Below are 57,671 nucleotides of genomic sequence, written 5' to 3' on the forward strand. Positions count from 1 at the left end.
TGGTCGTCCTCGTGAACCACGGAACATCGGGACCGGCGGAGGTTGTTGCCGGTGCGTTGCAGGATAGTGGCCGCGCCCAGCTGGTCGGAGAGAAGACCTTCGGCGAGGGCTCGATGCAGAAGACCTTCGACCTGCCGGATGGTGGAGCGATCATCCTGTCGATCGCCAAGTATGCGTCGCCCTCGGGCAAGCAGTTTGAGGATGATGCCGTGACGCCGGGAACGGTCGTCGCCTCCAACAAGGAATTGTTTGAGGACGATGATTCCGGGGACGATACGGCGGCGGCTCCGAACACACCGAGCACCCCCGACTCGCCGACACCTCCGGGCAATACACCTGGCAAGAAGACGCCGCCCCCGACCGACGATCAACTCAACAAGGCGCTGGACATGCTGAAGACCAAGGCAGCCTGATCTCAGAGGGACTGATCCCGTGAAACCGGTCCCAGAGGGCCGCATGGTAAGGTTGGTTTTGCCGTGCCCACACCACTGAGAACACACGACAGGGTCCCCACCAAACGCCGCACGCTGTTGTGGCGAGCCATTCGGCGCTTTCCGTTCGGCGAGGCGGATGTCCGTAACCGCAAGCTCGCAGCCCGCGCTGCCGCAATCGCACTGCTGGGCGCGTCTGCAGTCTTCGGGGTGATGCTTGGGCTGATCCTGGTTTACTCCATCAATTTGCCGCAGATGACGGACTTGGAGCGGTATCGCCCCAGCACCACCACCGACCTCTACGACATCCACGGGCAGGTCTTTGGCTCCTTCGCGGATGAGCGCCGCGTCGTGGTCCCGTACTCGGAATTTCCACCCGTGCTGCGTGACGCGATTTTCTCTATCGAAGACAAGGACTTTGAGCACAATGGTGGCATCAACCTCCTGCGGGTAGTGGAAGCTGCCTATGAGGATGTCCATACCCACGGCAAAGTGCAGGGCGCGTCCACGCTGACCATGCAGCTGGCGCGCAATCTTTTTCTGTCGTCGCAGAAGACCTACGGCCGCAAGCTGCAGGAGATCTTCCTGGCGTTGGAGATCGAGCGCCGCTTCACCAAGCCGCAGATCTTTGCGCTCTACGCCAACCAGATCTATCTCGGCAGTGGAACCTATGGGTTTGAGGCAGGCTCGGAATATTACTTCAGCAAGCATGTCCGCGACCTGACGCTGCCGGAGGCCGCCATGCTGGCAGCCTTGCCCAAGGGCCCTCAGAATTACTCGCCGGTGCGCTACCCGGAGCGTGCGCTGAAGCGCCGCAACCTGGTCATCCAGGAGATGCTGAACGACCACAGGATCACGATGCAGGAGGCAAACGCCGCCAAGGCAGCGCCGCTGGGCCTGCATCTGGAGTCGCCGCCGAACAACGAGGCTCCTTACTTTGTCGAAGAGGTGCGGCGGCAACTCGAAAGCGAATATGGAGTGGACGAGGTGCATAGCGCCGGCCTGCGCGTTTACACCACGCTCGACCTCAACCTGCAGCGCGCGGCTACCAAGGCCGTACTCGATGGCACGGCTACCTACGAGCGCCGGCATGGCTGGAAGGGGCATCTCGAGAATGTGATTCGCGAGGGCGTGTCGCTTGACGAGTACAAGCACCCTGACTGGTCACAGACGCTGACCGACAATGGGTACCTTCATGGCCTGGTGATCAGTACGTCCCCGGCGCGCATAACAGTCAAGCTCGGCAAGCTGAATGCAACCATGGTCCCTGCTGACTGGGTATGGACGCAGATCCTCAAGGGGACTGATCTCGCGCAGGTTGGCGACATCGTGTACGTCAAGGTGGTGAGCGGCGCCGATACGTCCGCGCCTCACGTCATCCTGGAGCAGGACAGTGGCGCGCAGGCGGCTCTGATGGCGGTCAACAACGCGGATGGCGAAGTGCTCGCCATGGTCGGCGGCCGCGACTTCGAGACCTCCCAGTTCAACCGCGCCACCCAGGCTGAGCGACAGGTTGGATCGTCCTTCAAACCCTACGTCTACACCGCTGCGATGGAGGCGGGGATGAAACCGTATGACACGGTGCTCGACTCGCCGACGACGTTCTTCACCGCTGGCGGCCCCTATACGCCGCACGATTACGAAGCGGGCTATCTCGGCTCCATGACCCTGGTCGACGCGTTCGCAGAATCGCGCAATATTCCCGCGCTCCGGCTGGCCGACAAAGTCGGCATCAAGAAGGTGATTGACGTCGCGCACCGCTTTGGCGTCACCAGTGACATCCCCGCGTTCCTGCCGATCGCCATCGGCGCCGCGGACCTCACGCTGGCGGAGCAGGTGGGCGCCTACAGCGTCTTTCCTAATGATGGCATTCACATTTCGCCGCACTATATCCGCCGCGTGATGGAGGCCGATGGCCAGCCGATGCAGCAGCCGCGCACCCAGGTAAGCGAGGCCATTTCGGTGGACATTGCGCGCGAGATGATGGTGCTGCTGCAAGCTGTCGTACAACATGGAACGGCCGCGAGCGCAGCCCAGATGAAACACGCCCTCGGCGGCAAGACTGGCACGACCAACAACTACACCGACGCTTGGTTTATCGGCTTCTCGCCGTCCGTTACCTGCGGGACGTGGATTGGTTTCGACAATCGGCAATCGCTGGGCGAAAAGGAGACGGGCGCCCGGGCCGCGCTGCCCATGTGGGTGGACTTTATGAAGGTCGCGCTGGCCGATAGGCCCAACGAGGCCTTCTCCACGCCGAACGCGCCGAAGAAGCAGATCCAGGTCCCTGCAGATTCCGATACGGAAGCAGCTCCGACGGCACCGCCTGCTCCGCAGGATTCGGATGCGGATACGGATACGGACCAGGAGCCACCCAAAAAGGCTCCGGAACCGGCAGTTCTCGAACCTGGCGAGCTGCGGCTGCCGCAGGACATGCCTGCCTCACCGACCCCGCCTGCACACCAACAGCCGCCTGCGCCGGTGGTACGTATGCCGCCCCCTGCGCCTGCCGCTCCGGGAACGTCGCGGCCAAAGCCTGCACCGGTCAAGAAGAGTCCCGCACCCGCCGCAACTCCTCCAACAGGCTAGCCCGCTCTACCCAATCAGGACGTGAGTGTGCTGCGAGCTTTGAGCGCATCCGACAGCGCGAAGAAACGCAGTGCCTTCCGCACGTCACGCTGGATCTGATCGCGCAGCGCCTCGGTGGACTCGAAACGGTGCTCAGCCCGCAGCCGTCTCAGGAACGTCAGCTCGAGCGGCGTGGTCTCGGTTAGATCCACGGGTTCGAAGTCCAGCAGATGCGATTCGACGGCAAACGAGTCCGCTCCAAACGTCGGCCGATTGCCCACATTGGTGACGCCGCGAAAGACCCGTTCGTCCCCAATACGTAGCGTTGTTACGTACACCCCGTGAGCCGGCAGCAACTCTGGATACGGTGCGAGGTTGATGGTCGGCACGGCGTAGCGCGTTCCGTAGCCGCGTCCCGACGCCGGCGTGCTGAGGATTGCGAAGGAGCGACCCAGCAGAGCGCGCGTCTCATGCAGATTGCCCGCCGCGATCAGCCCTCGGATACGACTGGAGGAAATGGCCGCACCGCGCGCGATGCAGGGCACATACGTCTTGACTCCAAAACCCAGTTCGCGTCCGAGTTCCGACAGTCCGGCAATGTCAGCCTCGGCCTGGTAGCCGAAACGAAAGGTCTCGCCCTCATGCACCTCGACAGCATGCAGCGCATCGCGCAGCACCCGCTCCGCAAAGTGGCGAGCGGTCCAGTGGCGTAGCTCGTCGGTGAAGGGAAGCACGAGCACCTGGTCGAGCCCGGTGTCTGCCAGCAGCCGAAGCTTTTCATCGAGCGGCGTAATCAGCGGTAGTCGTGAAGCCGTATGCAGCACGTGAGCCGGATGCGGATCGAAGGTGACCGCAATGGCGCTCGCCTTCAGCGCGCGGGCACGCTCCAGCACAGAGGCGATCACCATGCGATGCCCACAGTGCACTCCATCGAAGTTGCCGATGGTGACAACCGAAGAGCCAGGGGAGCCGAGTTCAGCGAGCGAGCGAACGATTTGCATCAGAGGTTTGTGGCGGGTGTTTCGCTTGAGATATTGAAAGTAAGCTTAAGCCCATCGTGCGCCAGGCGTATGTGATTCGGTAACGAGGCATTAGTGGTCTCGTGATCGAGGCCGTGACTAATGTGCGTGAAGAACGCGCGTTTCGCGCCAATCTTTTCTACCAGCTCGATCGATTTCGCCAGGTGAGAGTGACTTGGATGCGGCTCGTGACGCAGCGCATCGAGCACAAGGATATCGAGATCCTTCAGTAGCGCGTAACTCTCCTCCGGGATGTCGCTCATATCGGTGAGATAGGCGGCGTCGCCAAAACGATAGCCGGCGATGGTATCGCGTCCATGGGTTACGGGCACCCGCACAAACGTTGCGCCGAACAGCGGAATCTCGACGCCAGCCTTGGCAGCAAGCCGATGCATCACGACACGCGCACTCGTCGGATAGCGATCGGTCTTGCGGAAGGTGTACTCGAAGACGCGCTCGATGATGTCGGCAGTCGCGTCGTCGGCATAAAGTGGGAGGCCGCCGGGATGCGCGAAGCTGAGCGGCCGCAAGTCATCCATCCCGAGCACGTGATCGGCATGCCCATGCGTGTAGAGCACAGCGTCGACCGAGCGAAGATTCTCGCGCACCGCCTGCACGTGAAAGTCCTGACCGGTATCGATGACGACGTTGTGCCCGCCATAGCTGATCAGCACAGACGGCCGCGTGCGGCGGTTTCGCGAAGCGGGTTCATACGCGGAAGTGCAAACCGCGCAGTCGCAGCCCAGCGTTGGAACCGCCATCGAGGTTCCACTTCCGAGAAAAGTGAGGGTCGCTTTCATGCGTTGGTTACTGTGGCCCCTAACGCACGATGCTCGGGCCGCCCGGCTGTGGAGGGAGGCCTGCGCCCGGCTGACGCGAAGCAGCCTGCCGGGAGAGCGCCTGGGTTACATCCAGGAACCCCAGCCGCAGCTCAAATAGAGCGGCATCCAGCAGCTTGCTCTCCGCCTCGGTGCGATTTCCTTCGGTCTTAGCCGCGAGAATACCGACCATGTCGATGGTCTGCCGGGCACCCAGGATGTCTACCTGCGGCTGTTGATTCGGCGCAGCAGCACCGCCCAGTTGCAGCATGGCTTGCATGTAGAGCGATTGGATGACGCGCTCGAAGGTGATATCGGGAGGGCGCTCCATGCCCGGATTGGTGGCGCGAATGGCGGTGTCGAGGCGATCAACCGTAGCGTCGTAGGCGCGCTTGGCTTGCTCTGCCTGCTCGGCGGTTGGCGCAGGCGGCATCAGATCGTCCTCGTTCTCGGCATGCTCGGGGCTTGCGCTGGAGGCATGTTCTGCTACGGGCGCGGGCACCGGCTGCGGTCCCTTGTGCTCGACCAGGCGCGCAGAGTCGCCATCTTCCGGACGCATGATCGTCTCCGGCCGTGGTGGTTTCGGCTCCGAGGGCGGCGCATCGGGGCGGACGTCGCCCTCCGCAGTGAACTTGCGACGATCGTTGACGACGAACTCTTTGATATCTGCCATGGTCTTCCCAGCTCTCTAGTCTCTCGCTCTAGTCTCTTTTGATGCTAACCCGCCGCAAGAGGATCACGCTGCCGGAACCGCAATGCCACCCGAATAGGCGAGCTCCTGCTTGGCGTCAACCGCCTCCTGGCGAACGTATCCCAGCGCCATCAGCACAGGCCCTTCAGCAAGGGGAATCAGCGCGGCGCTGGTCAACTCGCCGGCCGGCTTGCCCCCGGCCACGAGCGGCGCAGGAAGCGTTGCCGGCGGCTCGCCCGTAAGCCGGAACGCGGTGAACCGCCGATGAACCTGCCCGCGCGACCGTATGCGCTCGACGATCTCCTGTCCCAGGTAGCAGCCCTTCGCGAAGTGCAGCGCATGGGCCTGCGCGGTCTCCTGCGGCAGATCCCGCGCTGTCTCGGTATTGCGAATGTCCTGCCCGTACCTGGGCGTCGCAGACAAAATGCGGTGTTGCTCCAACGTTTCGGGGTCTACCATCGAAACGCCCATGGCCAACAGCTTTGCCTGGAGGAGTCCTGATTCTTTCTCGTCTTCACACCAGACCTCGTACGTTGGCACACCGGCTTGAGCAGGGGTGAAAATGACGAGTGCAGCGCCATTTGCCCTTCCGCGGACCATCGTCCCTGGCTTCGGAACTTCCGCAAACGGTTGTTCCCATCTGTCGGAGATCACCTTGCGGAAAGCATCTGGAGCTTTCGCACCGATAATGAGCACGCCGCTCCGCGCTTCCACCACACCTTCGATATACAGCACCTGGGCTAGCTGGACGTCGTCCATGATGATGAACTTGTCGAGCATTTGCTCGACGGTGTCGATCTGCGACTTATCCGTTTCAAGCACAAACTCGGCTGGATCGGCAGTTGGGTCGCGAAAGATCGTGGCATCGCCCTGGATGCGTCCCTGCGCGTTGAGCAGGAAGTTGTAGTTGCCCTCGCCCGGCTCGAGCGCCTGGATAGAGTTGCTGACCATCCCATTCAGCCAGCGCGTGGCATCCGATCCGGTAATGCGCAGAAAGGCGCGATCGGTGATGGGGCGGAAACCCGCGCCCTCAAGCAGCACAGCAAGCGCATTCGATTCAGAACTTGGCATCTATCTCTTTCAGGACTCCGCGTGAATCCAAACCTGAGGAGTCCAACCCTAAGGATATCCCGGAACTCTTGGATGCTGCGGCAAGCCGCCGGATGCTTCCGGGCATTTGAAGGTTTCGCAGAGGAAATCCCCTGCGTACACTAAAGGTGAGCGTGATGGCATAACTGGAGGCGGTTTGACCTGGCAGAAAGTATCGGCAGCACAGGCAGTACTGGCAGCATGGGTAGTGGTGGGATTGAGCGCGAGCGTCGCGCAAGCGCAGGCGAATACAGGAGCTGGCAACGTCACGCCCCCTGTACTCACGTCCGGTAGCTCGACCGTTACGGCCGACACCGTCCTCACGCCCGATCAGGAGAAGACGCTGCTCAATGCCGAGGACCAGATTCTGCACTTCGTCAGCAAGGACACACACCTCGACATCAAGAGCCCTGTGAAGTGCAAGTTCATCTCCCGCGATGCCGTCGCCACTGAGCTGCGCAAGAAGTTTGACCAGGACAAGGGCGCCAAGCGCATGGAACGCAGCGAGCTAGTGCTGAAGAAGTTTGGCCTGCTCGACCAAGGCTTCAAGATGCGTCCCTTTCTGCTGAGCCTGCTCACCGAGCAGATTGCCGGCTTCTACGACGACAAGACCAAGCAGATGAACCTGCTCGACTGGGTGCCCATCGACGAGCAAAAGCCAGTGATGGCGCATGAACTCACCCATGCGCTTCAAGATCAAAGAGTCGGCCTCGAGAAGTGGGGCAGCCAGGAGATTGAGGGCGTCTCCAAAAACGTAAAGCAGGACAACCGGCACATCGCCAACGACGACACCGACTCCGCCCGCGAGGCTGTGCTCGAAGGCCAGGCCATGGTCAGCTTTGCCGACTACATGCTGGCCGACGCCGGTCACCCTGACAAAACCCTTAAGGACGCGCCGCAACTCGCTCAACAATTGGAGTCCAACGCCGGCGACATGTCAGACTCACCCGTACTCGCCCGTGCGCCGCTCGTGCTGCAGCAGTCGCTGTTGTTCCCCTATACCTCTGGTCTGGCCTTTGAGCAGCACATCCTGATCAGGAAAGGCGTCGATCGGGCCTTCGCCGGCGTCCTCGACGCACCACCCAGCACCACCTTTCAGATCTTGAACCCTGATTCCTACCTGCGCGGTCAGGCGATGCCGCTGCTCAAGCTACCGGACATTCATCCGCTGCTCAAGGACGCGGGTTATGTGCCGTACGACGTCGGAGTGATGGGCGAGCTCGACGTGCGGATGACCGCAGAACTCTTTGGTGGCGAGCCGCTGGCGCGGGCGCTGGCTCCGGAGTGGGCCGGCGGCATCTACTACGCCGCACAGCGCAAGAACGCGACTGCGGCACAGAAGGACACCACCGCCTCGCTCGCCCTGCTGTACAGCTCGCAGTGGAAGAACAAGGATTCTGCGCGCAGCTTCTTCAATGTCTTCGAGCAGGAGCTACCCCGCCAGTACGACGGCCTCCAGCGTCGCGAGTCGGACGAAAAAGAGGACGCAGAGGCTACAGAACGCGTGTACACCACGAGTGAAGGCGACGTGCTTCTCACCCTCCGAGACAACACCGTTTGGGTCAGTGAGGGCTTCGATCTGGCGCTGGCCCGTCAGCTGCGCGACAAGGTCGAGCAAGCCAACCTACCGCCCGGCGAGGGGCCGACCATGCAAGCCCGCACCCTGCCCATGGATCACGACCTGGTCGGCGGCCTGGTTGACACACTCGGTCGCTATGGCGTGGTGAAGGAAGCGCTCCGCTAGCCTCGTTTGTTGTTCCTAGGGCTTCTTTTCGGCCGCCTGCTTGAGCGCGGTGAGCCAGACCGTTTCCAATGCAGCCAGCTTGTCCGACGAATATAGCCACGTCATCAACGGCCCGGTCATCGACTCCTTTACCGTCACCAACGTTCCACCATCCGGCGTAGCTTTCAACTCCCACACGTGAATCGCCCGCGCAGGAGAGGCAACGCCTGTCCAACTAAGCCGCCGATCCGGGTCCAGCAGGTGCACTTCGGAATGGATGGTCGTTCCCCCGGACTTCCAAATAAACTGCGTGCCCATCGCCAACGGCCCCGGCGCCTTCACACTCTCGATCTGCGGACACCAGGTGGGCCACGAAGACGCGTCGATCAACAGTTCCCACACCTTCGCCGGCGGCGCCGCAATCTGCATATCCACACGCGCCTTCACCGGAGCATCCTGCTGGATCGCACCCACTGCCGAGAGCGCCTGCAACTGCCGTGAAGAGTGCGAGGAGCATCCACCCAACATGAGCGCACATCCCATGCAAGCTCCGATCACCGCGATTCTCATCATGCCGCCCCCCTTAGCCGGACTCAGTGCTGCGCCGCCAGCGTCATCACCGAGATGCCCATCAGCCCATGAACCCAGCGCGCCGGCTTCACATCATCCGTGTTGATCAACTGGATCAAACCACCTTCAGTATCAGGCAGGCCAGTTTTCATCACCGCAACGATTACCTTGCCGCTGGAAAACATCACCTCGCCGCCGGAGTAAAGCACGTAGTAATGGTCAGTCCCAGTCGCCACGATCACGCTGTGCAGGATCAGCGGCTGGTTCTCGCGCGTCGCCGTCACGCCAATCTTCGCCAGCACATCCGAGAGCAGGGGACCGCTGTAGGTCTCTTCGATTCCTCCGCGATGCGCATTGTGCACATGCACCGTCACCTGGTTCGGCATGTTGACCAGGTCAGTCAGCGACAGCGTCACGGTCTTGCCTTCAAAGCTAAGATTCACGCTCTTCGAGGGCGGAACCGGCGGCTTCATGGCCTCCATCGGTGCGGGAGCCTTCGTCTCCGGCGGCATCGCGTCAGTTTGGGCGCGGAGAGCGAGGGGTGAAAGAACGAGAAGCAGGGCAACAGCAGTCGAGATCTTCATGCTCCAAAGGTAACTCCCTCCGCAGGGGGCGTATAGAACTTTCTAAAACCGACGTATACTGGAGGTCTATGTCGATCATTCGCAATGTCGCTGCCATCGCCAAGGGAATGAGCATTACGCTGGGAGAGGCGTTTCAGCCAACCCAGGTCGAGAACTACCCGGACGGCAAAGGGCCCATGCGCGGTGCGCAGTTTGAGCAGCGCTTTCGCGGCAAACACCAGTTGCAGCGCGATGAAAACGGCCTGGAGAAGTGCGTCGCCTGCTTCCTGTGCGCCGCCGCCTGCCCGTCGAACTGCATCTACATCGAGGCGGCCGACAACACCAGCGAGACCCGCATCTCCTCGGCCGACCGCTACGCCAAGACCTACAACATTGACTACAACCGCTGCATCTTCTGCGGATACTGCGTGGAAGCCTGCCCCACCGACGCGATCACTCACGGACACGGCTTCGAACTCGCCAGCCTCAACGCCACCACCATGGTCATGCGCAAGGAAGACCTGTTGGTGCCAGTCTCGACGGGTCTTCCTGGTTCAGCTAAAGAAGAGCTTGAAGTACTCGCGTAGAACTTAAAGTCTTGGATTCAATATACGCGGCGAGCCATAATGGCTCGCCGTCTTGCGATCAGCGCGGCCTCCCCGCGCATCGAATGGAAAAACGAACGGAGCTAGACATGAACAGGGCCACTCCCCACCCCCTCGAAGCCATCCTCGAAAACCGAATTGCCATTATCGACGGAGCCATGGGCACCACCATCCGCACCTACGGCATGACCGAGGCCGATATCCGCGGGGACCGCTTCAAGAACTCCACCAAGGATCTGCTGAACAACGGGGACCTCTTCTCGCTCACCCAGCCAAAAATGATCGGCGACATCCACCGCCGCTTCCTCGAGGCCGGCGCGGACATCCTCGAGACCAATACTTTCGGCGCAACCAGCATCACGCAAAGCGAATTCTTCGTCGACGATCCCCGCGAGCACGGCGGCCGGAAGGACCCCGAGTTCTACCAGAAGATCATCGAAGACGCGTCACTCAACGACCTTGCCTGGGACATCAACGAAACCTCTGCGCAGCAGTGCCGTGAGTGGGGCGATCGCGTCGCCAACAACGACGGCCGACAGCGCTTCGTCGCCGGTGCGATCGGTCCGCTCACCGTATCGCTCTCCAACTCGCCTGACGCCGACGATGCAGGTTTTCGCGTCGTCACCTTCGATCAGGTGAAGTCCGCCTACGCTCATCAGATTCGCGCGCTCATCGCTGGCGGTGTCGACTTGCTGCTCGTCGAAACCATCTTCGACTCGCTCAACGCCAAGGCCGCGCTCGTCGCCATCCGCGAAGTCTTTGATCAGGATGGCCTCGCAGCCGCAGGCAAAGAGCTGCCGGTAATGATCTCCGCAGCGGTTGGACGCGGTGGCGAAACGCTCATCTCCGCGCAGACCACCGAAGCCTTCTGGAACGCGGTGAAGCACGTCAAGCCGCTATCCATCGGGCTCAACTGCTCGCTCGGCCCGGACCTCATGTACCCCTTCCTCAGCGAGCTATCCGAGAAGGCTGACGTGGCAATCTCCTGCTACCCGAACGCCGGCCTGCCCAACCCACTCTCGCCGACAGGATTCGATCTCGGCCCTGAAGACATGGCGCGATCACTCAGCGGCTTCGCGCGCGGTGGCCTCATCAACATCGCGGGTGGCTGCTGCGGCAATACGCCGGAGCACATCGCCGCCATCGCCAAAGCGCTCGACGGCATGCACCCGCGCGAAATCGCCGAACGGAATCGCGAGGTAGCCGCTTGAGCACCGGAAACTCTGTAGTCGGCAACACCACGAAACCGCTTCGCCTCTCCGGCAGCCAGCCCTTCACCCAGCAGGACGGCGTGTACATCATGATCGGCGAGCGCACCAACGTCGCCGGCTCGCCAAAGTTCGCGCGTCTTGTGAAGGAAGGCAAGTTCGAAGAAGCCGTCAGCGTTGCGCGCCAGCAAGTCGAGAACGGCGCAAACGTCATCGACATCTGCATGGACGAAGGCATGATCGACGGCGTCGCCGCTATGTCGCGCTACCTGCAACTCCTCGCAAGCGAGCCCGAGGTCGCCAAGGTCCCGTTCATGGTCGATTCCTCCAAGTGGGAGGTTATCGAGGCAGGCCTGAAGTGTCTGCAGGGCAAGGGAATCGTCAACTCCATCTCGCTCAAAGAAGGCGAAGCGAAGTTCCGCCAAAACGCTGCGACCGTGCTGAAATATGGTGCCGCGGTGGTTGTGATGGCCTTCGATGAGCAAGGCCAGGCCGCCACCTACGACGAAAAAATCCGAATCTGTGAGCGCGCCTACCGCATGCTCGTCGATGAAGTCGGCTTCCCGCCCGAAGACATCATATTCGATCCCAACATCCTCACCGTCGCGACCGGCATGGAGGAGCACAACAACTACGCTGTCGATTTCATCAACGCCACCCGCTGGATCAAAGCCAACCTCCCGCACGCGAAAGTGTCGGGCGGCGTCTCCAACATCTCCTTCAGCTTTCGCGGCAACAACAAGGTCCGCGAGGCCATGCATTCGGCGTTCCTCTACCACGCAATCGCCGCGGGCATGGACATGGGCATCGTCAACGCCGGCATGCTCGAAGTCTACGAGGAGATCGAGCCGGAACTTAAAGTGTTAGTCGAGGATGTCCTTCTCAACCGCCGCCCAGACGCGACCGAGCGCCTGGTCGAATACGGCGAATCCCTCAAGGGGGAGACCACCGCCGTCACCGAAAAGAAGGCCGAGGAGTGGCGCTCCGGCAGCGTCGAACAACGCCTCTCGCACGCTCTGGTAAAGGGCATCGACGCCTACATCGAAATCGACACCGAAGAAGCCCGCGTCAAACTTGGCCGCCCGCTGTTGGTCATCGAAGGCCCGCTGATGGATGGCATGAGCGTGGTCGGTGATCTCTTCGGCGCGGGCAAGATGTTTCTGCCGCAAGTCGTCAAATCCGCGCGCGTGATGAAGAAAGCTGTCGCTCACTTGACCCCGTACATGGAAGCCGAGAAGGCAGCGGCCGAGGCTGCCGGCGAAATTGTGAAGGCGCAAGGCAAGATTATTCTCGCGACCGTGAAGGGTGATGTGCACGACATCGGTAAGAACATCGTCGGCGTCGTTCTCGCCTGTAATAACTACGACGTCATCGACCTGGGAGTGATGGTTTCGTGCGAGAAAATCCTGGAGCGCGCGAAGGTAGAGAAGGCTGACATGATCGGCCTCAGTGGGCTCATCACGCCGTCGCTCGACGAGATGGTCCACGTCGCAAAAGAGATGGAACGCCAGGGCTTCACGGTGCCGCTGCTCGTCGGCGGTGCCACCACCAGCCGCGCGCATACCGCCATCAAAATCGCTCCACACTACAGCCAGCCCGTGGTGCATGTACTCGACGCCAGCCGTGCTGTTCCTGTCACCACAAGCCTGCTCAGCGACGACGGCAAAGAAGACTTCGTCGTCAAGCATCGCGCCGAGTACGAAGCTCTGCGCAAATCCCACGCTGCGCCACGCCAGCCCCTCGTCTCATTCGAAGTCGCATGCGAGCGCCGCACGCCTATCGAATGGCGCGCCGAAGACATTCCCGCTCCCACCAGGCTCGGCGTGCAGGTGCTCGACAACTTTCCGCTGGCCACGCTGCGCGAGTACATCGACTGGTCGCCGTTCTTCCATACCTGGGGCATGAAGGGCATCTATCCGCGCATCTTCGATCATCCAGAGCAGGGAACTGAAGCGCGCAAGATCTTCGCCGACGCCAACACCCTCCTCGATCGAATCGTCGCCGAGAATCTCATCACCGCGCGCGGTGTCTACGGACTCTTCCCGGCCAGCGCCATTGGCGAGGATGTCCAGACCTATACGGACGAAACCCGAACCGAAACCCGAGAGCGCTTTTACTTCCTTCGCCAGCAGGCCAATCGCGAGGGCAGTGAACCCTGCCGTTCGCTGGTCGACTTCATCGCGCCTAAATCCACTGGCTTACCAGACCACATCGGCGCCTTCGCCGTCACCAGCGGCATCGGCCTCAAGGAAGTCTGCGACGGATTCCGCGCCGCCAACGATGACTACAACGCAATCATGGCCGAAGCCATCGCCGACCGGCTCGCCGAAGCCTTCGCCGAGTGTCTCCACAAGCGTGTGCGCGACGAGTGGGGCTATGGCCTCACAGAAAACCTCACCCCCGCCGACCTCATCCAGGAAAAATATCGTGGCATCCGACCCGCTCCCGGCTACCCTGGGTGCCCCGACCACACCGAGAAGGGTACGATCTGGAAGCTGCTCGACGTCGAAACAAACACCGGCATCAAGATCACCGAGTCCTTCGCCATGTGGCCTGGATCGAGCGTCAGCGGCTTATACTTTGCGCATCCGGACGCGCGTTACTTCTCGCTCGGCAAGATCGGCCGAGACCAGGTCGCCGACTACGCCGCACGCAAGCAGATGAGCGTCAACGAGGTCGAACGCTGGCTCGGACCCAACCTCAACTACGATCCCGCATCCTGAACATCTCCGGAAGGTCGCCATGGAAACCAACTCGCTTGTACCGAACCTCTGGCCCGAACTTCGTTGGGAAGATTGGTCGGCCACCGCCGACACCCTCCATATGTGGACGCAGATTGTCGGCAAGGTGCGGCTCGCACTCAGCCCGATGCAGGCCCACTGGTGGAACGTTCCGTTCTACGTCAGCGCACGCGGCCTCAGCACATCCGCGATGCCCTACGGCGCCGACTTCCTCGAAATTGAGTTCGACTTCGTCAATCATCAACTGCTCTTCCGCACCAGTACCGGCCTGAGCGCCTACCAGCCGCTGCGCGCGCAGAGTGTCGCCGACTTCTACACCGAATTCCAGAAGACCCTCTCCGATCTCGGCGTGTACGTCGAGATTTATGGCACGCCCGTCGAGCTCGCCCACCCCATCCCCTTCGCCGAGGACACCGAGCACGCCTCTTACGACCCCGACGCCGCACATCGCTTCTGGCGCATCCTCATCCAGACCGACCAGGTATTCCAGAAATTCTCCTCGCGGTTCATCGGCAAGATCAGCCCCGTACACTTTTTCTGGGGCAGCTTCGATCTCGCTGTCACTCGCTTCTCCGGCCGTCCTGCTCCGCCGCGCGAAGGTGCCGACCCCATCACTCGCGAAGCCTATTCGCACGAGGTCATCAGCGCCGGCTTCTGGCCCGGCAACGGAGGCTACGGCAAGGCAGCCTTCTACTGCTACGCCGCGCCCTCGCCTGCCAATCTCGACGCCGCAACCATCTCACCCGCGCAAGCTTTCTGGGATCGCGGCCTCGGTGAGTTCATCCTCCCTTACGAAGATCTCCGCACTTCAGCCTCGCCCGATGAAACCCTGCTCACCTTCCTGCAGAGCACCTATGATGCCGCTGCCGACCTCGCCCACTGGGATCGCAAGGCGCTGGAGCGGGCTGACGGTTTAGCATAGGGAATCACCCAACGTGAATCACCCAACTACGTTTGCTGGAGAGTGCATGAAAGTTTGTGGAGTCATTGCCTTGGCCGCCGTCGTGTGCGGCACGGCCGCCGCGCAAAATACAACAGCCCCGCCGCAGCTGCCTGAGCAGGATCGCGCCCTCTCGCGGCAAATCTTCAAGGAGTTCATCGAGACGAACTCGCAAGACTCCGATGGCAGCGTCACCGCTGTCTCGCTCCTCGCGCGCAAAGAGCTGCTCAAGGCTGGCTTCGCTCCAGAGGACCTCATCCTCGCCGGCCCCAACGACCGCAAGCAGAACCTCGTCGTCCGTTACCGCGGCGCGTCCGGCTCCAAGCTCAAGCCCGTCCTCATCATCTGTCATGAAGACGTCGTCGAGGCCCGCCGTGCCGACTGGTCTACCGATCCCTACACCTTCGTCGAGAAGGATGGCTTCTTCTACGGTCGCGGCACCCAGGACATGAAGGACGCCGACGCCGACGTCGTCGTGAGCTTCATCCGCCTCAAGCACGAAGGCTATGTTCCCAACCGCGACATCATCCTTGCGCTCACTGCTGACGAAGAAGGTGGCAAATCGAACGGCGTCAGCTGGCTGCTGAAGAATCGCCCCGAGCTGATGCAGGCTGCGTTCGTCATCAACCCCGACGGCGAAGGTCCAACCCTGCAGGGGGGCAAAGCCACGGAGCTGCTCGTCGAAGCCACGGAGAAAACCTACGCCGACTATCGCATCACAGCCACCAACCCCGGCGGCCACAGCTCCGAGCCGCGTCCCGACAACGCCATCTACGAGCTCATGCATGCGCTGCTCAAGCTCGAAGCGACACCCTTTCCCGTCGAGCTCAACAACGTGAGCCGCTCTGAGCTCGAGCAGATGGGCAAGGTGAGCTCGCCTGAAACCGCTGCGACCATCCAGGGCATCCTGAAGACCCCGCCCGATCCGCAGGCCATCGCCGACTTTTCCAAAATTCCCGAGGGCAACGCGACCCTTCGCACCACCTGCGTCGCCACCATGCTGCAGGGTGGCCGTGCACCCAACGCGCTACCCGCCGTGGCTAGCGCCAACGTCAACTGCCGCATCCTTCCCGGCCACTCTCAGGAGGAGACGCGCAAGACCCTCGTCAGCATCTTCGACAACCCCAAGCTCACCGTCGAATACATGGCCGACGACGGCACCATCAGCCCCACCGCTCCCTCCCGCGAGAGCCTCCCGCCACCGCCCCTGCGCGCCGACGTCATGGATCCGCTCAAGCAAGTGACTGCACAGATGTGGCCTGGCATCGTCATCATTCCGAGCATGGAGATTGGTGCCAGCGACTCCGTCTACACCAACATGGCCGGCCTGCCCAGCTACGGCATCGGCGGCGCAGCTATCGATGACAACGGCAACCGCATGCACGGCCGCGACGAGCGCCTCGGCGTCGAGTCCTACTACAACAGTGTGGAGTTCTTCTACCTGTACCTGAAGGCGCTCACCAAGTAGCGCCGTGCAAGATGTTTGCCTAAGGCTTGGGCCCCAGTGCAGCAACGTTTCCCGTAGGAGTTGTATTTCCCGTGGGCGCAGCTCCCGGCTTGGCTGGCGCATACTTGCTTGCGCACTTGGCCTGCAGCTGCGTCGCGTGGAAGGTGCCGTCGCGTCCATAGGTGCCGATGGCCAACGTCTGGGCATCGTCCTTAAACTCATCTGGCGGCGGCTCTGCGCCGTCATAGACCACGCGCAGCGTCTTGTCCTGCTCCACCAGCGTGAAGTTCGCGTTCGGCCCAAAGCGCGTGATGCTCCCCGGCTTCACATTGCCGGCTACCCGCAGGTTCTTGCTGTAGGCGCCGGTACCCATCTTCTGCAGCTCTGAGATCGTGACGTAATAGCTCTTGGCGTTGCCTGAGGCCGAGAACGCTAGCCACACCACAGCCGCCACCACAATGGCTCCCGCAACAATAAACTTCGTGATCGAATTGGAACTTTGCTTTGCCATACTCCGCTATTTTACGCCGCAAACACCACAGGCAGTGTGTGATTGTGGTCACTCGACTCGAGCGCCAACTCGAGTAAACGAATCGTCCGATAGCCATCCTCCGGCGAAACCACCAGCGGCGCCTCGCCCCGAATCGCATCCCGCACATTTGCATAGAACTGGCGATAGTCGCCGACCTCCGTAGGCACCTTGCCGCGCACGATCTTGGTCGGCTCAGCAGGATCCGGAGCAATCGCCACCGTGCCCCACGCGGACTCCGCCTCTGGCAGCCAGCCCTCTGGCGAGCCCAGCTCCGGTGGCCGCGCACCGCCGAGCAGTGCCGCCTCCTGCGGATCCAGCCCCGTCTTTACGTAGCTCCCAAACGTTCCATTCACCCGGAAGTGCGGCGCAGGCTCCGCAGCAATCATCGACGCATGGCACTCATAGCGAATCCCGCGCGCCGCCTCGCTCCCAACGGAAGGCCGCGCAAACTCCAGCACAATATCGAACGCATCTTCGATCGCCGTCACGTCGCGCTCTTGACGAACGCTGGCCGTAATCGACGTTGGCACACCAAACAGCGCCAGCGCCTGGTCCAGCAGATGCGGCCCCAGGTCGAACAACAACCCATTCGCAGCCCCACCCGCCTCTTTCCATGTATTCGCCCGCGGCATTGGCCGGAAGCGATCGAAGTGGGCATCCACCAGCGTGACTCGTCCCAGCTTGCCCTCGCTAACCAGCTTGCGCACGGTCAGAAAGTCGCCATCAAAACGACGATTGTGGAAGGGAGCCAGCAGCTTGCCTTGCTTCTTTGCCAGCGCAATCAACTCCAGCGCATCGGCCGAGCTGCCCGCAATCGGTTTGTCAATCACGACATGCTTGCCAGCCTCGAGCGCACGCCGAGCCATCTCCACGTGCGAATCATTCGGCGTCGCCACCACGATCAGGTCAATCGAAGGATCGCCGAACGCCTCGTCCACCGAACGCAGGATGCGCGTCCCCGGATAATCCGTAGCGGCATTGTCTCCGTGGCGCTGCACAATGGCCGACAGCTCAAGCCCCGAAACCACGCGCACGAAAGGCGAGTGAAAGATGCGTCCAGCGAAACCGTAACCCAGAACAGCCGTGCGAATCGGTATAGCCATTGCTCTATCCTAAATCGCGCGCTTTAACGTTTCGCAACCGTCCGCTCCGGCGTCTCCAGCGGCTTCACCGGCGTATCGCCCATCAGCCGCGCCACCGCCGGCTCAATCGCCGACGCCATCAGCCGCTGTCCCCTCGTATTCGGATACGTCGCCTTCGGAAGCGTTGTGGTCTTGGGCGGCGTCAGCGTCGAATCGTAGAACAGGTTGGCATCCAGCTCTCCATGAGGGTAGAACACCACGCTGATGTCGATGTACGAAACCTGCGGGTCCTCACCCCCCGCATAATGCATCCCCAAATACCCATTCACATCGAAGTTCTGTTCCCGCGACGGCAGCTTCGACGGCAGAATCCCCACCAGCAGAATCTTGGTCTCCGGCAGACGATGCTCAATATCCTTCACCACCGCATCGATCCCCAACTCCGTATCTTCCGCAGACTGCCCCATGGCCGTGTTGTTGGTCCCGATCAGCACCACCGCGAGCTTGGGGTGCAAGCCCTTCAACTCGCCATGATCCAGGCGCCACAGCACGTTGGCCGTCGTGTCGCCGCTGAAGCCCAGGTTCAGCGCCTTGCGTGGTGCGTAATACTGCTGCCAGATAGGCTGAAAGTCCTGGTTGGGCGGCTCCGCAATGTCATAGTTACTGGTGATCGAATCGCCCACCAGTAGCAGTTGCGCATCGCTGTGCTTCGGCAGATCGGCAAGGATGGCCTTGTGCCGCGCCGCCCACCAATCCACGGAAAGACGATCCGTGGGCGTGATCGCCGGAATGTTCGTTACTGCGGAAGTCGAAGGCTCCTGGGCGCAAGCCGCCGGTACCAGGCACAGCGCAACGACAAAAAGAGCAGGGAAGGGTAGAGACTTCAGCGGCAGACTCATGGCTTACATCCTAGACGAGCGAACCACCTTCTTTGTTAGCTAGCCAATCGTCCGCAGCGCCGGGTACATCTTCCGATAATGTACATAAGCCAACGCCATCGCCTCTGCATGTTTCGGCTCAATCACTTGCGCGGGCCTGATCGTGGCCTGGCAGGCTGCTTCCACGCTCGGCCACGCACCCACGCCGGTCCCCGCCAGCAGAGCCGCCCCAAACGCTCCACCCTCCTCGGCTTCCAGCAACTCCACGGCATGGCCGTACACGTCCGCCTGGATCTGCCGCCACAGCGGCCCCCGCGCCCCGCCGCCGCCCAGCCGAATCTTCTCCACCGGAATCCCCAGCTCCTTGAACAACGTAAACGTGTCCTTGAGAGAAAACGCCACGCCCTCCAGCACCGCCCGCACAAAGTGCGCCGCAGTTGTCGACGCCGTAATTCCCACAAACGCTGCACGTGCATTCGGATCCAGGTGCGGCGTCCGCTCGCCAAACAGGTACGGAGCCCACAGCAGACCATCGCTTCCCGGCGCAACCTGCTCCGCCAGCGACGTTAGCTCGTCATACGACCGGGCAGGGAAGAACGTGTCCCTCAAATACCGAAAGCTCAGCCCCGCGCCATTGGTCACGCCCATTACGTGCCAAACCCCGGGCGCCGCGTGACAGAACGTATGCAGCCGTCCCTTGGGATCGAGTGTTGGCTTCGCCGTAGCCGCAAACACTACACCCGAGGTCCCAATCGTGGCCGAAACCGAACCCGGCGCCAGGATACCCATCCCCACCGCGCCCGCCCCCTGGTCGCCCGCTCCGGCCGCAACCGGCGTACCCGCCTTGATTCCCGTCGCCGTCGCGCCGGCGTCCGATATCCGCGCGCAGATCTCCGGCCCTTCGAACAGCGGCGGCAGCCAGCTCATGGGAATCCCCGTCAGCTCGGCCATCTCCCTAGACCAGCGCCGATGTACCACGTCCAGCAGCAGCGTCCCCGACGCCTCCTGCATATCCATCGCATACGTGCCCGTCATCCGCAGCCGAACGAAATCCTTCGGGCACAGCACGTGCGCAATCTTCGCGAAGATCTGCGGCTGATGCTCGCGCACCCACAGCAATTTAGTCAGGGTAAAGTTCGGCAGCGCCGGATTAGCCGTCAGCTCAATGAGCCGCTCGTAGCCGATCTTCTCGGTTAGCCAGTCGCATTGCGGCTGCGTCCGCTGGTCACACCAGATCAACGCCGGCCGCAGCACCTCGCCCGCCGCGTCGAGCATCACGCAGCCATGCATCTGGCCGGTAAGCCCGACAGCCTCGACAGGAGCCGTATGTCCCGCCTCAGCAGCAGCCCTCAGCGCCCCGGCAATGGCCTCCTGAGCCGCCCGCCACCAGTCTTCGGGGTCCTGCTCGGCCCAGCCAATATGTTCCGATCGGATCGCCGCATGCTCGGCCGAGTGCGACGCCAGAACCTTGCCGTTGCGGTCAATCAGAATTGCGCGAGTACCGCCCGTGCCAACATCGATGCCTAGAAACATGGAGCTCCTCAAAAACTGCAATTTATCGCAACCAAGAGTGTAAAGCGTAGACGCCATCTTGTGTTTTAGCGATTTAATAAGCCCAAACGGAGACCCACCTCAACCTCCCGGACGCTAAATGAACCATGCAAAGACTACTTGTGGATAATCCACGGAAGTTTTGCATACATCCCGGTGCGCTAAGCATCTGTTTATTGACAGGCACAAACCCATCAAAATGACCGGCGGGTTCAGCCGACGATTTAGCATGAAACTTATGATCCCATTCCAAAGACGCGCGTCCCGTGACGCGACGAGGGGCGCGGTTGCGCTGCTGATCCTGGCTGGTGCCATCCAGATGGCCCCTGCGCAGGCGCCCGGACAGTCGGCCGCAACGCCCGCCACCGCCGGCCCACCCAACAGCGGTGCCAATAACCAGCTCGGCGTCGCCGTCCAGACCCAGCAGCAGCTTGCGGCCCCCGGCCCGGCTCTCAATCCCCAGTCCACGACCTCGCAGAGCGGCATCGACCCAAGCTTCCGCGGCAGCCTGGTTCGCGGCAAAGCCACCGCCGACGTGCTTCCCCTGACCATTGACGACGCCATCCTGCGCGGCCTCCAGAACAACCTCGGCCTCATCCTGCAAACCTCCAGCGAGCGCCAGTCCAACGGCTCCCGCCTCCAGAGCCTGCAGGCGCTGCTCCCCACCGTAACCGGCGGCGCCTCTGTTACCGTGCAGCAGATTGACCTGGCAGCCTACGGACTTAAGATCCCCGGAATCAACCCGATCATCGGCCCCTTTCAAGTAATGGATGTACGTGGCTATGCCAGCCAGAATGTGGTCAATCTCTACGCCTTTGAGCAGTACATGGCCTCCAAGCACAACTTCGAGGGCGCGAAACTGACGGCTCAGGACGCCCGCGACCTGGTCGTTCTTACGGTCGGCAACGCGTACCTGCTCTGTGTTGCAGACGAGGCCCGCATCAAGGCCGTGCAAGCCGAGCTCGACAACTCCAAGCTCTCCTTCGATCAAGCCACCGACAACCACGAGGCCGGCATCAGCCCTCGTCTCGACGTCCTCCGCGCCCAGGTCGACTACCAGAGCGAGCAGCAGACCCTGATCTCCACCACTAACCAGCTGGCCAAGGACAAGCTTGCCCTCGCCCGCGCCATTGGCCTTCCGCTCGATCAGCAGTTCGAGCTCGCCGACGGCACTCCCTTCCAGGCGCTCGACACGCCAGATCCTGACGCCGCCTTCCAGCAGGCCATCAAGCAGCGCAAGGACCTTGCCGCCGCCGCCGAGCAGGTCAAGGGAGCCGAGGCCACTCGCAAGGCCGCCGTCTACGACCAGCTTCCCACCCTCGTCGCCAGCGGCAACTATGGCGATCAGGGCGAGACCTTCGGGCACTCCCACGGCACCTACACCGCCGAAGGTCAACTCGCAGTGCCCATCCTGCAGATCGCCAAGACCCGTGGCGAGGAAGAGACTGCCGGCGCGCAGCTCGATCAAGCCAAAGACAAGCTCTCCGACCAGGTGCAGCAGGTCAACGCTGACGTTCGCGACGCCATTCTCGACATTCAAACCGCTGCCAAGTTGGTAGAAGCCACCCAGAGCAATGTAGAACTCGCTCGTGAGGCCCTCAGCGAAGCGCAGCAACGCTATAAGGCGGGCGTGGATACCAGCCTGTCCGTCTCCCAGGCCCTGTCAACCGATCGCCAGGCCGAAGACCAATACATCAGCGCGCTCTACCAGCACAATGTTGCCAAGCTCTCTTTGGCACGTGCGCTGGGTGTAGCGTCGACGAACTATAAAGAGTATCTCGGAGGAAAGTAAGCGTGGCCGACCAGAACGCACCAGACCAACAACCGGAGAAGCCGGAAGCTCCGCCAAAGAATAATTCGACGCGAAGATTGATTATCATCGCCGTCGTTGCAGTGCTCGTGATCGGCGCTGCGCTCTTCTATTGGCGCTCCACCTTCACCGAAGACACCGATGACGCCCAGGTAAACGGCAACCTCTACCAGGTCAGCTCGCGTGTCTCCGGCCAGGTCATCCATGTCGATGTGGAGGAGCAGCAGTTCGTCCACGCGGGCGATCCCATCGCCGAGATCGACCCCAAGGACAGCCAAGTCGCGCTTGAACAGGCGCAGGCCAATCTCGCGAACGCCGAGGCCGAATATCAACAGGCCGTGGTGAATGTCCCCATCACCAGCATCCAGACCAGCACGACCATCCAGACCTCCGGCTCCGACGTCCTCGGCAGCCAGGCCTCGGTCGAGCAGGCCCAGGCCCAGGTCCAGGTGAACAAGGCAAAGGTGCTCTCCGCTGCGGCTCAGGCGCAGAAGTCGGCGCTCGACGTCCAGCGTTACACCCCGCTGGTCGCCAAGGACGTCATCTCTAAACAACAGTTTGACGCAGCCGTAGCCCAGGCGGCCGCTGACGAGGGTGCACTCGAGGCCGCAAAGCGTGACGTCGCCGCGCAGGAACAGACAGTCAACCTGAATCTCCAGCGCCTGGCCCAATCCCGCTCGAACCAGGTACAAAGCGAGAAGAACGGTCCCAAACAGGTTGCCGTCCAGCAGGCTCGCGCCTCCGCCGCCCTGGCCTCCATCAAGGTAGCCCAGGCGAAGGTCGATCAGGCCCAGCTAAATCTCAGCTACACCAGGATCGTCGCGCCCATCACCGGCATCGTCAGCAACAAGAGCGTCGTGGTCGGCGTGAACCTTAGCGTGGGCCAATCCCTCATGACCATCGTTCCGCTCACCGACCTCTGGGTCACCGCCAACTTCAAGGAAACGCAGCTTAAGCAGATGCACAAGGGCCAGGAGGTCGACATCGAAGTCGATGCGCTCGGCGGACGCAAGTTCACCGGCAAGATCGAAGAGATCGGCGGCGCAACCGGCAGCTCGCTCTCGCTCTTCCCGCCCGAGAACGCCACCGGCAACTACGTGAAGGTCGTCCAGCGCATCCCGGTTCGGATCAACTTCACTAACCTTGAGCAGGAAAACAAGGACTTTGCGCTGCGCATCGGCATGTCTGTTGAACCCAAGGTCCGGGTCAAGGATTAACTTTCTTCCCCTCAAAGGCAGGTAGCTTCGGCTGCCTGCCTTTTTTTTGCCAGTTTCGATCGGGGAAATTCACAAAACTGCCATCTCTCGCCCGGCATCCAATTCAGTACAGAGGTGAACCATGTCGGTAGCAACGAAGAACGGCAGCCATCCCAAAAAGGACTTCATCACCGAGCACTACAAGCAGCACGGCAAAGAGATCCAGAAGTACGGAGACGTTGTACAGTATCTCCCTCATCCCCTGGACGCCAAAGTTCGTTCGCACATGTGTGAAAAGCTCAACCAGCTTCTGGCCGACTCCATCGTCCTGCGCGACATGTACAAGAAGGCCCACTGGCAGGTAGCCGGCCCGACCTTCTACCAGCTCCACCTCCTCTTCGATAAGCACTTCGACGAGCAGGAAGAGATCGTCGACACCATCGCCGAGCGCGTCCAGCTCCTGGGCGGCGTCACCATCGCCATGGGCGGCGATACGGCCAAGGTCACGAGGATCCCCGCTCCTCCCCGCGGCCGTGAAGAGGTCCCGGTACAGATCTCCCGCCTCCTCGAGGCCCACAAGATCATCATGCAGGAGTGCCACGACATCGCCGAAGCCGCTGACAAAGCCGGAGACGACGGCACCAACGATCTGGCCGTGAGCGACGTCCTCCGCGCCAACGAGCTTCAGTCCTGGTTCATCGGCAACCATTTGGTGGAGATGCCTCTCACCGTTGCTGAATAACTATCACCTTGCTGCGCTACAGCCCGGCTTCGGTCGGGCTTCTTTTTTTGTCCACACAACCTTTCTGCACCGACTGTGTCAAAGAATCATCTACTGTTTAGTTAGCGAATAGTCTCCCCCTGTCCGCGGAAAGGATCAGCTCGATGCATTCGGTCTTAGGTTTACTGTCGCTCCACACCTATTCGATCCTCTTCGGCTGGGTCCTCATTGAGCAGGGGGGGCTACCGATCCCCAGCGTTCCGCTCATGCTCGCCGCCGGCACCATGAGCGCCGCGCACAAGCTGCACCTCGCCTACGCGATCCCGATCATCCTCCTCGCCTGCCTGATCTCAGACTCCGCCTGGTACTTCCTCGGTAAGAAGTTCGGCGGCCGCGTGCTCAACGTTCTCTGCCGCTTCTCGCTGGAGGCCGCCACCTGCGTCGAGCGCACTCATGGCACCGTCGGCAAGCGCGGAGCCTTCACCCTGATCTTCGCCAAGTTCGTCCCCGGTCTCAGCACGGTCGCCGCGCCGATCGCCGGCCAGCTCGGGATCCCGTACTCTACGTTCGTCCTCTACGACATGGCCGGGTCGCTCCTGTGGTGCGGCGCGTGGCTCCTGGCGGGTCGCTTCTTCGGCGACATAGCCGAGCGCAGCGCCCACTTCTTTGCCCTGCTCGGCCACTTCGGTATCGCGCTGGTTCTGCTGATGGTCGTCGTGCTGGTGGTCTACCGGCTAATAAAGCGCCGCCAGTTCCTCGCCGAGCTTCGCGGCCTCCGCCTCGAACCCGCGCAGCTCATGGCCATGATCGCCGATGCCGAGCGCGCAGGCCTCGATCGCCCCTTCATCGTCGACCTCCGCCATCCCCTCGACGTCATGACCGACCCGCTCGTCCTTCCCGGCGCCCTGCGCATCGGCCCCGACGAGCTCAAGCAGCGCAGGGAGATTATCCCCACCGACCGCGACATCGTCCTCTACTGCACCTGCCCCAGCGAAGAGACCTCTGCCAAGGTAGCCCTCGAGCTCCACCGCCTCGGCATCAAGCGCGTTCGCCCCCTCCGCGGAGGACTGCAGGGCTGGAAAGACGCAGGCTACCCGGTCGACCAAGCCGTCTTCGCCTAATCTCCCAGCCGAAACGTAATGCTGACCGTCGTCTCGACCTCGGTCGGCAGCCCATTCAACAGAAACGGCCGATAGCGCGCCGCACGAACCGCCTGCAATGCAGCGGTCTGCAAAACCGGCGGCCCACTCACCACCCGCGCGCTCTCAATCCGTCCCGACTTCGAGATCACCGCCTGCACCACCACTGTTCCCTCGGCGCGACTCAGCCGCGCAGTCACCGGATACTCCGGCCGAATTGGCTCCAGCAACTGCCCCGCCATCACACCGGTAGAGACATGCATTGGACCCGCACCTGCCCCAACCACCACATGAGGTCCCGCAGGCCCACCAGGACCCAGCAAAGATATCGGACCCCCGCCCGGCCCCGTCAGGTCTACTCCTCCCACCGCCAGTGAAGGCTCATCCACCTCCGCGCCGCTGCTCCGAAACCCCTGCGTAGAAATCCTCGCCACCTGCGTCGGCACACTCACCGCATTCTGCATCGACGACGTCTCCACCCGCACCCTCTGCTCCGGCACAACCGCCGGCCTCAACCGCGGCGCCGTCAGAGAGATCCTCGGCGAACTCAGCGGCAGAATCTCCGGATGCACCAGCGGCAAAACAACCAGCGTAGTCGCAATCGTCGCCTGCAGCGCGAACGAAATCACTGCGGGCCAACGGCTACGGCCACGCAGAAGGGAAGTCGACTCAACAAGGGATTCCTGGAACATGACGGCACCTCGAACCTCATCGATTTGCCGCATCCAGCGCTGGAGTGCGTATGCTGTTTAGACACCGCGCACCTCCACACTGTTCCTCCACTAGCGCGAAATCTCGCGGCGTTAGATGATGGGTTGCAATGGCCACCACCCTTCCAGCCTCTGCTGCCGCCCCAGAGCAGACCGAGCGCACCATTACCGGCCCACCCCGCGTCCTGTCCGTCGACCTGCTCCGCGGCATCACCATCGCCTTCATGATCCTGGTCAACGATCCCGGCGATTGGGACCACGTCTTCGCGCCACTCGACCACGCCCCCTGGAACGGCTGGACCCTCACCGACCTCGTCTTCCCAAGCTTCCTCTTTCTCGTCGGCGCCTCCATCATCTTTTCGCTCGACGCCCGCGCCGCAAAAGGCAACTGCCGCAAAACGTTATCCGGCCACGTCATCGTTCGCTGTATAAAGATCCTCCTCCTGCAGTACATCCTGGTCTTCTTCCCGTACATGCACTGGCACACCATGCGCCTCTACGGCGTGCTCCCGCGCATCGCCCTCTGCTATCTCTTCGCAGGCCTCATCCTCATCGCCACCATGAAGCTGAGGTCGCGCGTGCCCGTCCTCATCGAGATCGTCGCCGCATTCCTCATCGGCTATTGGGCACTCCTCCGCTTCGTCCCAGCCCCCGGTGCCGGTGTCCCCGGCCGCGACATCCCCTTCATGGACCAGACGCAAAACCTAACCTCCTGGCTCGACCGCGCCGCGATGGCCTTTACCCAGCGCTGGCTGCACACGGGCCGCCTGTACCTCGCCGCACGCGACCCTGAAGGCCTGCTCAGCACAATCCCTGCCGTCGCCACCACGCTGCTAGGCGCACTCACAGGCCTGTGGATGCACCAGACCCGCGGCGCAGAAGGCAGCATTGCCCCGCGCGGAAGCAGCGCTCTTCGCCGTATGCAACTCACCCTAGCTCTCGCCGGCGTCCTCGGTGTCATCGCCGGCGAACTCTGGTCCCCATGGTTTCCCATCAACAAAAATCTCTGGACCTCCAGCTACGTTCTTCTCTCCGCTGGCTGGGCCGCTCTCGCGCTCGCCCTCCTCTCTCTCCTCGTCGACCGCCGTCCGGAACCCTGGCCGCGCTGGCTCCGCCTCTCCACCTGGCCCTGGTTCGTCTTCGGCTCCAACGCTATCGCGGCCTTCACGGTTTCAGTCATCCTGGTCAAGACCTGCCTCTATTTCAAGATCACCGGCGCCGACAACATAAAGCACAGCCTCTGGGCTCTCTACTACCAGCACGTCTTCGCCCGCCACGCCTCCACCAACTGGACCTCGCTCGCCTTTGCCATCAGCATCGTCGTAATCTGCTTCCTGCCCAACTGGTGGCTCTGGCACAACAAGCGTTTCCTTAAAATTTGAGGTACTTCCATGATCTCTCCAAAGTTCATCGACCATCTCGTCTTTCGAATCTCAGCACTCGATCGCAGCGAGCGGTTCTACACCGCGCTGTTGAGCCAGCATCCCGAGCGCACAGAGCAGAGCCTGCTCTATACCGTAGGGGACACTCGCCTGTTCTTCACGCTTGCGGCCGAGCCCCGCTCAGGCACTTACGACAAAGAGCAGATCGGCCTCAACCACATCGCGTTCGGCATTGACACGCTTGCGGACCTTCAGGCAGTCGAGCAGCAGCTCTCGGCAGCCGGCATCGCGCATAGCGGGATCAAAATCGACCAGTACGGCCTCAAGGAATATATCTGGCTCAATGATCCCGACGGAATTCGGATCGAATTCTATTTACGCCCTCAAAGTTGAACCCAGCCGAGTGCACCCATTTCGTTACGGGCACGAATCCTCGCGCCGTATCACAATAGAATGAGACAGAGAAATTCAGGACACTTTAGACAGGATGATTCGGGACACAAGAGACCGAACGGTTCTGAACGAGAATTGATCACAAGGATCAGGAAGAGGGAACACTGTGGCATATGAAAGCCTGCGCGAGTGGATTGCGGCATTACAAAAAGCTGGCGAACTCAAACGTATCACCGCCGAAGTCTCACCCATCCTGGAGATGGCAGAGATTGCCGATCGCGCCTCCAAACTCGGGAAGGGAACCGACCGTGCCGGCGGCCCCGCTCTGCTGTTCGAGAACGTCATCGGCTACAAGGGCGCGCAGGTGCTGATGAACCAGTTCGGCAGCGAGCGCCGCATGCGTCTAGCCCTCGAAGTCGACTCGCTCGACGACATTGCCCGCCGCATCGAAACCCTCCTCCGCCCAACCATCCCGACGGGCATCATGGACAAGCTCAAGCTTCTCCCCATGCTCAACGAAATTGGAGGCTTCTTTCCCAAGACCATCGATCCCAAAAAGGCCCCCTGCAAGGAAGTCATCCGCTACGGCGACGACATCGACATCCTGAAATTTCCCATCCTCCAAACCTGGCCCCAGGACGGCGGCCGCTTCATCACCCTCCCCTGCGTCACCACGCGCGATCCAAAGTCCGGCAAGCGCAACCTCGGCATGTACCGCATGCAGGTATACGACGGCCAGACTACCGGCATGCACTGGCAGCGCCAGAAGGTGGCCGCCGAGCACGCCCGCGATCACCTGCGCTCCACTGCCTTCGACAAGGCCGGCGAAGTCGAGCTCATGGCTCTCACCGCCGGTGGCACCACCCCCGCTCCTCCCGACAGCGTCCCCCAACTCGTCGCCACCCGCATCGCCGGCGAGCGCATGGAAGTCGCCGTCGCCATCGGCACCGACCCCACCGTCACCTTCGCTGCCATCGTTCCCGCGCCTCCCGAAATCGAGGAATACCTCATCGCCGGCTTCCTCCGCCAGCAGGCCGTCGAGCTCGTCAAGTGTGAGACCGTCGACCTCGAAGTCCCGGCTCACGCCGAAATCATCCTCGAAGGTTTCGTCGAGCTAGGCGAGCTCCGCAGCGAAGGCCCCTTCGGCGACCACACCGGCTTCTACACCATGCAGGACGACTACCCCGTCTTCCACATCACCTGCATCACGCACCGCATCAACCCCATCTACGCCGCCACCGTCGTCGGCAAGCCTCCCATGGAAGACGCCTGGATGGGCAAAGCCGTCGAGCGCATCTTCCTCCCGCTCATGAAGCTCACCCTCCCCGAGATCGTCGACATCAATCTCCCTGCCGAGGGTGTCTTCCACAACCTCATGATCGTGAGCATCCGCAAGAGCTACGCCGGCCACGCCCGCAAGGTCATGAACGGCATCTGGTCGATGGGCCAGGCCATGTTCACCAAGTGCGTCATCGTGCTCGACGAAGATTGCAACGTCCAGGACCTCGCCGAAGTCACCCTCCGCGTCACCAACAACATCGACCCCGAGCGCGACATTCAGTTCACCCTCGGCCCCGTCGACTCGCTCGACCACTCCTCCCGCCTGCCAAACTTCGGCAGCAAGATGGGCATCGACGCCACTCGCAAGTGGCCCGCCGAAGGCTTCACCCGTCCCTGGCCGCAGATGCTCACCATGCCCAATGACGTGAAGTCCAGAATCGATAAGCTCTGGAGGTCGCTGCGGATCGATTAGACTTCAAGCCACCGAGTAAAGTTCAAGCTACCGAGGATCTTGCATGAGCCGTTTCGCCCGCGGAGCTTGCTCTGTCTCGAGATATCCTGCACCGCTGATCTCGTTGCGCAGGATATGCCGCACGCCCAGCCATCAGACACCTACACCCGCAAGAACACCTTTAGCCTCTTCGTCGAGTACTCACCCACCTCCAGCCACATTCTTCTCGGCGTCGCTCGCCAGCGCATCCTTGCCGACTTCGGCGGCGCCTACACTCGCCGCATCGTAAGCTTCTGGGGCTCAGACCTCGGCTATCACGTCGAACTTCGCCCCGTACTCTTTGAGAGCGATCCTGTCGCCATCACCAAGTCGACCCTCTCCTACACCGCTCCACCACCCGTCGGCCCCGTCACCGACAACATCACTTACATGCTCTCCTACAACTTCGGCCACTAGCCGTCACACATCAAAAGCGAAGATGCGTTTCCAGTCGTTCTTCATGCTGATGACGATCCAGGCATTCTTTGTTGCTTCCAGCAGCAGTGCCTCAGAAAACGTTCCGACAGTGGTATCCGGCAGTCCCGTGGCGGGGCCATACGCGTACTCGCGCTTCGCATCGTCGTGGAGCACGAGCATCATGAGCCGCGCTCCGTCGCCCGCCTGCGCCCATTCCAGCATCTGCGCGTCGCCCGACTTGAGCCCGACGCCGGTGCCCGAGTTACCAAAGGCCGCCTGAGGTCGCTTGCCGATAAACATGTTTATCCCGACGACCTTGCCCGGACCATCGTCGATGAAGAAGGGCTTCGGCTCCCGCATGAGCACAGGCTTATCGCCTGTGTTCACATAGGTGGTCACGATGCTCGAGCCCACAACCTGTTCCGGCGGAACACCGTATACCCTCTCGCTGTAGGCACGCACGAACTCCTGTCCGCCACCCGTGACGATGTACGTCCGGAAGCCATTGGCGCGGAGATACTGCATCACCTCCAGCATCGGTTGGAATACCAGATCGGTGTAGAGGCGGTCGAAGCGCGGTGCCTTGGCCGTCGTGATCCACGCTTTCACGAGGCCTACGAATTCGTCCGTGCTCATCCCTGAATGGGTGACGGCGGCGATCTCGAGCCAATCCGCCTCTGTGAATTTGGCCATCGCCGCGTAGTCACGGGAGAGGACAGTCTTAAACGGCTCCTTCTGTTTCCACTCAGGATGAGTCGGAGCCATTTCGCCCACACGCGCAAGCGCAAACGCGGCCTGTCCGTACAAGGGATGCTCGGTCCAGAGCGTGCCATCCTGATCAAACGTGGCGATGCGGTCTGCCGGCTCGACATACTTCGGGCTCGACTTGTCGGTGGTATCTCTCACGAACCTGAGCACCGCCGCCTTCGCAGGCCCATCGTTCCAGGAGGGCAGGGGATCGCCCTGGGACTGACCCTCGGCTATGCCCATCCTGGCAGACAAAATAGCTACTGCGCCCGTCGAAACAAATGCACGTCGACTGACCTTGTTGAGTGGATTTTGCATGGCAAAACGATAGGCATCGTTCCTAAATCCCACAACTGTCAATAGTGATAGCTTTTCGCGTTAGAAAACCGCCTTGCCTCAATCTGCAATCCTTCAGTTTCCAATGTGGAGTGGAACCAGCAGCCCACATCCCGCGAACGATATACTACCCAAGGCGCATTACAACGCAACGCGCTCCAGGAGACAGGTTTGGCGAAGGCAGAAATCGGCATCATCGGCGGCAGCGGGCTCTACAACATGGACGGCCTCACCGACGTCACGGAAGTCAGCATCAAAACCCCCTTCGGCGACCCCAGCGAAGTCTTCGCCCTCGGCACCCTCGAAGGCCGCAAAGTTGCCTTCCTCGCGCGCCACGGTAAGGGCCACCGCATCCTTCCCAGCGAGCTCAACTTCAAGGCCAACATCTACGCCATGAAGTCCCTCGGCGTCACCAGCATCCTCTCCGTCAGCGCCGTCGGTAGCCTCAAGGAAGAGCACAAGCCCACCGACTTCGTCATCCCCGACCAGTTCATCGACCGAACCTTCGCCCGCTCCGCCACCTTCTTCGGCGACGGTGTCGTCGGCCACATCGCCTTTGCCGATCCCGTCTGCCCCATCGTCTCCGATGTCTTCGCCAAAGCCTGCGCGGAAGTTGGCGTAGTCGGCAAGCGCGGCGGCACTTACATCTGCATGGAAGGCCCGCAGTTCTCCACCCGCGCCGAGTCCAACCTCTACCGCTCGTGGGGCGCCGACATCATCGGCATGACCAACCTCCAGGAAGCCAAGCTAGCCCGCGAAGCCGAGATCAGCTACGCCACCCTCGCCATGGTCACCGACTACGACTGCTGGCGCGAAGGCCACGACGACGTCACCATCGAGCAGGTCATCGCCGTCATGCATCAGAACTCCGGCAACGCCCAGAAGGTAGTCAAAGCCGCCGTCCGCCTCATGCCCGCAGACCTAAGCGCCAGCCCCGCCCAGACCGCCGCAAAGTTCGCCATCATGACCGACCGCGCCGCGATCCCCGCCGCCACCAAAGCCAAGCTAGACCTTCTCTACGGCAAATACTGGTAGCTCAACCTTCGCGGCCCTAACGCCGCCAAAAAGTTTGTCATCTCGACCGAACGCAGCACCTAAACGTCCGTCATCTCGACCGAAGCGCAGCGCAGTGGAGAGATCCCCGCATTGTGAACTCCGCAACCCGACATCACACCTCACCACCTGGAGACTCATGTCCATTCTCGTAGTAGGTTCCGTAGCCTTTGACACCCTCGAAACCCCCAGCGGCAAGCGCGAGCGCGTACTCGGCGGCGCCGCCACCCACTTCGCTCTCGCCGCGAGCTTCTTCACCAAGGTCCGCGTCGTCGGCGTAGTCGGCGACGACTTCCTCCCCGAGCACGAAGCCGTCCTCACCTCCCGCGGCATCGACACCACCGGCATCGAGCATGTCCCCGGCAAAAGCTTCCACTGGACCGGCAGCTACGTCAAAGACCTCGCCGCCGCCGAGACCCTCGCCACCGATCTCAACGTCTTCGCCGACTTCGAGCCAAAGATTCCCGCAAGCTATCTAGACACCGAATACCTCTTCCTCGCCAACATCGATCCCGTCCTGCAATCCCGCGTCCGCGCCCACATGCCGAACGCCAAACTCGTCGCCGGCGACACCATGAACTACTGGATCGCCGCCCACCGCGACAACCTCCTCAAGGTCCTCCGCGAGCTCGACATCCTCATCATCAACGACAACGAAGCCCGCATGCTCAGCGGAGAAACCAACAACATCCGCGCCGCCAAAGGCGTCCTCGCCCTCGGTCCCAAATCCCTCATCGTCAAATACGCCGAGCACGGCTGCGCCGCCTTCTTTTCCCCCCACAGCTTCGGCAAAGCCTTCGAGCAGGGTATCTTCCGCGCTCCCGCCACCCCGCAGGAAGAAGTAGTCGACCCCACCGGTGCAGGCGACTCCTTCGCCGGCGGCTTCTACGGCTACGTCGCCTCGCAAGGCAAGCTAACCCCCGAAGTCTTCCGCAAGGCCATGTTCTACGGCTGCGTCCTCGGCTCGCTCTCCGTCGAAGCCTTCGGCACTGATCGTCTGCAGCGCACCACCCGCGAAGAGATCGATCAACGCTTCGAGCACCTCAAGGAAATCTCTCACCTCTAACTTCATGGCGAGATCACGCTCAGATCGACGCGCCGCGAAACTCGGCGAACCCAAACCCGGCGAGATCGTTCTCGGCCGCCGCAGCTCCCGCACCGGCTCCTTCCGCCAGTCACCCATCTGGGTTCCTGGCGATCCCGAGGCCGTGCGCCCCGTAGTCCCCGGCGAAACCTACCCACTCTTCGTGGGCGGCATTCTTCTCGCCTTCGTCGCGCTCTTCGTCTGCTTTCACCACGGCTACCTCCTTCTCTACGGAGACGCCGTGGCGCATCTCGCCATAGCCCGCCGTATTCTCGACGCCAAGTGGCCCGGCATCTCGCAACTAGGCGGCGTCTGGCTACCACTCCCGCACATCCTCATGCTGCCCTTCATCATGAACATGCGCATGTGGCAGACCGGCCTTGCCGGCGCTCCCATGTCCATGATCAGCTACGCAGCCGGCGTCGCAGGCATCTGGCGTCTCGCGCGTCGCAGCATGAAGCTCCGTTGGGCACTCCTCGCCACTACCTTTTACGCGCTCAACGCCAACCTCCTCTTCCTCTCCACCACCGCGATGACCGAGGCGCTCTTCCTCGCTCTCCTAATCTGGAGTGTCGTCGCCACATCCGAATCCATCGCCGCTCTCCGCGCAAACGACACCGTCACCGCAAGAGCACGCATGATGCTCGCCGGCTTCCTCATCTTCGGCCAGGTCTTCACCCGCTACGACGGCTGGATCATAGGCGCCATCATCTGGCTCTGCTTCGCGGCCGCCATCTTCAAATCCTCCGCAGACATCCGCCGCCGCATGCGTCCGCACTTCATCCTCTTCACGATCATCGTTGCCGCCGGCCCGCTCCTTTGGTTCTGGTACAACGCCCACTTCGAACACGACTGGCTCGACTTCCTCCGCGGCCCCTACTCGGCGAAGCAAATCGAGCGCCGCACCGCGCCCCCCGGCCAGCACTACCGCGGCTGGCACAACATCGGCTGGGCCACGCTCTTCTACACCCGCACCGCGCAGATCGACGCCGCCGCCTGGGAGACAGGCTTCGCCCTCATGGCAGCCTCGCTCTACGGCCTCTGGCTCTCCTTCCGCCGCCGCGCCAACACCGCCGTCCGCGCTCGTGCCGAATCCTTCACCCTCCTTCTCTGGATCCCGCTGCCGTTTTATATCTACTCGATCGCTTACGGATCCGTCCCCATCTTCATCCCCCAGCTCTGGCCGCACGCCTTCTACAACGCGCGCTACGGCATGGAACTCCTTCCGGCACTCTCCATCTACGCCGCGCTCTCCGCCGAGCAATTTGAAATCTGGCTGAAATCCCGCACCGTCAGTTGGGCGCCCCTCGCCGCACGCCTCTGGCAGCCCGCCGCCATGCTTCTCTGCGTCGCCAACTGCATTGCCATGATGTACTTCATCCCGTTAGTACTCAAAGAGGCAATCAACAACTCAACCACCCGCGTCTCGCTCGAAACCAACCTCGCCAACGTGCTCGACACGATGCCGCAGAATGTTCCTGTCATGATGTCGCTCACCAACCACGTAGGCGCCGTTCAAACCGCTGGCCGATCGTTGCAAAGCATGGTCAGCGAAAACGACGATCAGACCTGGCAGATAGCCCTCAAGGATCCCGCCCGGCACGCCGCCTACATCATCGCCATCGTCGGTGACCCCGTCGCCAACGCCGTCGCCGCCCATCCCCAGGGTCTCGCCGAGATGGAAGTCATCTGCACCACCGGCCAGCCCTGCGCCCGCGTCTACCAGTCCCTGCTCTGGACCCCAGCCTCTGCAAAATAATTCCCTCAAATCCAATTTCTCTGCCCCAACCAAAAGTAACGCGCCAGCCACAACCCGCATCACAGCTATTGGCCGTACAAGCAGCGGTACACGACGCGCCGGTGAGAACGCTCCGCCGGTCATAAGAACGAAAAGACGAACGCAAACTGACGACCTACACAACACGCTCGCCTGAACGAGCTGGCGGCGCTGTGTCGATAAACCACAAGGAGAAATGGGCCATGGGAATCTTTACACCAGATGTCAACAACCTGCGCGAGCTGTATATCAACATGCTCCAGCACGCGCTTAGCAGCGAAAAGCAGATCGTCGACAAAGGTCTGCCCGCCATGATTGAGAAGGCCACCAACCCCGAACTAGCTCGGGCCTTCCGAGATCACCTCACCGAGTCCAAACAGCACGTCATTCGCCTCGAGCGCATTCTCGATGCCACCAACGGCGAAGTGAACGAGTCAAAATGCAAGGTCACCGCCCAGCTCATCAGCTCAGCTGAATCCGAGATCGCGGACGCCGCCAACGAGAGCATCCGCGATGTGATCCTGATCGCTGCAGGCAACCAGGTCGAGCATCACGAGATTGCCATCTACGGAACCCTCCGCACCTGGGCTGAAGTGCTCGGCAACCAGCAGGACGCACAACTTCTCGACAAGACCCTTGCCGAGGAAGAGAAGGCCGATCAGCTCCTCACCAAGCTTTCCCAACAGATCAACGTTGCCGCGCCTGTAGCGTAGTTATCGCCACAGGTCAGGCTTTGTCCGCCCGCGTGCTGCCGAACGCGGGCGGTTTTCTTTTTGCAACGCCTCGGTATCCACTCCGATTCCGGACGCTTCACAATCCACACCTCCGCGACCGCGAGTAGTATTCTGGCTCGATGGTGGAACCCGGCCACATACATTTCTCCACGCTCGAGCAGCTCGTCCTCACCGGACCCTCCGTCAAGCGTCTGTTGATGGCCGCCCTCCTGGGTGGTGTCGTAGGCCTCGAGCGCGAGTGGCGCCACAAGGATTCCGGTCTTCGCACCAACATCCTCATCTGCGTTGGCTCGGCGCTCTTCACAATCATGAGCGTCGTCATCGCTGGCGATAGTCCGAACAACCGCGGCCAGATCGCCGCAAACATTGTGCAAGGCATCGGCTTCCTCGGCGCCGGCCTTATCCTCCACACCAAGAATCGCGTCCTTGGCCTTACTAGCGCGGCCACGGTTTGGGTAGTCGCGGCCATCGGCATGACCTGCGGCGCGGGACTCTACATTGTGGCCGGGCTCTCCACCATCCTCGTCCTCATCTCTCTTCAGATCATCGGCCTTCTAGAAGGCCGCCTCGGCTGGAAGCGCTATCCCAAGGTCTACGAAGTCCGTGCCGACATCGGCTCTATGCTGCCCGAGAGTGTCGTCGGACCAGCCCGCGCCGAAGCTCTCGCCGAGCAAGTCTCTGCCGCCAATCACCGCATGCAGATCGCTATCCTCAAAGTCCTCGACTCCGTCGGCCAGCGCCTCGCCGTACTCGATCGCGACAACATCGCCGGCATCGAACGCGTCTCCTTCATCGTTACCGCCACCCACAAGATTCATCACCACATCCACCACGAGCTACAGGCTAGCGACGCCACCGATAAGGTCGTAGTCTTCAACGACACGGAGGAAGAGTGAGCCGTATCCCCTTCGTCAAAGCCCACGCCTTCGGCAACGACTTCCTGATCATCGAAGAATCCCTCGCACTCAATCGCCACGCCGCGCTGGCGCGCAAACTTTGCAGCCGCAACACCGGCATCGGCGCCGACGGCATCGAGTTCCTGCAACGCAAATCCAACAACGAGTTCTTCCTCCGCCTCTTCAACTCCGACGGCTCCGAGGCCGAGCTCAGCGGCAACGGCACCCGTTGCGTAGCCGCGTGGCTCGCCGCAAGTGAAGGCCTCGAGCAAGTCGCGCTCGGAACTCACGGCGGCATCCGCACCTGCCGCCTCATTCGCCGCGACGGCCCGGACTATTGGATCGAAATCGACATGGGCGTCCCCCGCGTCATGCCCCGCACCATCGAAATCCCCGGAGTCGACACCCCCATCGACGGCGTCTTGGTCAACGTGGGCAACCCGCACTTCATCCTCTTTCCAGACAACGAAGACTTCAGCAGCCACAACCTCACCTGGCAACAACTAGGCGCAAAAATCGCAGTCGACCCACTCTTTCCCCACGGCACAAACGTCGAGTTCGTCCGCATCCTCTCGCCCTCAGAAATCGCCTTCCGCATCTACGAGCGCGGCTGCGGCCCCACCACCTCGAGCGGCACCGGAACCTGCGCAGCGTCAACCGCCGCCATCTTCCGACACAATGCCGCGCGCGAGCTCACGGCCATCGCCGAAGGCGGTGCTCAACAAGTCGTCTGGCCGACCAACTCCAGCGAGATGCTCCTCACCGGCCCTGCCGAAATCATCTGCACCGGAGAAGTAGACTTTGCCTGACCTCTCGACATCGCTTCGTTTTCATCTTCTGGCTGAAAGAAAATCCGTCATCCTGAGCGAAGCAACTCGCGCACTTGCGAGTTGCGCAGCCGAAGGACCCGCCAGGCCGCTCGCAGCAGCGACACTCCTCATGGTTTCCAACCAAAGGTCTCAAGTCTGACATGTCAACGCCGCGCCCCAAACTCAAGCAGGAAAGTCGCATCGCCCTCGTCTCCCCAGCCTCCGCTGCTAAATCCGATTTAGTAGCCCAGGGCAGCGCCGCGCTCCGTGCCTACGGCTACGACCCCATCATCATGCCCCACGCCCTCGACCGCGGTCCGCTCTACTACGCCGGCACCGCCGCCAACCGCGTAGCCGACCTCCACGCCGCCTTCGCCGACCCCACCATCGACGCCATCCTCTGCACCCGCGGCGGCTGGGGCTCCGCCGAGCTCCTCCCTCTCCTCGACGCCTCGCTCATCCGCGCCAACCCAAAAGTCTTCGCCGGCTACAGCGACCACACGTCGCTCCACCTCTACCTCTGGAACCTCTGCAAACTCCCCACCTTCTACGCCCCCATGGCCGCCGCCGACTGGTCCAACCCTGACGGCGTCGACCACCGCACCTGGCGCGCCGCACTCCACGCAGACACCCCCTGGTCCGTCAATGCAGCCGATGGCATCCGCACCCTCAAGCCCGGCCGCGCCGAAGGCCGCCTCCTCGGCGGCTGCCTCTCCATCCTCACCGAATCCCTCGGCACCCCCTACGCCCTCAACCTCACCGAGCCCACCATCCTCTTCCTCGAGGACATCAACACCAAGCCCTACCAATGGGACCGCATGCTCAATCACCTCCGCCTCGCCGGCCAACTCGACCAGGTTCGAGGCATCGTCTTCGGCGACCCCTCCGCCAACATCGATCCCAACGGGCCATTCGAAATCGCACTCCTCGAAGCCGCCTGCCTCCACGCCCTCCAAACTTTCCCCGGCCCCATCACCATCGGCCTCCAATCGGGCCACATGAACCAGCACAACCGCTCCATCCCCCTAGGCACCTGGGTCACAATGGAAGACGACAAGCTCTCCGAATAGCCCACATCTCGCATCTCAACCTCGCACCTCTGAATCTCACATCTCGCATCTGTTAAACTTCCGTTTTTGAGAAAGCCTATGAAGCGCTATTTCTTCTCGTTCCTATTCCTGTTCCTGTTTAGTGCTGCTAGCGCTTTCGGGAGCAACCATGACCGCGCTTACGTTTCCGGAAAGCTTCTTTCTAGCGGAACCACTGAGCGGCTTATCGAAGGAACCTCGTTCGCTAATGCGCTAATCACTGTACAAGTCGGGGATGTCGTGTACACGGCGAGGGGTGGCCGCGTAAGCCGACACTCCGGCGAAATTGTGCCAGGCGTGATCATCGGCGATCCTGTACCGGTATCGATCGATGGGCAAGACCTGCGATTGAAACTGCCTAGCGGAAAAGAATTCAAAGCAACCATCGTGAAACGCGAACGTGTAACACCGTAGCCTTATTTTCCTTGACACCTCAGCAACTGTCTTGGCATGGCTGCGCCGACTGAACCTAGACGCTGTTTCTCCTCAATCCGAATCTTATGACTCAACCGAAGCACATCCACCTCATCGGCATCTGCGGCACCGCGATGGCCTCACTCGCCGGCATGCTCCGCGCCCACGGCCACCGCGTGACGGGCTCCGACACGGCAGCCTACCCACCCATGTCAGACCAGCTCCGCGCCCAGGGTATCCCCATCCTCGAACCCTACAGCGCCGCCAATCTCCAGCCCGCACCCGACCTGGTCGTCGTAGGCAATGCCATCTCGCGCGGCAATCCCGAGCTCGAAGTAGTCCTCGACCAGCGCATCCCCATGACCTCCATGGCCGCACTCATCCACGACGAGTTCCTCGCCAACCGCGAGCGCCTCGTAGTCTGCGGCACTCACGGCAAGACCACCACCACCAGCATGCTCGCCTGGATCTACGAGGTCGCCGGCCGCAGTAACTCGGCGTTCACCCCGTCCTTCCTCATCGGTGGAGTAGCCGAAAACTTCGGCACCAGCTTCCACGTCCAGCCCTCGTCCCGCACCTTCATCCTCGAAGGCGACGAGTACGACACCGCCTTCTTCGACAAGGGTCCCAAGTTCCTCCACTACTTTCCCGACGTCGCCATCCTCACCCACGTCGAGTTCGACCACGCCGACATCTACTCTGACCTCGACGCCGTCAAGACCGCCTTCAAGCGCATGGTCAACCTCATTCCCAAACGCGGCCGCCTAATCGCTTACGATGGCAACTCCAACGTCACCGAGTGCTGCGCCAAAGCCTTCTGCAACGTAGAGCGCTACGGCCTTGCCCCCGACTCCTACTGGCAAGCCACCAACCTCAAGCAGCAGGGAAGCACCACCACCTGGACCCTCCTCCGCGGCGGTGAAACCTTCGCCCACCTCACTCTCCCCATGGCCGGCGAGCACAACGCCCTCAATGCCACCGCCGCCGCCGCACTAGCCGCAGGGCAGGGAATTCCCGCCGTCGCCATCACCGAAGCCCTCGCTACCTTCCAATCCGTAAAACGCCGCCTCGAAGTCCGCGCCGAAATCGCCGGCGTCACCATCATCGACGACTTTGCCCACCACCCCACAGCCATCCGCGAAACCCTCCGCGCCCTCCGCGCCGCCTACCCCGGCCGCCGCCTCTTCGCCGTCCTCGAGCCCCGCTCCAACACCCTCCGCCGCAACGTCTTCGAGCGCGAGTTAGTCGACTCGCTAGCCCTCGCGGACGAAGTCATCCTCGCCGCCGTCTTCAAGAGTGAAGCCATCCCCGTACTCGAGCGCCTCGACCCCGAGCACGTCATCGCCGCGCTGAACTCACGCAACGTCCCCGCCACCCTCTGCGCCGACGCCGACGCCATTGTCGCCAACATCGCCCCTCGTCTTGCCCCCAACGACGTAGTCGCCATCCTCTCCAACGGCGGCTTCGGCAACATCTACGAAAAACTCCCCGCCGCCCTCACGAAGTAAACGCAAGCCACCTCGCAGCCGCAAGCCATTCTCACCGCCTCGCCCTAAGCGCCAAAGGCGCGCCCCATACCAGCGTGGGGCGCAGCCCACGTACCCACGCATTGAACCCCAGAGGGCTGAAGGCCCGATCCATCCAGCCCCGCCACCCCTACATCTCCCAAACTCCAAACGGTAGCTTCCCCACATTATCCCCCGCCAGCGCATGCGTCTTGTCCGGATCCGCCGGGTCATACCGAGCCGTCACCAAGGTCCCCTCAGGCACCTCGCGCAACCACCGCCGCCCCTCCGATTCCGAGCAGGGAACACTCCGCAAATACCCGCCAAAGAAGTCATCTCCCAAAGCAAAGTAGTACTGAAACTCAATCTGAGTCGTCTGCGCCAGCGTTCCTTGGGCGAGCTCGTCACGCTGCACCACGTTGCCGGCCAGCAGCTTCGCAGTCACCGTCGGCCACGCCGCAGCCGCCTGCAGATCTCGTTCCCGGCCGCGCTTCCGAACCGCCCGAAAGATCCACCCAAAAAGAACCGAGTCCCGCATGCTCAAGGCTTCAACCCCTCTTCACCCGTCATCGCTCCAGACGCGCAATCCTCGTCCGAGGTTCACTCTTCATGACGACAGATTCTAGCGCAGGACACCCCGGGCCTGCATCCGCTCCGTCAACCCGGAAACCCACCCGCACAGCCCGCAGCGCCTCCCCACGCGACACCTCATCTACAAGTTTCCTTCAAAGCATCATGTATCTTTGAATAAATTCGCCCGCGCGGCCATCTCCCGGAGTTGATCCTGATGAGCAGCACCCGCACCCCAAGTCCGCCTCGCCGACGTTCCGTTAGAAGCGTCCTCTCCACCTGCCTCGCGATCGCGCTGTGCCCCCTCGCCAACGCCCGCCAGACGCAGCTACTCCCTCCGCCTCCACCACCACCCCCGGCGCCCCAGCAGCCCGCATCCCCCGAAGCCATCGCGCGCGTCACCGCCGCCAAAACCATCTTCCTCTCCAACGCCGGCGGCAACAACTACTTCAACGGCGAAATCCCCGGTGGCCCCAACGTCGCCTACAACCAGCTCTACGCCGCCCTTCAGCAGTGGGGCTACTTCCAACTCGTCGACTCGCCCGTCCACGCCGACCTCATCTTCCAGATCCACGGCGCCGAACTCGCTCCCAACCTCGTCCAGACGCCGGATGGCCAACACGTCATCGCCCAGCAACATCAGCCCAGACTAGTGCTCACCATCCTCGACCCCGCCACCCTCGCGCCCATCGACACCATCACCGCCCCCGCCGGCCGCGGCACCGACATCCCTAAAGGCGCCATCGCCTTCGCCCGCTCCATCGAGTGGCTTACCTACCAGATCGCCACCCGCGTCTCCACTCCCCGCTCCACCACCCCGGACCAGCTAGTCAACCGCGACACCCTCCGCCCCTCCTTCGAAGCCCTCATCAAGTTCACCGCCCCCGTCCCCCCGCAGGTCCTCAACGCCAAAAACATCTACGTCCAGAACGACTCCCTCACCCTCAAGTCCACTCCCCACCCCTACTTCGAAGGCTTCCTCACCGCCCTCACCACGTGGGGCTACTATCACCTCACCGACTCCGCCGAGACCGCCGACGTCCTAGTCCGCTTCCACAACGACGAAGCTAACGGCATCTACGTCACCCTCAACGACCCCACCACCAAAGCCATCCTCTGGACCATCACCGACCCCCACTGGGGCTTCTACCACCACTCCGGCGCCCACCGCATAACCGCCCTCAACCAAAACCTAATCAGCCTCCTCAAACAGCTAAATCACATCCCCCTATCCCCAGCCGAAACCGCCGCCCTCCACTAGCTCGGCGTGCATCCATTCACTTGGCCAGCAACGCCTGCCCGAGATGCATCGACACATGATTGGTGCGGCTCAGCATCATCGCCAACCGGTTACGCAAGGGCTCCTTCGCAAAGTCCTCCGCTGAAACCGCGGTATGCCGCTCCAGCCACTGCGCCGCCGTCATCTGCTCAAAGGCCGCGGTCAACTTCGAGTGAACATCGAACCAAGCCTTCTTCAACTCCTCAGTCGACACCGGATCCGGCAGCGTCCCATCCGGATTCGTCACGTACGCTGCATCCAGCTTCTCGTACAGGCGCTCACCAATGCCGAGGGACGGGAACAGCCGGTCGTCGATGGCCACCAGATGCCCGATCAGGTAGCGTACGCGATTCCGGCCCGGCGCGACGTGCCGATCCAACTGCTCGTCGGTGTACTTTGCGATCACGGAGTCGGCCCGGCCAATGATCTGCTTCCACGAGCCCACCGCTGTTGCGACCAATAATTCTTCGTTTGTCATGGAGCCTTTAGTGACACTTGAGATGAAACTGCAATCGTTAGATGGCCATCGAACGAGCACGATGCGAAACCTGACGGGAATTCCTCAGGCCCCAATTTTCCCAAGCCGTAAACTACCTGTATGGCCGCTGAGTTCACGCACATCCATCTCCACACCGACTACTCTCTCCTCGACGGTGCCTGCGACGTCGACAAGCTAGCCAAACACCTCACCAAAATCGGCCAGACCTCCGCCGCCATCACCGACCACGGCAACATCTACGGCGCCGTCCATTTCTTCGACGCCATGCACAAGAAGAACCTCAAGCCCATCCTCGGCTGCGAGCTCTACGTCTGCAAAGAAGAGTCCCATCTCCGCGAGCACGCCGACCCCGACTCCAAATACAACCACCTCCTCATCCTCGCCGAAAACGAAGCCGGCTACCGCAACCTCGTTCGTCTCACCTCCGAGGCCGCCCTGCACGGCTTCTACAAAAAGCCCCGCGTCAGCAAAGCCTTCCTCGCCAAGCACACCGAAGGCCTCATCGGCTTCTCCGGCTGCCTAGCGGGAGAAGTCTCGCAGCACATCATGCAAGGGAACTACGACCTCGCCAAAAAGTCCGCCGGCGACTTCGAAACCATGTTCGGTCGCGGCAACTTTTTCCTCGAAATTCAGGACCACCACCTCGCCCCCGACAAAGCAGTAACCGAGGCCATGTTCCGTCTCGAAAAAGATCTAGACATCCCGCTTATCGCCACCAACGACTCGCACTACATCGAAGACCAGGACTCCCGCGCCCACGAAGTCCTCCTCTGCGTCCAAACCGCCGGCAGCATGAACGACCCCAAGCGCTTCAAGTTCGACACGCAAGAGTTCTACATCAAGAGTGCGGACGAGATGCATAAGCTCTTCGCCCACGCCCCAGAAGTCTGCACCCGCACCATGCAGTTTCCCGAGCGCTGCAACCTCGAGCTCACGAAAGTAAAAAATCCCTTTCCCAAATTCGACTGCCCCGACGGTATGGACCTCGACACCTACTTCGAGCAGGTCTGCCGCGCCGGCTGGCGCAAGCGTCGCGAATCCGCCATCAAGCATCTAGAAGACACCCACAAGCTCCGCAAATCCATCACCGACTACGAAGCCCGCCTCAACCGCGAAATCGACTGCATCAAGCAGATGAAGTTTCCCGGCTATTTCATGATTGTGTGGGACTTCATCCGCTACGCCCGCGAGCAGGGAATTCCCGTAGGCCCCGGCCGCGGTTCCGCCGCCGGCTCGCTCGTCGCCTACGTCATGGAGATCACCGACATCGATCCGCTCCAGAACGATCTCCTCTTCGAGCGCTTCCTCAACCCCGAACGTATTTCCATGCCCGATATCGACATCGACTTCGACATGAATCGTCGCGGCGAAGTCATCGAGTATGTCCGCCGCAAGTACGGCAACGACCAGGTCGCGCAGATCATCACCTTCAACACCATGGCCGCCAAAGCCGCCATCAAGGACGTAGGCCGCGCCCTCGACATGCCCTACGGTGAAGTCGACCGCATCGCAAAATTAATCCCCCCCACCATCGGCATCACCATCGAGCAAGCTCTCAAGGACAACCCCCTCCTCGCGCAAGCCTACGCCGACCCAAAAATCAAAGAGCTCATCGACACAGCCCTCCGCCTCGAAGGCCTCGTCCGCGGCGCAGGAGTCCACGCAGCCGGCGTAGTAATCGCGCCCCAACCCCTTACCGAGCTAGTCCCCGTCACCCGCACCAAAGACGAAGCCATCGTCACCAGCTACGACATGAAGGCCGTAGAAAAAATGGGCCTGCTCAAGATGGACTTCCTCGGCCTAACCACCCTCACGGTCATCGACGACTGCCTCAAACTCATCAAGTCCAACCGCAACGAAATCGTCGACCTCTCCCTCATCGATCTCGAAGACACTGCCACCTTCGAAAAAGTCTTCCACCGCGCGCTCACCTCCGGCGTCTTCCAATTTGAATCCGGCGGCATGCGCGACGTCCTGCGCCGCTACAAGCCCAACACCATCGAGCACCTCACCGCGCTCAACGCTCTCTACCGCCCTGGCCCCATGTCCATGATCGACGACTTCATCGAGCGCAAGTGGGGTCGCAACCCAGTCGAATACACCCTCCCCGAACTCGAACCTCTCCTCAAAGAGACCCTCGGCGTCATGGTCTACCAGGAACAGGTCATGCAGATCTCGAACGTCATCGGCGGGTACTCGCTCGGTGGCGCCGACCTCCTCCGCCGCGCCATGGGTAAGAAGGACGCCGCCGAGATGGAGAAGCAGCGCGAGATCTTTCTCAAAGGCGCCGCCGAGCGCAAGTTCCCCAAGTCGCAGGCCGGAGAAATCTTCGACCAGATGGCCAAGTTCGCCGGCTACGGCTTCAACAAGTCACACTCCGCCGCGTACAGCCTCCTCGCCTACCACACCGCCTGGCTCAAGACGCACTACCCCGTAGAGTTCATGGCCGCGCTCCTAACCTCCGAAACCAGCAAGCCAGAAAACGTAGTCAAGTACATCGGCGAGTGTCGCGAGCTAGGCATCGCCGTCGTTCCACCCGACGTGCAAGTCTCCGCCGCAAACTTCACTCCCACCGGCGACTCCATCCTCTTCGGCCTCGCCGCAATTAAGAACGTAGGCCACAACGCAATTGACTCCATCATCACTGCGCGCGCTGAACTCCAGAAAGAAGGGAAGCAGGGCTTCTCCTCCCTGTATGAATTCTGCGACAAGATTGACCTCCGCCTCATGAACAAGCGAGTCCTTGAAAGCCTCTGCAAGGCCGGCGCGCTCGACTCCTTCGGCCCCCGCGCCCGCGTCTTCGCCGCCCTAGACAAAGCCATCGAGCGCGCCCAGAAATCCCAGCGCGACACCGCCTCCGGACAGCACGGCCTCTTCGGCATGTTCGACGATCCAGGCCCCGCCAACGCCGCGCACACCGAAGAAGCCCTACCCGCCGTACCCGACTGGGACGAACACCTCCGCCTCCAAAACGAAAAAGAAGTCCTCGGCTTCTTCGTCTCCGGCCACCCCCTCGACAAGTACCGCGAAAAACTCCGCAATCTCAAAGTCATCGACACAGTCACGGCCTGCGAGATGAAGCCAGAGCCCACCGTCTTCAACCGCGGCCGCCGCGAAGAATCCTCCTCCAATGAAATCCAGATCGCCGGCGTCATCACCGGCCTTAAGGTCGCCAAATCCAAACGCTCCGGTGAGATGTACGCGCAAGCCGCGCTCGAAGACACCGTAGGCAAGATCGAACTCATCGCCTTCTCCTCGGCCTACGAAAAGCTAGCCGAAAAACTAAAAATAGACGTCCCTGTACTAGTCCGCGGCGTCCTGCGCGGCGACGAAGACGCCGCCCCCAAGCTAGCCGTCTCCAACATCATCGCCCTCGAAGACGTAAAAATAAAACTCCCCGACGCCCTCCGTATCCGCGTCCCCCTGCACAACCCCGACACCGAACTCCTAGCCAAACTCGACAGCCTCTTCCGCTCCGCCCCCGGCGCCGGCAAACTAATGCTCCGCCTCGAAGAACCCGACCAGTTCGCCGTAGACCTCGAGCCCCACCTAACCGTAGCCGCCGACGTAGCCTTCATCGAACAAGTTGAATCCTTAGTGGGTCGCGGCGCCGTGCAAGTCATCCAATAACCATGCGTGCCCTTGCCCTTGTTCTCCTCACCACCGCCGCCCTCGCGCAGTCCCCGCTCCCCAAGAACTACAAAACCATCCTCAACAACCACGACCTCCTCGTCATGCGCGTCCACTACGGCCCGCACGAATTCGTCCCCATGCACGACCACTCCGCGTACCCCACCATCTACATCTATCTCAACGACTCCGGCGAAGTCCGAATCGACCACGAACCACCCAACGCGTTCTCCGTCACCCGTCCGCCCACCCACACTGGAGCGTTTCGCATCGCGCCCGGCATGACCGAGCGCCACAGCATCACCAACCTCAGCGAGCTCCCCTCCGACTTCCTCCGCGTCGAACTCAAAACCATCCCGCCCACCGACCTCAAGCAAGTCACCCGCGGCGAAGTCCCGTCTCCCCTCATGCCCGGCACCCACATCGAATTCCAGGACACAGCCCTCGAAATCGACCGCATCGTCTGCCCGCCCACAGTCGGCTGCGAGGCCGCCCCCCTCCAGGCACGCTCGCTCCTCGTGCCCACCACCGATCTCAAAGTGGAGGCAGGGGCAGGGAAGCAATCCCTCAAGCCGGGCGAGGTCGCGTGGTTTCCCGCGAACACCAAAAAGCCCTTACAGCTAAGCCCCGGCGCGCAAGCCCTCCGCATCTCTCTCCTGTACCCCAATTAACCCCCGCCGCGTCCAATCCTCGTGACCACCGTTAGCTAAAAGTCAGAAGCTAAAAGGTAAGAGCTGCTTTTTTGACTACCCACTACTCACTACCCACTACTCGCGCTTCTTCCCGTACAATCAACTTGGTCAACGAGATGGCAGAAAATACCTCCCAAAAGCAATCACACCAGCCCGCACCACCGGTCCCCGAAGCCTGGGTTAAAACCGAATTAGCCCGGCATCCCCAGCGTCCCTATCCCATGGACTACATCCAGGCTCTCTTCACCGACTTCAGCGAGATTCACGGTGATCGTCAGTTCGCCGACGACCCCGCGATGACTGCCGGCATGGCCCGCTTTCACGGCCAGCCCGTCATGGTCATCGCGAACCTCAAGGGCCGCTCCGTCAAAGAGCGCGTCGCCCGCAAGTTCGGCTCGCCCGACCCCGAAGGCTATCGCAAGGCCCTCCGCGCCATGAAGATTGCCGAGAAATTCAATCGCCCCATCTTCACCTTCATCGACTGCGCGGGCGCCAACCCCGGCCTCGGTGCCGAGGAGCGCGGCCAGGCCGAAGCCATCGCCCGCAACCTGCTCGAAATGTCTCGCCTCCGCGTCCCCACCATCGCGACCATCACCGGCGAAGGCGGCTCCGGCGGCGCGCTCGCGCTAGCAGTAGCCGACCGCGTCCTCATGCTCGAGAACGCTATCTACTCCGTCATCTCGCCCGAAGGCTGCGCCTCCATCATGTGGAAGGACTCCTCCCGCAAGCAGGACGCCGCGACCGCTCTTCGCTACACCGCCACCGACGTCAAAATGTTAGGCTGCGTCGACGAAGTCATTCGCGAGCCCGAAGGCGGAACCCACAACGACCCAGCCCTGGCGATGAGCATCGTCGACGAACGCCTCGCAAACCACCTCGACTACCTCCAGGGCCTCTCGCTAGACGACATGCTAGCCGCCCGCTACAACAAGTTCCGCAACATAGCGCAGTTCTACACCACCGCCTGAGCCGCAACAGCCCGGGTGCCCCATGTCTCGTCTTTGAGACATGGGTTAGCAAGATGGTCGAGTAGCGCGTGAAGCTCAGTTGGTCCCACCAGGGCAGGGAACGCGTCTAACCCTTGCAGGCCCCAGGATCACTCGTCCTGCAACCCGGCCAAAGGAGCATCCCGCCGTTGCCTCAACCACCGCGCACCTCCGCTCTTCCGCGACCCTTCCACTTCCTGCTCTTCCTTGGCGCGGGTCTCTGGATCGTCGCTGCCCAGGGTCTCGCCGAACGAGCCACCCAGGGCCTCACCGTCCGCTTCAACCTCTCCATCATCTCGAACCTTCTGCAGCAGCTCTTCTTCCTCTTCCTCCTGCTCATCGGCTTCGCCATCCTCCGCTGGATCGCAACCCGTAGTCCCACCTTCGACAACTTCACCCGCCTCAACACCATCCGCTCCACCAACGCTCTCCCCGCCCGCGCCACCACCCGCGAAGAGTTCCTCCGCGGCGCAGCGATGGGCTGGGCACTCATTCTCGCGGCCGTTCTTCCCATGATGTTGATCGGCGCATTACATCCCGAGTTCAACCTCAACTTTCCCAACCTCGGCTACGCACTCCTCTCGCTCCTCACCATCGCCGTCGCAACGCTCGCGCTCGAAGTCGCCTTCCGCGGCTTCCTCTTCATCCAGCTCATCGAAGCCACCGGCCCCGTCGTCGCGACCATCGTCCTGTCCTTCCTCTACGCCATCCTCGCCGCCCACCGTCCCGACGCCACCGCGCTCAGCATCCTCGACACCTTCCTCTTCGCCATCCTCTTCTGCGTCGCCTACCTCCGCACCCGCGCCCTCTGGATCGGCTGGGGAATTCACTTCGCCTGGAGCGCAGCAGCGGCGATCATCTTCGGCCTGCCCATCCCCGTGGACTTCGGCTTCAACAACCTCATCTTCACCTCGGTCACCGGCCCCGAGTGGCTAACCGGCGGCACGTACGGCCCCGAAGCCTCCTTCGTAACCGCAGCGTTTCTCATACCCGGAATCTTCATCCTCATACGACTCACCCGCCACTACGCATGGGAGTACACCTACACCCCCCCCATCGCCAGCGGCTATCCCATGGACATTGCGCCCCCCGCCGCCCACACCGCCATGGAAAACGAAGCCGCCGCCGCCACACCGCTAGTCCAGATCCTAGGCTCGACGCCCACCGCCGCCTCCACCAACCCAGTCATCGAACAGCACCTCAACCGCGAATCCAATCCCAACGACTAAACTGTTTTGACAGGGGCTTCGCTGAACTAGACCAGCTCTTTTGCCTGCGCTTCAGCATCCAGATCTTCGCCCTTAGCCGCCAACTCTTCAACGCTCAGCTTGGAAGAAACTAAATAGCTCCTGACGACTAAAAAGGGAGAGCCATTGGAAAGCTTCGCGATGGTTGACAGCCAGAGAGTCTCCGGTTGTCTTTCTGTTGGCTCATATGTGCCCTTGATTTCTCGACCACTGGCAGCCTCAAATGCAAATCGCCGATTCGGTAGGAGTCGTATCTGGTCTGCGGTGAGCATGAAAGCAATGGTACATCGGCGAAAAACGTAGTGAAGCACTGCCACGCCCATTAAGCGATCTAGCTAGCAGTATCCCTATCCGGCACATGCTCCGCGACCCCACACCGATACGGACAAAGCACACTAGGCGCAGCATGCAACTTCGCACAAAGCACGCCCTCAATCCCAAACCGCGACACGTATAGCGCCGCCGCCCCAAACATCCCCAGCAGCGGCGCGACAAAATAAACCCACTCCGCCGTCCACATCTGCGCAAACACCGCCGGCCCCACCGTTCGTGCCGGATTGATACTGAACCCCGACACCGGCGCAAAGAAAAACACATAGCCCGTAATCAACACCCCCACCGCATAGCTCGTATACGCCGCCAGCCGCCGCCGATTCGTCATCCACAAGACAATCCCCATAAGCAGCGCAGCCATAAACAACTCCGCCCCAAACGCCCCCGCCGTCCCACCAATGCCCGGCACTGTAACCGCATAGTTCACCGACGGCTGCGCCAGCAATCGCCCCATCATCAGCGCCGCAACCCCAACCCCCGCAACCCCTCCAGCAAACTGCCCGCACACATACCCCACGGCATCCCACACCCCAATCTTTCCCAGCCAAAGATAGGTCAGCGTAATCGCCGGATTAAAATGTGCCCCCGACCGTTTCCCCATCGGTGAATGAATAATCAGCACTGCAGTCCCACCCATCGCCGCGCCCATCACCAACCGCCGCAACGCCGCATTCGGCACCCAATGCAACACCGGCGACCCCGCCCCAAACAGCACGACGGTAGCCACGCAAGCCGCCACCATAAACCAAGCCAGCTCCGCCCCCTCGTACACATACAGAAACCAATGCCGCCGCAGCGCCTCCATCGGCCCCGCCGACACCCCCACCGCATCTGCTCCAGCGCTCTGCATCCGTACCAGCAGCCTAGCAGCACAACGGTTCTCAGTTCTCAGTGGTCAGTTCTCAGTGAAAACCGAACCTTCAACGGAGAACTGACAACTGAGAACTGACAACTCGACCCCCAAATCGTGTAAACTTAACCCAGAGCTTTACCCGGCCCAGCGCCCTCGCGACCCTCCTGTTCGGCCCAGCCCACCAGCCCAGCCCATCACGGATCAAGCCAGGTCGCCGCGCGCATTGCAGCCATCGCCGCATGCCAGAGTCAAGCCAAGACATTCGCACCGAGGAGATCATCACAATGGCAAAGATTGCCAAGACCGGCGACCGCAAAAAGGTCATGGATACACAGAAGAGCACAGACTGTCCCAAGTGCTCCAAGCCCACCCGCATCGTCAAGCGTGTCAAGGACCGCGAGCGCGGCGTCCCCGGCGGAGTCTACATCTCCTGCTCGGCCTGCGAGTTCTTCGAAAAACTCTAAGTGTCAGCTTCCCGACATTAGCGAAACGTTAGCAGCGGCAAGCATTTTCGCGGCCTGTAACAGTTCGTTAAACGATCCATTAAAGGTTCGCCAACCCGGCGGACCTTTTCTCATTTGAAGGCGTCTTATCCCTCAGTTCGATTACGGGGAGTATGTATCCCTCGGAGTAACCCTACCCACTTGACGACTGTCCCCTGGGGGGAGGACACTCCTTTTCGGTACTAGGAATTTCATCATCATGGCTACAAGTATTACCGCTTCATCCGCTGCTCCAAACGTCTTCGCCTCCACGCCTCAGTTCACCCGTCCCACTTTCCTGATGTGTCCCCCGGAGTGGTACAACGTCGACTACGTCCTGAATCCCTGGATGGCTGGAAACGTCCATCGTTCCTCCCGAGATCTCGCCTTCGCCCAGTGGAAGGGCATGCACAACGTCCTTCGCAGCGTCGCCGACGTTCGCCTCCTGCACCCCGAGCCCGGCTGCCCCGACATGGTCTTCGTCGCGCACAGCGCCCTCATCCACAACGGCGTCGCCGCCCTCTCCAGCTTCAACCCCCAGCAGCGCCGGGCCGAGACCGCCTACCTTCGCCGCTGGCTCATCTCCCAGGGCTTCATCCTTTGGGAAACTCCCCGCGAGACTCCCTTCGAAGGCGAAGGCGATGTAGCCTTCAACGACGACGGCACCTCTCTCTGGGCCGCCCACGGCGTTCGCACCTGCCGCGCCGCCCATCGCCACATAGCCGACGCCTGGCACGTCCCCGTCACCTCGCTCCACCTATCCGACCCCCGCTTCTATCACCTCGACACCTGCTTCACCCCGCTCGCCAGCCCCACCGGCGAAGCCACGGGCTACATCCTCTACTATCCCCAGGCCTTCGACGCCGCCTCCAACGCAGCCATCGAGCGCGCCTACCCCGCCAACCGCCGCATCGCCGTATCCGAGCTCGACGCAACCCACATGGCCTGCTGCGCCCTCAACCTCGGACGCACCGTCTTCACCGGAGAGATCACCCGCGAACTGGCCACCCGCCTCTTCGACGCCGGCTTCGACGTAGTCCAGCTCGAACTCTCTGAGTTCATCAAAGGCGGCGGCGGCGCAAAATCACTAGCCCTCCGCCTAAGCGACCTCCCCATCACCCACAGCCGCTTAGGCCTCCTCCCCATCTCCTAACCAACCGCGTCATACACCCAAAGGTCCCAGCCAACGCTCGGACCTTTCGCTTTTGCCTTTCTGTCTGTCATTCCGAGCGTAGCGAGGAACCTGCTTCTCGCGCGAAGCGCCCCCGTTCTTGCTATCCCTAGCTGCCGAAGCTGGAAGCTCCCAACCCACCGCGCTATCCTATCCACGATGCGCATCGCCCTGGCCAACCTCCGCTTCCCATCCTCCCCCGACGACTCCATCGCCCAAGCACTCTCCGCCATCGCGAGCGCAGCGAGCACCCACGCCGACATCCTCTGCTTTCCCGAGTGCTTCGTCCCCGGCTACCGCGCCCGCACCCAATCCGTCCCACCCCCCGACGCCGCTTTCCTCACGCACGCCCACGAGACCATCGCCGCCGCCGCCGCCCGCGCCAACATCGCCGTCATCCTCGGCACCGAACGTCTCATCAACAATCAACTCCTCGCCACCGCCTTAGTCATCGACCGCGACGGCACCATCCTCGGCTTCCAGGACAAAGTCCAGCTAGCCCCCCAGGAAGAGTCCACCTACACCCCCGGCACCACCCGCCAGATCTTCCGCTCCGACGATCTCACCTTCGGCATCTCCATCTGCCACGAAGGCTGGCGCTACCCCGAAACCGTACGCTGGGCCGTCCGCAACGGCGCGCAGGTCGTCTTCCACCCCCACTTCCACGGCGCAGAACCCAACGCCTACGTCCCCACTACCTTCGCCGACCCCGCCAACACCATCTTCGAAAAGACCATGCTCTGCCGCGCCGCCGAGAACACCTGTTACTTCGCCAGCGTCAACTTCGCCATCCCCGGCTCCGACACCACCTCCGCCATCATCAACCCCGACGGCACCGTCCTCACCTGGCAGCCCTACGGCGTCGAAGGACTCCTCCTCGCCGACCTCGACCTGACCATCGCCACCGGCCTCTACGCCCACCGCCTCAAGCCCGCAAGCCTCTAACTCCCAGCGTCCGGCTTAGTTTAGCTGATCCTACTAGCGTCTAGCTCGCCTCGCCCCCGCAGTTGCTTTACCTTAGGGTAGACACAAACCCAGGAGCAGGGAATCATCCATGTCCAGTACAACTCAGAGCAGAAAATCATGGAATGAGTATGTTTGCCTGGGCTCCCTGCTCGCCGTAAGCCTGCTGGTAGCCATCATTACCAGCATGATCCTGCCCTACTACCGCGGGGATGAGTACGCAGACCCGGCCATGGAGATGGTGCGCACCGGCCACATCTTCTACAACTTTCTGCCCGTTGGATATCCTGCTCTGCTGGCCCTCGGCTACAAGGCCTTCGGATCCGAGACCGGCTTCACCGCCGTCAACATCCTCCTCGCTCTCCTCATGCTGGCCAGTGCGTGGCTCTACCTGAGGTTGACCGGACTAAGCGTAAAGCTCACCCTCCTGGTCGTCTTCGCGCTATCCCTCTACCCAGACTTCAGCCTTAGCTACAACAAGACCCAGGACACCAACATCACGGCGGCAGCCATCTTCTTATTCATGTCGGCGATGGTCCTGATGAGCCGGCCGAAGGATCGCTTTGCCTATCCGGACGTGCTGCTGGGTGCCTCCCTTGGCTTCGCTGCCTTGATCCGTCCCAACCTGATGCTGCTGGCCATCGTGTCATGGGTCGTGCTCTACCGATCCGTGCTCCGCAGCTTGTTCCCGCGCATCCTCGCTCAGACTGCCACCGCGGCCCTCGTCTATTGCTCGATCACCATCCTCATTCACGGGTCAATGTTCTTCCCAAGGAATGGAGCGTACAACCTCTTCTCCGGCTACAACCCCTACACCTCTCAGCACCTGTGGAACGAGGAAGACTCCATCCCCTTCGAACTTGCAGCACAGCATGTCCAGTACACCGACAACCGGGACCCAAAGCTCGACCCGATCTATCGCAACTCCGCGATCGCTTTTATCCGCAGCCACCCCGGGCAGGCAGTGAAGCTCGATCTGCTCAAGTTCGCCAACTTGCTGCTTCCGGATCTCCACGCTCACCCCGCCCGCAGTCTGGCAGGGCTTGCCAAGATCCTGAGCTCTTTGGCCATTCCCCTATGGCTCGTCTTCAGCCTGGTGGGCGGCGCGCCCCGAGCCTATGACACGCGGTTTCTGGTAGCGGCAGTAATCCTGTCCGTCATCCTTCCGTTCTGCCTGATCATCAGCACCCAGCGGTTTCGCATTCCATTGGACTTCATCTGCTGGACCGATCTCGGAGCGATGATTCTTCTTCGCCGGACAAATCCCAATACCCTGAGCCCCAATGAGCCGTCGACCGCGGTCTACACCACCGCGGACTCCCGCTAAAAAAGCGCCAGCGCCACGCACGCTGATCAGAGATTGCAACGGCCGGCCGGTGCAATCTCTGATCGAGTGTTTCTACGGCCGATAGGCGGCAACGAACTCGTGACACGAGGGCATACCTCACCCATCGTGACGAAGCCGAACCGCATGCCTTGCCTGCGGATAGCCTTGCCCGATGCAGCCGCCCAACGAGGAGTCCCTGCTACTAACGACTTGAGGTCTTCAAACGCGTGCACACGAGGTGTCCATTGATCATGACGCAGCATCCCGGAGGGCCGGACGTTCCGTGATGGATGACCCCTCCCAGACTTCCAACGCTAACCAGCGCTTCCTCCACGCTCGCTTGACGCCGACGCGGGTATTTCTCGACAGCGGCCTCGATCTTCTTGCCCGCCTCTGCAGGTAGCAGCGGCGTTAGCAAGCGAATACCCGCAACAGCGAGCTCGGCAGTTTGTTCGGCATTGAGGTAAATCGGATCGCCAGGACCTTCGCCGTGGACCGGGAAGTTCCAGTTTGTCAGTCTTCCAATCAACAGCGTGAAAAGTCTGCTATTGCTCTCTCGACTACCATAAGATTCCTCCGATCGTACGTTCGATAGCGCCACGTATCCCGTGACGCGCCGCCATTCTACATGGCGGATACCTAATTAGTTAACCCCCATTCCTGACCGATTCCGCCAGAAGAATTCCGCCTCGCCCCAGCCTCCAGCCGCGCTTGGCACCCAACCAAAACGCCCAAAAAGCCCCGCAACTCCAAAAGCGAATGGCCGGGAATTAGCAGATGTTTCGCAGTGCCCAATTAGCCAATGCCCTGTGCTGACAACCAGCACCGAAAAGGCGTAAGCTTCCGCACCGAGGACAAGGTATGCGCAATCAATCATTACGTTTTACATCTCTTAGTATTTTCCTATCACTGGTTTCTCTGCCCGTTTTTGCTCAGACCCCGGCCTATCACCTGGAGTTCTCGAACGGCACTAGCGGCTGGGTCATTCTTGTGAATGATTCGCCAAAACCGATCGAAGCCTTCAGCGCCAAAGCAACGTGCGGAGCCACAACTACCACTCCCACCTACGACGCTCTCGAGTTCAGCGGAGGGGGCACATCTCACCCCGCCGTCAAGGGCTTGCAGCCTTCAGTCATTCAGCCTGGGCAACGATTCTTCGCCCTGGTGAACCTCGCTCCGCAGCCGTCAGGCTGTGCCTGGCAAGGAAAAGTTGCGGGTGTCATCTACGCCGACGGTACCTACGACGGGGAAGAGAGCGCCGTACGTGACCTGCAGGCAAGGAGAGCCGGCATCGCAGCGGCCCTCCAATACTGGAACAACGTCCAGCTCCTCGGCCATGAGCAAACGGTCTCGGCGAACGGTCCCAACCATGCAGAGACTCTGTCCCAGGACGACCTAGCGAAGACCTGGACCTATACCTGCCGCGATCAACCGTCGGTCTGCGCCTACTGGTCGGGCAGGCGCAAGGTGGACCAGGACGTCGCCCTGGGAATGAAGCATAACGCTCAATTAGGCCCCTATCTCGACCGATGGTCAGCGAAGTTCGAAGCCGATATTGCCTTCAAGACGCTAGAGCCGATCTTCCCGTCACCCATCACCGAAAGGGACGCAAACAGCACGTTTTCTACCGCCAGGTAGAAGGACCACAAAGCCGTTCCAGCATCGGATTTCATTTTTTACCTTCAGCTAGGAGCTGGAAGCCAAAGCCAGAACCTCCTTTGCTCCTACCCAAACACCGAAAAGCCTTGCAACCCCAAAAGGGAATTGCAGGGCTTTTCGGCTTTTCTGCTCTATTTCAATCAACCGCCTTAGGTGTTGAATCCGCCACCAACCAAGCCGCCAGAGGGGCCTGCGCTCGGTGGTTCATTCGCCGCAGGGTATTTCCATGACTACTCCCGCGCAATGTTGGTCAATGAGAAAACTTCTCAAGTCCATGACAAATGACAAATCGATGACAAATGGGGTCCTGCGTATTCTTATACTTAGCGTATTGCGACAGCGTTGGAGCCAAGGGCATTCAAGAGCGTTGACTATGCCCAGGTCGACCGGCTGGTAGACACACACGTCATCCCCGCCGTCCGAAGGTACGGAACCTCCACCTTTCAAGCCGAGTAGCAAGCTTCCATTCAATATCTGCTCGAGGTTCCAATCTTCGAAATGCTTACACCGCTCCGGATTGGGCCTCAATACTCTTGTTCCCACAGGAAGCTAGGCTCTACATGAAGCTGTCCCCCCTCACAACTCGAGAGATCGCACCGCGAATCCCGTCTGAGGTAACGGCGGTGCTCGCCGCGCTTCACCTTAGCGACCCGGACACATCTCTCTTAAAGGCGCTAGACGATCGCGAGTGGACCAGCCTTCTCGAGTTCTGCATTACCGCTCACCTCACCCTACCGCTGGCGCAGCTTGCCATGGACGGATTCCCAGACTGGGTAGTCGACCGCCTCAAGGCAAATCTCGCTGACAATGCTCTTCGCTTCGAGAACATCAAAGCGATCTATAGGGAAGCAGCGAAGGCTCTCGACGATGCAAAGGTTGAACACCTCGTCATCAAGGGTTTCACCCAGGCACCAGATTACGTTGCAGACCCGCGCCTGCGCAGGCAATCCGACTTCGACTTCTTCTGCCCTCCCGAACGCATCGACGATGCTCGCGCGGCTTTGGAGGCCATCGGCTACAAATCCTACGATGTAAATGAGGCCATCGCCGATCACACATCTGTTCTAGTTCGGCTCGGCAATTGGCAGTGGAGTGGCAATCCCTTCGACCCCGAAATGCCATTAGGGATTGATGTTCACTTTTGTCTCTGGAACGAGCGCGCCTCGCTGATTCGAATTCCAGAGGTGGAACTCTTTTGGGAGCGGCGCATGACGCGAGTCGTCGATGGGCTATCGTTTCCATGCCTGTCGCCTGTCGACCATCTCGGTTATCTATCGCTTCACATCCTCCGCAACATCTTTCTCTACGAGTGGATCGTCCACCATGTTCGTGAACTGGCAATCTTCCTTAACTCCCACGCCGACGACGATGCTTTCTGGCAAAGCTGGTGCGATACGCACACTCCGTCGTTGCGATCCTTCGAGGCAATCGCCTTCTACTATGCCCAATCCTGGTTCGGCTGCCGCCTCCATTGCCAGGCCGCGCAAGAGATCGCTAACCTCGCCGTCACACAAAAGAGCTGGCTGCAGCGCTTCTCCGGCT

General features: G+C 61.4%; 52 protein-coding genes (2 of these 52 running past the window's edge). 36 read left to right on the forward strand and 16 right to left on the reverse strand.

What is annotated here, in order from left to right; genetic code table 11:
- Both GSQ80_RS11095 and GSQ80_RS11100 read left to right on the forward strand, forming a co-directional pair.
- Nucleotides 1–413: the final stretch of a S41 family peptidase gene (locus GSQ80_RS11095; RefSeq protein ID WP_158787702.1), read on the forward strand. Its footprint begins 862 nt before the window's first position; only the last 413 of its 1,275 coding nucleotides appear in the window; its start codon lies off the left edge, out of view; it ends in the stop codon at nt 411–413.
- 63 nt (nt 414–476) lie between these two features.
- Nucleotides 477–3,020, forward strand: a complete 2,544-nt coding sequence (locus GSQ80_RS11100; RefSeq protein WP_254059585.1) for a penicillin-binding protein 1A — start codon at nt 477–479, stop codon at nt 3,018–3,020.
- Between the two features lie 14 nt (nt 3,021–3,034).
- Here the strand turns inward: GSQ80_RS11100 and ribF are convergent, their stop codons facing one another.
- The 4 genes from ribF to GSQ80_RS11120 form a co-directional block, all read right to left on the reverse strand.
- Nucleotides 3,035–4,000, reverse strand: a complete 966-nt coding sequence (gene ribF / locus GSQ80_RS11105) for a riboflavin biosynthesis protein RibF (RefSeq protein WP_158787703.1) — start codon at nt 3,998–4,000, stop codon at nt 3,035–3,037.
- The gene (locus GSQ80_RS11110; protein WP_158787704.1) at nt 4,000–4,818 is read right to left on the reverse strand and encodes an MBL fold metallo-hydrolase; all 819 of its coding nucleotides are present in this window, start codon (nt 4,816–4,818) and stop codon (nt 4,000–4,002) included. Before GSQ80_RS11110 ends, ribF begins: the two co-directional genes overlap by 1 nt.
- A 19-nt stretch (nt 4,819–4,837) precedes the next feature.
- Nucleotides 4,838–5,509: a DUF1844 domain-containing protein gene (locus tag GSQ80_RS11115; RefSeq protein WP_158787705.1), complete on the reverse strand. Its 672-nt coding sequence runs from the start codon at nt 5,507–5,509 to the stop codon at nt 4,838–4,840.
- Nucleotides 5,510–5,572: 63 nt separating this feature from the next.
- The gene (locus GSQ80_RS11120) at nt 5,573–6,598 is read right to left on the reverse strand and encodes a folate-binding protein YgfZ (protein ID WP_158787706.1); all 1,026 of its coding nucleotides are present in this window, start codon (nt 6,596–6,598) and stop codon (nt 5,573–5,575) included.
- A 175-nt stretch (nt 6,599–6,773) separates the two neighbouring features.
- On the opposite strand from GSQ80_RS11120, the gene GSQ80_RS11125 reads away from it, so the two are divergent.
- On the forward strand, nt 6,774–8,360 hold the full coding sequence (locus GSQ80_RS11125) for a hypothetical protein (RefSeq protein WP_158787707.1): 1,587 nt from the start codon (nt 6,774–6,776) through the stop codon (nt 8,358–8,360).
- Nucleotides 8,361–8,375: 15 nt separating this feature from the next.
- Here the strand turns inward: GSQ80_RS11125 and GSQ80_RS11130 are convergent, their stop codons facing one another.
- Complete coding sequence (locus tag GSQ80_RS11130; RefSeq protein ID WP_158787708.1) at nt 8,376–8,882, reverse strand: SRPBCC family protein; 507 nt, start codon at nt 8,880–8,882, stop codon at nt 8,376–8,378.
- Nucleotides 8,883–8,932: 50 nt separating this feature from the next.
- Nucleotides 8,933–9,493, reverse strand: coding sequence for a hypothetical protein (locus GSQ80_RS11135; protein WP_158787709.1), 561 nt, complete (start codon nt 9,491–9,493; stop codon nt 8,933–8,935).
- A gap of 68 nt (nt 9,494–9,561) precedes the next feature.
- Between GSQ80_RS11135 and GSQ80_RS11140 the strand changes: the two genes are divergently transcribed.
- The 5 genes from GSQ80_RS11140 to GSQ80_RS11160 all read left to right on the forward strand — a co-directional run bounded on the left by GSQ80_RS11140 (nt 9,562) and on the right by GSQ80_RS11160 (nt 16,434).
- Entirely contained in the window at nt 9,562–10,059 is a 498-nt protein-coding gene (locus GSQ80_RS11140; RefSeq protein ID WP_158787710.1) for an NADH-quinone oxidoreductase subunit I, read from the forward strand.
- Between the two features lie 107 nt (nt 10,060–10,166).
- Complete coding sequence (locus GSQ80_RS11145) at nt 10,167–11,288, forward strand: homocysteine S-methyltransferase family protein (protein WP_158787711.1); 1,122 nt, start codon at nt 10,167–10,169, stop codon at nt 11,286–11,288.
- Nucleotides 11,285–14,008 (forward strand): methionine synthase, encoded by a 2,724-nt coding sequence (gene metH, locus GSQ80_RS11150; protein WP_158787712.1) that lies wholly within the window; start codon nt 11,285–11,287, stop codon nt 14,006–14,008. The genes GSQ80_RS11145 and metH overlap by 4 nt, the downstream gene beginning before the upstream one ends.
- A 19-nt stretch (nt 14,009–14,027) precedes the next feature.
- Entirely contained in the window at nt 14,028–14,948 is a 921-nt protein-coding gene (locus tag GSQ80_RS11155) for a DUF5996 family protein (protein ID WP_158787713.1), read from the forward strand.
- Nucleotides 14,949–14,994: 46 nt separating this feature from the next.
- A complete protein-coding gene (locus tag GSQ80_RS11160; protein WP_158787714.1) occupies nt 14,995–16,434 on the forward strand; it encodes a M20/M25/M40 family metallo-hydrolase in 1,440 nt (479 codons plus the stop codon).
- Nucleotides 16,435–16,453: 19 nt separating this feature from the next.
- On the opposite strand, the gene GSQ80_RS11165 is transcribed toward GSQ80_RS11160, so the two are convergent.
- From GSQ80_RS11165 to xylB, 4 genes are read right to left on the reverse strand one after another with little or no spacing between them, the layout of a single operon-like run.
- Entirely contained in the window at nt 16,454–16,924 is a 471-nt protein-coding gene (locus tag GSQ80_RS11165) for a cytochrome c maturation protein CcmE (protein ID WP_158787715.1), read from the reverse strand.
- An 11-nt stretch (nt 16,925–16,935) separates the two neighbouring features.
- Nucleotides 16,936–18,048 carry a Gfo/Idh/MocA family oxidoreductase gene (locus GSQ80_RS11170; protein ID WP_158787716.1) on the reverse strand — a complete coding sequence of 371 codons (1,113 nt, stop codon included), beginning with the start codon at nt 18,046–18,048 and terminating at the stop codon, nt 16,936–16,938.
- Nucleotides 18,049–18,071: 23 nt separating this feature from the next.
- Nucleotides 18,072–18,926, reverse strand: coding sequence for a GDSL-type esterase/lipase family protein (locus tag GSQ80_RS11175; RefSeq protein WP_158787717.1), 855 nt, complete (start codon nt 18,924–18,926; stop codon nt 18,072–18,074).
- 39 nt (nt 18,927–18,965) lie between these two features.
- Nucleotides 18,966–20,438, reverse strand: coding sequence for a xylulokinase (gene xylB, locus GSQ80_RS11180; protein ID WP_158787718.1), 1,473 nt, complete (start codon nt 20,436–20,438; stop codon nt 18,966–18,968).
- Between the two features lie 247 nt (nt 20,439–20,685).
- Here xylB and GSQ80_RS11185 point away from each other — a divergent pair, with 247 nt between their 5' ends.
- From GSQ80_RS11185 to GSQ80_RS11200, 4 genes are all read left to right on the forward strand, one after another.
- On the forward strand, nt 20,686–22,248 hold the full coding sequence (locus GSQ80_RS11185) for a TolC family protein (protein WP_254059586.1): 1,563 nt from the start codon (nt 20,686–20,688) through the stop codon (nt 22,246–22,248).
- Nucleotides 22,249–22,250: 2 nt separating this feature from the next.
- Nucleotides 22,251–23,483, forward strand: coding sequence for an HlyD family secretion protein (locus GSQ80_RS11190; protein ID WP_158787719.1), 1,233 nt, complete (start codon nt 22,251–22,253; stop codon nt 23,481–23,483).
- A 121-nt stretch (nt 23,484–23,604) separates the two neighbouring features.
- The gene (locus tag GSQ80_RS11195) at nt 23,605–24,204 is read left to right on the forward strand and encodes a Dps family protein (protein ID WP_158787720.1); all 600 of its coding nucleotides are present in this window, start codon (nt 23,605–23,607) and stop codon (nt 24,202–24,204) included.
- Nucleotides 24,205–24,347: 143 nt separating this feature from the next.
- Nucleotides 24,348–25,304, forward strand: coding sequence for a VTT domain-containing protein (locus tag GSQ80_RS11200; protein ID WP_158787721.1), 957 nt, complete (start codon nt 24,348–24,350; stop codon nt 25,302–25,304).
- Here the strand turns inward: GSQ80_RS11200 and GSQ80_RS11205 are convergent.
- Nucleotides 25,301–26,014 (reverse strand): energy transducer TonB, encoded by a 714-nt coding sequence (locus GSQ80_RS11205; RefSeq protein ID WP_158787722.1) that lies wholly within the window; start codon nt 26,012–26,014, stop codon nt 25,301–25,303. The two genes, GSQ80_RS11200 and GSQ80_RS11205, sit on opposite strands and share 4 nt — an antisense overlap.
- A gap of 128 nt (nt 26,015–26,142) precedes the next feature.
- On the opposite strand from GSQ80_RS11205, the gene GSQ80_RS11210 reads away from it, so the two are divergent.
- From GSQ80_RS11210 to GSQ80_RS11225, 4 genes are all read left to right on the forward strand, one after another.
- Nucleotides 26,143–27,414 carry an acyltransferase family protein gene (locus GSQ80_RS11210; protein ID WP_158787723.1) on the forward strand — a complete coding sequence of 424 codons (1,272 nt, stop codon included), beginning with the start codon at nt 26,143–26,145 and terminating at the stop codon, nt 27,412–27,414.
- A 9-nt stretch (nt 27,415–27,423) separates the two neighbouring features.
- Nucleotides 27,424–27,807, forward strand: coding sequence for a VOC family protein (locus GSQ80_RS11215; protein WP_158787724.1), 384 nt, complete (start codon nt 27,424–27,426; stop codon nt 27,805–27,807).
- 166 nt (nt 27,808–27,973) lie between these two features.
- Complete coding sequence (locus tag GSQ80_RS11220; protein ID WP_158787725.1) at nt 27,974–29,560, forward strand: UbiD family decarboxylase; 1,587 nt, start codon at nt 27,974–27,976, stop codon at nt 29,558–29,560.
- A 114-nt stretch (nt 29,561–29,674) separates the two neighbouring features.
- On the forward strand, nt 29,675–29,995 hold the full coding sequence (locus GSQ80_RS11225) for a hypothetical protein (RefSeq protein ID WP_158787726.1): 321 nt from the start codon (nt 29,675–29,677) through the stop codon (nt 29,993–29,995).
- A gap of 3 nt (nt 29,996–29,998) precedes the next feature.
- Here GSQ80_RS11225 and GSQ80_RS11230 read toward each other — a convergent pair whose 3' ends face one another.
- A complete protein-coding gene (locus GSQ80_RS11230) occupies nt 29,999–30,997 on the reverse strand; it encodes an HAD family phosphatase (protein WP_254059587.1) in 999 nt (332 codons plus the stop codon).
- A gap of 252 nt (nt 30,998–31,249) precedes the next feature.
- On the opposite strand from GSQ80_RS11230, the gene mtnP reads away from it, so the two are divergent.
- From mtnP to mpl, 9 genes are all read left to right on the forward strand, one after another.
- Nucleotides 31,250–32,113: an S-methyl-5'-thioadenosine phosphorylase gene (gene mtnP, locus GSQ80_RS11235; RefSeq protein ID WP_158787727.1), complete on the forward strand. Its 864-nt coding sequence runs from the start codon at nt 31,250–31,252 to the stop codon at nt 32,111–32,113.
- Between the two features lie 157 nt (nt 32,114–32,270).
- Nucleotides 32,271–33,197, forward strand: coding sequence for a PfkB family carbohydrate kinase (locus GSQ80_RS11240; protein WP_158787728.1), 927 nt, complete (start codon nt 32,271–32,273; stop codon nt 33,195–33,197).
- A 4-nt stretch (nt 33,198–33,201) separates the two neighbouring features.
- Nucleotides 33,202–34,974: a hypothetical protein gene (locus GSQ80_RS11245; RefSeq protein WP_254059588.1), complete on the forward strand. Its 1,773-nt coding sequence runs from the start codon at nt 33,202–33,204 to the stop codon at nt 34,972–34,974.
- A gap of 221 nt (nt 34,975–35,195) precedes the next feature.
- Entirely contained in the window at nt 35,196–35,705 is a 510-nt protein-coding gene (locus GSQ80_RS11250) for a ferritin-like domain-containing protein (protein ID WP_158787729.1), read from the forward strand.
- Between the two features lie 140 nt (nt 35,706–35,845).
- Nucleotides 35,846–36,622, forward strand: coding sequence for an MgtC/SapB family protein (locus GSQ80_RS11255; RefSeq protein ID WP_158787730.1), 777 nt, complete (start codon nt 35,846–35,848; stop codon nt 36,620–36,622).
- Nucleotides 36,619–37,431, forward strand: coding sequence for a diaminopimelate epimerase (gene dapF, locus GSQ80_RS11260; protein WP_158787731.1), 813 nt, complete (start codon nt 36,619–36,621; stop codon nt 37,429–37,431). Before GSQ80_RS11255 ends, dapF begins: the two co-directional genes overlap by 4 nt.
- Nucleotides 37,432–37,592: 161 nt before the next feature.
- Nucleotides 37,593–38,501 (forward strand): LD-carboxypeptidase, encoded by a 909-nt coding sequence (locus tag GSQ80_RS23745; RefSeq protein ID WP_158787732.1) that lies wholly within the window; start codon nt 37,593–37,595, stop codon nt 38,499–38,501.
- Nucleotides 38,502–38,579: 78 nt separating this feature from the next.
- Complete coding sequence (locus tag GSQ80_RS11270; protein ID WP_158787733.1) at nt 38,580–38,933, forward strand: hypothetical protein; 354 nt, start codon at nt 38,580–38,582, stop codon at nt 38,931–38,933.
- A gap of 86 nt (nt 38,934–39,019) precedes the next feature.
- On the forward strand, nt 39,020–40,441 hold the full coding sequence (gene mpl / locus GSQ80_RS11275; protein ID WP_158787734.1) for a UDP-N-acetylmuramate:L-alanyl-gamma-D-glutamyl-meso-diaminopimelate ligase: 1,422 nt from the start codon (nt 39,020–39,022) through the stop codon (nt 40,439–40,441).
- Nucleotides 40,442–40,589: 148 nt separating this feature from the next.
- Here the strand turns inward: mpl and GSQ80_RS11280 are convergent, their stop codons facing one another.
- Nucleotides 40,590–40,976, reverse strand: coding sequence for a DUF3592 domain-containing protein (locus GSQ80_RS11280; protein WP_158787735.1), 387 nt, complete (start codon nt 40,974–40,976; stop codon nt 40,590–40,592).
- Between the two features lie 249 nt (nt 40,977–41,225).
- Here GSQ80_RS11280 and GSQ80_RS11285 point away from each other — a divergent pair, with 249 nt between their 5' ends.
- On the forward strand, nt 41,226–42,269 hold the full coding sequence (locus GSQ80_RS11285; RefSeq protein WP_158787736.1) for a hypothetical protein: 1,044 nt from the start codon (nt 41,226–41,228) through the stop codon (nt 42,267–42,269).
- Nucleotides 42,270–42,285: 16 nt separating this feature from the next.
- On the opposite strand, the gene GSQ80_RS11290 is transcribed toward GSQ80_RS11285, so the two are convergent.
- On the reverse strand, nt 42,286–42,765 hold the full coding sequence (locus GSQ80_RS11290) for a DinB family protein (protein ID WP_158787737.1): 480 nt from the start codon (nt 42,763–42,765) through the stop codon (nt 42,286–42,288).
- A gap of 120 nt (nt 42,766–42,885) precedes the next feature.
- Between GSQ80_RS11290 and dnaE the strand changes: the two genes are divergently transcribed.
- The 4 genes from dnaE to GSQ80_RS11310 all read left to right on the forward strand — a co-directional run bounded on the left by dnaE (nt 42,886) and on the right by GSQ80_RS11310 (nt 49,323).
- Nucleotides 42,886–46,416, forward strand: coding sequence for a DNA polymerase III subunit alpha (gene dnaE / locus GSQ80_RS11295; protein ID WP_158787738.1), 3,531 nt, complete (start codon nt 42,886–42,888; stop codon nt 46,414–46,416).
- A 2-nt stretch (nt 46,417–46,418) separates the two neighbouring features.
- Nucleotides 46,419–47,087: a cupin domain-containing protein gene (locus tag GSQ80_RS11300; RefSeq protein WP_158787739.1), complete on the forward strand. Its 669-nt coding sequence runs from the start codon at nt 46,419–46,421 to the stop codon at nt 47,085–47,087.
- 137 nt (nt 47,088–47,224) lie between these two features.
- Complete coding sequence (locus GSQ80_RS11305) at nt 47,225–48,076, forward strand: acetyl-CoA carboxylase carboxyltransferase subunit alpha (protein WP_158787740.1); 852 nt, start codon at nt 47,225–47,227, stop codon at nt 48,074–48,076.
- A gap of 167 nt (nt 48,077–48,243) precedes the next feature.
- Entirely contained in the window at nt 48,244–49,323 is a 1,080-nt protein-coding gene (locus tag GSQ80_RS11310) for a CPBP family intramembrane glutamic endopeptidase (protein ID WP_158787741.1), read from the forward strand.
- Between the two features lie 26 nt (nt 49,324–49,349).
- Here the strand turns inward: GSQ80_RS11310 and GSQ80_RS11315 are convergent, their stop codons facing one another.
- A complete protein-coding gene (locus GSQ80_RS11315; RefSeq protein WP_158787742.1) occupies nt 49,350–49,664 on the reverse strand; it encodes a hypothetical protein in 315 nt (104 codons plus the stop codon).
- A gap of 8 nt (nt 49,665–49,672) precedes the next feature.
- Nucleotides 49,673–50,524: an MIP/aquaporin family protein gene (locus GSQ80_RS11320; RefSeq protein ID WP_158787743.1), complete on the reverse strand. Its 852-nt coding sequence runs from the start codon at nt 50,522–50,524 to the stop codon at nt 49,673–49,675.
- A gap of 287 nt (nt 50,525–50,811) precedes the next feature.
- Between GSQ80_RS11320 and GSQ80_RS11325 the strand changes: the two genes are divergently transcribed.
- The 6 genes from GSQ80_RS11325 to GSQ80_RS11350 form a co-directional block, all read left to right on the forward strand.
- Complete coding sequence (locus GSQ80_RS11325) at nt 50,812–50,991, forward strand: hypothetical protein (RefSeq protein WP_158787744.1); 180 nt, start codon at nt 50,812–50,814, stop codon at nt 50,989–50,991.
- Nucleotides 50,992–51,229: 238 nt separating this feature from the next.
- Nucleotides 51,230–52,162, forward strand: a complete 933-nt coding sequence (locus tag GSQ80_RS11330) for a dimethylarginine dimethylaminohydrolase family protein (RefSeq protein ID WP_158787745.1) — start codon at nt 51,230–51,232, stop codon at nt 52,160–52,162.
- A gap of 177 nt (nt 52,163–52,339) precedes the next feature.
- Nucleotides 52,340–53,125 (forward strand): carbon-nitrogen hydrolase family protein, encoded by a 786-nt coding sequence (locus GSQ80_RS11335; protein ID WP_158787746.1) that lies wholly within the window; start codon nt 52,340–52,342, stop codon nt 53,123–53,125.
- A gap of 109 nt (nt 53,126–53,234) precedes the next feature.
- On the forward strand, nt 53,235–54,470 hold the full coding sequence (locus GSQ80_RS11340; RefSeq protein ID WP_158787747.1) for a hypothetical protein: 1,236 nt from the start codon (nt 53,235–53,237) through the stop codon (nt 54,468–54,470).
- A gap of 990 nt (nt 54,471–55,460) precedes the next feature.
- Nucleotides 55,461–56,108 carry a hypothetical protein gene (locus GSQ80_RS11345; RefSeq protein WP_158787748.1) on the forward strand — a complete coding sequence of 216 codons (648 nt, stop codon included), beginning with the start codon at nt 55,461–55,463 and terminating at the stop codon, nt 56,106–56,108.
- Between the two features lie 581 nt (nt 56,109–56,689).
- A protein-coding gene (locus tag GSQ80_RS11350) for a nucleotidyltransferase family protein (RefSeq protein ID WP_158787749.1) crosses the window boundary here: on the forward strand, nt 56,690–57,671 show its 5' portion. It continues 419 nt past the right edge of the window; only the first 982 of its 1,401 coding nucleotides appear in the window; the start codon lies at nt 56,690–56,692; its stop codon lies off the right edge, out of view.

It is taken from the genome of Granulicella sp. L46, from assembly GCF_009765785.1.
In the GTDB taxonomy this organism is placed as follows: Bacteria; Acidobacteriota; Terriglobia; order Terriglobales; family Acidobacteriaceae; genus Granulicella.

Bases quoted from the DNA above. Each gene is read 5' to 3' on its own strand.
- GSQ80_RS11170 (WP_158787716.1), bottom strand. From the start codon at position 18,048: ATGGCTATACCGATTCGCACGGCTGTTCTGGGTTACGGTTTCGCTGGA.
- GSQ80_RS11340 (WP_158787747.1), top strand. From the start codon at position 53,235: ATGTCCAGTACAACTCAGAGCAGAAAATCATGGAATGAGTATGTTTGC.
- GSQ80_RS11245 (WP_254059588.1), top strand. From the start codon at position 33,202: ATGGCGAGATCACGCTCAGATCGACGCGCCGCGAAACTCGGCGAACCC.
- GSQ80_RS11290 (WP_158787737.1), bottom strand. From the start codon at position 42,765: ATGACAAACGAAGAATTATTGGTCGCAACAGCGGTGGGCTCGTGGAAG.
- GSQ80_RS11320 (WP_158787743.1), bottom strand. From the start codon at position 50,524: ATGCAGAGCGCTGGAGCAGATGCGGTGGGGGTGTCGGCGGGGCCGATG.
- GSQ80_RS11145 (WP_158787711.1), top strand. From the start codon at position 10,167: ATGAACAGGGCCACTCCCCACCCCCTCGAAGCCATCCTCGAAAACCGA.
- GSQ80_RS11315 (WP_158787742.1), bottom strand. From the start codon at position 49,664: ATGGGCGTGGCAGTGCTTCACTACGTTTTTCGCCGATGTACCATTGCT.
- GSQ80_RS11165 (WP_158787715.1), bottom strand. From the start codon at position 16,924: ATGGCAAAGCAAAGTTCCAATTCGATCACGAAGTTTATTGTTGCGGGA.
- GSQ80_RS11280 (WP_158787735.1), bottom strand. From the start codon at position 40,976: ATGCGGGACTCGGTTCTTTTTGGGTGGATCTTTCGGGCGGTTCGGAAG.
- GSQ80_RS11210 (WP_158787723.1), top strand. From the start codon at position 26,143: ATGGCCACCACCCTTCCAGCCTCTGCTGCCGCCCCAGAGCAGACCGAG.
- GSQ80_RS11270 (WP_158787733.1), top strand. From the start codon at position 38,580: ATGAAGCGCTATTTCTTCTCGTTCCTATTCCTGTTCCTGTTTAGTGCT.
- GSQ80_RS11200 (WP_158787721.1), top strand. From the start codon at position 24,348: ATGCATTCGGTCTTAGGTTTACTGTCGCTCCACACCTATTCGATCCTC.
- GSQ80_RS11330 (WP_158787745.1), top strand. From the start codon at position 51,230: ATGGCTACAAGTATTACCGCTTCATCCGCTGCTCCAAACGTCTTCGCC.
- GSQ80_RS11135 (WP_158787709.1), bottom strand. From the start codon at position 9,493: ATGAAGATCTCGACTGCTGTTGCCCTGCTTCTCGTTCTTTCACCCCTC.
- GSQ80_RS11160 (WP_158787714.1), top strand. From the start codon at position 14,995: ATGAAAGTTTGTGGAGTCATTGCCTTGGCCGCCGTCGTGTGCGGCACG.
- GSQ80_RS11185 (WP_254059586.1), top strand. From the start codon at position 20,686: ATGAAACTTATGATCCCATTCCAAAGACGCGCGTCCCGTGACGCGACG.
- GSQ80_RS23745 (WP_158787732.1), top strand. From the start codon at position 37,593: ATGTCAACGCCGCGCCCCAAACTCAAGCAGGAAAGTCGCATCGCCCTC.
- GSQ80_RS11195 (WP_158787720.1), top strand. From the start codon at position 23,605: ATGTCGGTAGCAACGAAGAACGGCAGCCATCCCAAAAAGGACTTCATC.
- GSQ80_RS11155 (WP_158787713.1), top strand. From the start codon at position 14,028: ATGGAAACCAACTCGCTTGTACCGAACCTCTGGCCCGAACTTCGTTGG.
- GSQ80_RS11175 (WP_158787717.1), bottom strand. From the start codon at position 18,926: ATGAGTCTGCCGCTGAAGTCTCTACCCTTCCCTGCTCTTTTTGTCGTT.
- GSQ80_RS11285 (WP_158787736.1), top strand. From the start codon at position 41,226: ATGAGCAGCACCCGCACCCCAAGTCCGCCTCGCCGACGTTCCGTTAGA.
- GSQ80_RS11115 (WP_158787705.1), bottom strand. From the start codon at position 5,509: ATGGCAGATATCAAAGAGTTCGTCGTCAACGATCGTCGCAAGTTCACT.
- GSQ80_RS11110 (WP_158787704.1), bottom strand. From the start codon at position 4,818: ATGAAAGCGACCCTCACTTTTCTCGGAAGTGGAACCTCGATGGCGGTT.
- GSQ80_RS11300 (WP_158787739.1), top strand. From the start codon at position 46,419: ATGCGTGCCCTTGCCCTTGTTCTCCTCACCACCGCCGCCCTCGCGCAG.
- GSQ80_RS11325 (WP_158787744.1), top strand. From the start codon at position 50,812: ATGGCAAAGATTGCCAAGACCGGCGACCGCAAAAAGGTCATGGATACA.
- GSQ80_RS11255 (WP_158787730.1), top strand. From the start codon at position 35,846: ATGGTGGAACCCGGCCACATACATTTCTCCACGCTCGAGCAGCTCGTC.
- GSQ80_RS11140 (WP_158787710.1), top strand. From the start codon at position 9,562: ATGTCGATCATTCGCAATGTCGCTGCCATCGCCAAGGGAATGAGCATT.
- ribF (WP_158787703.1), bottom strand. From the start codon at position 4,000: ATGCAAATCGTTCGCTCGCTCGCTGAACTCGGCTCCCCTGGCTCTTCG.
- GSQ80_RS11120 (WP_158787706.1), bottom strand. From the start codon at position 6,598: ATGCCAAGTTCTGAATCGAATGCGCTTGCTGTGCTGCTTGAGGGCGCG.
- GSQ80_RS11225 (WP_158787726.1), top strand. From the start codon at position 29,675: ATGCCGCACGCCCAGCCATCAGACACCTACACCCGCAAGAACACCTTT.
- GSQ80_RS11130 (WP_158787708.1), bottom strand. From the start codon at position 8,882: ATGGGATGTGCGCTCATGTTGGGTGGATGCTCCTCGCACTCTTCACGG.
- GSQ80_RS11205 (WP_158787722.1), bottom strand. From the start codon at position 26,014: ATGTTCCAGGAATCCCTTGTTGAGTCGACTTCCCTTCTGCGTGGCCGT.
- GSQ80_RS11335 (WP_158787746.1), top strand. From the start codon at position 52,340: ATGCGCATCGCCCTGGCCAACCTCCGCTTCCCATCCTCCCCCGACGAC.
- GSQ80_RS11305 (WP_158787740.1), top strand. From the start codon at position 47,225: ATGGCAGAAAATACCTCCCAAAAGCAATCACACCAGCCCGCACCACCG.
- GSQ80_RS11250 (WP_158787729.1), top strand. From the start codon at position 35,196: ATGGGAATCTTTACACCAGATGTCAACAACCTGCGCGAGCTGTATATC.
- mpl (WP_158787734.1), top strand. From the start codon at position 39,020: ATGACTCAACCGAAGCACATCCACCTCATCGGCATCTGCGGCACCGCG.
- GSQ80_RS11215 (WP_158787724.1), top strand. From the start codon at position 27,424: ATGATCTCTCCAAAGTTCATCGACCATCTCGTCTTTCGAATCTCAGCA.
- xylB (WP_158787718.1), bottom strand. From the start codon at position 20,438: ATGTTTCTAGGCATCGATGTTGGCACGGGCGGTACTCGCGCAATTCTG.
- dnaE (WP_158787738.1), top strand. From the start codon at position 42,886: ATGGCCGCTGAGTTCACGCACATCCATCTCCACACCGACTACTCTCTC.
- GSQ80_RS11240 (WP_158787728.1), top strand. From the start codon at position 32,271: ATGTCCATTCTCGTAGTAGGTTCCGTAGCCTTTGACACCCTCGAAACC.